This window comes from Mucilaginibacter ginsenosidivorax, assembly GCF_007971525.1.
In the GTDB taxonomy this organism is placed as follows: domain Bacteria; phylum Bacteroidota; class Bacteroidia; order Sphingobacteriales; family Sphingobacteriaceae; genus Mucilaginibacter; species Mucilaginibacter ginsenosidivorax.
Genome location: NZ_CP042437.1, coordinates 3,798,173 through 3,855,843, shown reverse-complemented (window position 1 = coordinate 3,855,843; position 57,671 = coordinate 3,798,173). Strand labels below are relative to the sequence as shown.

The 57,671-nt window shown below is 44.6% G+C and carries 48 protein-coding genes, 2 tRNA genes, 3 rRNA genes and 2 pseudogenes (1 of these 55 cut by a window edge); 22 read left to right on the top strand and 33 right to left on the bottom strand.

Annotation, left to right across the window (positions count from 1 at the left end; genetic code table 11):
* From FSB76_RS16230 to FSB76_RS16200, 7 genes are all read right to left on the bottom strand, one after another.
* On the bottom strand, nucleotides 1–692 hold the 5' portion of the coding sequence (locus tag FSB76_RS16230) for a TIGR01777 family oxidoreductase (protein ID WP_147055081.1). The gene continues 238 nt to the left of window position 1, outside the view; the window shows 692 of its 930 coding nt (coding positions 1–692); it begins with the start codon at nucleotides 690–692; its stop codon lies off the left edge, out of view.
* A 4-nt stretch (nucleotides 693–696) separates the two neighbouring features.
* Nucleotides 697–1,515 carry a thiol-disulfide oxidoreductase DCC family protein gene (locus tag FSB76_RS16225; RefSeq protein WP_147055079.1) on the bottom strand — a complete coding sequence of 273 codons (819 nt, stop codon included), beginning with the start codon at nucleotides 1,513–1,515 and terminating at the stop codon, nucleotides 697–699.
* Nucleotides 1,516–1,972: 457 nt separating this feature from the next.
* Nucleotides 1,973–2,084 (bottom strand): 5S ribosomal RNA (rrf, locus tag FSB76_RS16220).
* Between the two features lie 196 nt (nucleotides 2,085–2,280).
* Nucleotides 2,281–5,160 (bottom strand): 23S ribosomal RNA (locus tag FSB76_RS16215).
* A 277-nt stretch (nucleotides 5,161–5,437) separates the two neighbouring features.
* A tRNA-Ala gene (locus FSB76_RS16210) sits at nucleotides 5,438–5,511 on the bottom strand.
* An 88-nt stretch (nucleotides 5,512–5,599) separates the two neighbouring features.
* Nucleotides 5,600–5,674 (bottom strand) — tRNA-Ile (locus tag FSB76_RS16205).
* Between the two features lie 344 nt (nucleotides 5,675–6,018).
* A 16S ribosomal RNA gene (locus FSB76_RS16200) occupies nucleotides 6,019–7,540 on the bottom strand.
* Together the 16S, 23S and 5S rRNA genes with 2 tRNA genes alongside form the textbook arrangement of a ribosomal RNA operon.
* A 678-nt stretch (nucleotides 7,541–8,218) precedes the next feature.
* Between FSB76_RS16200 and FSB76_RS16195 the strand changes: the two genes are divergently transcribed.
* Complete coding sequence (locus tag FSB76_RS16195) at nucleotides 8,219–9,604, top strand: methyltransferase RsmF C-terminal domain-like protein (protein WP_147055077.1); 1,386 nt, start codon at nucleotides 8,219–8,221, stop codon at nucleotides 9,602–9,604.
* A 29-nt stretch (nucleotides 9,605–9,633) separates the two neighbouring features.
* Here FSB76_RS16195 and FSB76_RS16190 read toward each other — a convergent pair whose 3' ends face one another.
* The 4 genes from FSB76_RS16190 to FSB76_RS16175 form a co-directional block, all read right to left on the bottom strand.
* On the bottom strand, nucleotides 9,634–10,209 hold the full coding sequence (locus FSB76_RS16190; protein WP_147055075.1) for a hypothetical protein: 576 nt from the start codon (nucleotides 10,207–10,209) through the stop codon (nucleotides 9,634–9,636).
* 73 nt (nucleotides 10,210–10,282) lie between these two features.
* On the bottom strand, nucleotides 10,283–10,648 hold the full coding sequence (locus FSB76_RS16185; protein WP_147055073.1) for a CoA-binding protein: 366 nt from the start codon (nucleotides 10,646–10,648) through the stop codon (nucleotides 10,283–10,285).
* A complete protein-coding gene (locus tag FSB76_RS16180) occupies nucleotides 10,641–11,126 on the bottom strand; it encodes a DinB family protein (RefSeq protein WP_147055071.1) in 486 nt (161 codons plus the stop codon). Before FSB76_RS16180 ends, FSB76_RS16185 begins: the two co-directional genes overlap by 8 nt.
* Complete coding sequence (locus FSB76_RS16175) at nucleotides 11,123–12,673, bottom strand: NAD(P)/FAD-dependent oxidoreductase (RefSeq protein WP_147055069.1); 1,551 nt, start codon at nucleotides 12,671–12,673, stop codon at nucleotides 11,123–11,125. The genes FSB76_RS16180 and FSB76_RS16175 overlap by 4 nt, the downstream gene beginning before the upstream one ends.
* Before the next feature lie 529 nt (nucleotides 12,674–13,202).
* Here FSB76_RS16175 and FSB76_RS16170 point away from each other — a divergent pair.
* Complete coding sequence (locus FSB76_RS16170) at nucleotides 13,203–13,697, top strand: hypothetical protein (RefSeq protein ID WP_147055067.1); 495 nt, start codon at nucleotides 13,203–13,205, stop codon at nucleotides 13,695–13,697.
* Between the two features lie 209 nt (nucleotides 13,698–13,906).
* Nucleotides 13,907–14,473, top strand: coding sequence for an RNA polymerase sigma factor (locus FSB76_RS16165; protein ID WP_147055065.1), 567 nt, complete (start codon nucleotides 13,907–13,909; stop codon nucleotides 14,471–14,473).
* 76 nt (nucleotides 14,474–14,549) lie between these two features.
* Here FSB76_RS16165 and FSB76_RS16160 read toward each other — a convergent pair whose 3' ends face one another.
* Both FSB76_RS16160 and FSB76_RS16155 read right to left on the bottom strand, forming a co-directional pair.
* Nucleotides 14,550–14,951 (bottom strand): hypothetical protein, encoded by a 402-nt coding sequence (locus FSB76_RS16160; protein WP_147055062.1) that lies wholly within the window; start codon nucleotides 14,949–14,951, stop codon nucleotides 14,550–14,552.
* 99 nt (nucleotides 14,952–15,050) lie between these two features.
* A complete protein-coding gene (locus FSB76_RS16155; protein WP_147055059.1) occupies nucleotides 15,051–17,342 on the bottom strand; it encodes a GH92 family glycosyl hydrolase in 2,292 nt (763 codons plus the stop codon).
* 187 nt (nucleotides 17,343–17,529) lie between these two features.
* Between FSB76_RS16155 and FSB76_RS16150 the strand changes: the two genes are divergently transcribed.
* The 5 genes from FSB76_RS16150 to FSB76_RS16130 all read left to right on the top strand — a co-directional run bounded on the left by FSB76_RS16150 (nucleotide 17,530) and on the right by FSB76_RS16130 (nucleotide 20,520).
* Entirely contained in the window at nucleotides 17,530–18,111 is a 582-nt protein-coding gene (locus FSB76_RS16150; RefSeq protein WP_147055057.1) for a LemA family protein, read from the top strand.
* 141 nt (nucleotides 18,112–18,252) lie between these two features.
* Nucleotides 18,253–18,684 carry a TPM domain-containing protein gene (locus FSB76_RS16145; RefSeq protein ID WP_147055055.1) on the top strand — a complete coding sequence of 144 codons (432 nt, stop codon included), beginning with the start codon at nucleotides 18,253–18,255 and terminating at the stop codon, nucleotides 18,682–18,684.
* Nucleotides 18,685–18,696: 12 nt separating this feature from the next.
* Nucleotides 18,697–19,494, top strand: coding sequence for a TPM domain-containing protein (locus tag FSB76_RS16140; RefSeq protein WP_147055053.1), 798 nt, complete (start codon nucleotides 18,697–18,699; stop codon nucleotides 19,492–19,494).
* A gap of 74 nt (nucleotides 19,495–19,568) precedes the next feature.
* On the top strand, nucleotides 19,569–19,976 hold the full coding sequence (locus FSB76_RS16135; protein WP_147055051.1) for a hypothetical protein: 408 nt from the start codon (nucleotides 19,569–19,571) through the stop codon (nucleotides 19,974–19,976).
* Nucleotides 19,969–20,520, top strand: a complete 552-nt coding sequence (locus tag FSB76_RS16130; RefSeq protein WP_147055049.1) for an NUDIX hydrolase — start codon at nucleotides 19,969–19,971, stop codon at nucleotides 20,518–20,520. The genes FSB76_RS16135 and FSB76_RS16130 overlap by 8 nt, the downstream gene beginning before the upstream one ends.
* 19 nt (nucleotides 20,521–20,539) lie before the next feature.
* On the opposite strand, the gene FSB76_RS16125 is transcribed toward FSB76_RS16130, so the two are convergent.
* Nucleotides 20,540–21,283, bottom strand: a complete 744-nt coding sequence (locus tag FSB76_RS16125; RefSeq protein ID WP_147055048.1) for a hypothetical protein — start codon at nucleotides 21,281–21,283, stop codon at nucleotides 20,540–20,542.
* A 17-nt stretch (nucleotides 21,284–21,300) separates the two neighbouring features.
* Nucleotides 21,301–21,759 carry a nuclear transport factor 2 family protein gene (locus tag FSB76_RS16120; protein ID WP_147055046.1) on the bottom strand — a complete coding sequence of 153 codons (459 nt, stop codon included), beginning with the start codon at nucleotides 21,757–21,759 and terminating at the stop codon, nucleotides 21,301–21,303.
* A 37-nt stretch (nucleotides 21,760–21,796) separates the two neighbouring features.
* On the opposite strand from FSB76_RS16120, the gene FSB76_RS16115 reads away from it, so the two are divergent.
* Both FSB76_RS16115 and FSB76_RS16110 read left to right on the top strand, forming a co-directional pair.
* Nucleotides 21,797–22,024 carry a DUF433 domain-containing protein gene (locus FSB76_RS16115; RefSeq protein ID WP_147055044.1) on the top strand — a complete coding sequence of 76 codons (228 nt, stop codon included), beginning with the start codon at nucleotides 21,797–21,799 and terminating at the stop codon, nucleotides 22,022–22,024.
* Entirely contained in the window at nucleotides 22,021–22,359 is a 339-nt protein-coding gene (locus tag FSB76_RS16110) for a DUF5615 family PIN-like protein (RefSeq protein ID WP_225976525.1), read from the top strand. The genes FSB76_RS16115 and FSB76_RS16110 overlap by 4 nt, the downstream gene beginning before the upstream one ends.
* Nucleotides 22,360–22,435: 76 nt before the next feature.
* On the opposite strand, the gene FSB76_RS16105 is transcribed toward FSB76_RS16110, so the two are convergent.
* The gene (locus FSB76_RS16105) at nucleotides 22,436–23,077 is read right to left on the bottom strand and encodes a response regulator (protein ID WP_147055042.1); all 642 of its coding nucleotides are present in this window, start codon (nucleotides 23,075–23,077) and stop codon (nucleotides 22,436–22,438) included.
* A gap of 301 nt (nucleotides 23,078–23,378) precedes the next feature.
* Between FSB76_RS16105 and FSB76_RS16100 the strand changes: the two genes are divergently transcribed.
* Both FSB76_RS16100 and FSB76_RS16095 read left to right on the top strand, forming a co-directional pair.
* Entirely contained in the window at nucleotides 23,379–24,077 is a 699-nt protein-coding gene (locus FSB76_RS16100; protein ID WP_147055040.1) for a hypothetical protein, read from the top strand.
* A 9-nt stretch (nucleotides 24,078–24,086) separates the two neighbouring features.
* Entirely contained in the window at nucleotides 24,087–25,874 is a 1,788-nt protein-coding gene (locus FSB76_RS16095; protein WP_147055038.1) for a hypothetical protein, read from the top strand.
* Between the two features lie 163 nt (nucleotides 25,875–26,037).
* On the opposite strand, the pseudogene FSB76_RS16090 reads toward FSB76_RS16095, so the two are convergent.
* A pseudogene (locus FSB76_RS16090) lies at nucleotides 26,038–26,523 on the bottom strand (magnesium chelatase subunit ChlI family protein); the annotation flags it as partial.
* Here FSB76_RS16090 and FSB76_RS32980 point away from each other — a divergent pair.
* Both FSB76_RS32980 and FSB76_RS16080 read left to right on the top strand, forming a co-directional pair.
* Nucleotides 26,442–26,987, top strand: a complete 546-nt coding sequence (locus FSB76_RS32980; RefSeq protein ID WP_147060996.1) for a helix-turn-helix domain-containing protein — start codon at nucleotides 26,442–26,444, stop codon at nucleotides 26,985–26,987. The pseudogene FSB76_RS16090 and the gene FSB76_RS32980 overlap by 82 nt on opposite strands.
* Nucleotides 26,988–27,053: 66 nt before the next feature.
* Complete coding sequence (locus FSB76_RS16080) at nucleotides 27,054–29,597, top strand: AAA family ATPase (protein WP_147055036.1); 2,544 nt, start codon at nucleotides 27,054–27,056, stop codon at nucleotides 29,595–29,597.
* A gap of 575 nt (nucleotides 29,598–30,172) precedes the next feature.
* Here the strand turns inward: FSB76_RS16080 and FSB76_RS32150 are convergent.
* Nucleotides 30,173–30,433 (bottom strand): helix-turn-helix domain-containing protein, encoded by a 261-nt coding sequence (locus FSB76_RS32150; protein ID WP_158642911.1) that lies wholly within the window; start codon nucleotides 30,431–30,433, stop codon nucleotides 30,173–30,175.
* A 44-nt stretch (nucleotides 30,434–30,477) separates the two neighbouring features.
* Nucleotides 30,478–30,780, bottom strand: coding sequence for a hypothetical protein (locus FSB76_RS32145; protein ID WP_158642910.1), 303 nt, complete (start codon nucleotides 30,778–30,780; stop codon nucleotides 30,478–30,480).
* Between the two features lie 101 nt (nucleotides 30,781–30,881).
* On the opposite strand from FSB76_RS32145, the gene FSB76_RS16070 reads away from it, so the two are divergent.
* Entirely contained in the window at nucleotides 30,882–31,130 is a 249-nt protein-coding gene (locus FSB76_RS16070; protein ID WP_147055031.1) for a helix-turn-helix domain-containing protein, read from the top strand.
* 25 nt (nucleotides 31,131–31,155) lie between these two features.
* On the opposite strand, the gene FSB76_RS16065 is transcribed toward FSB76_RS16070, so the two are convergent.
* Together FSB76_RS16065 and FSB76_RS16060 are read right to left on the bottom strand one after the other, a co-directional pair.
* Nucleotides 31,156–34,101: a type IV secretory system conjugative DNA transfer family protein gene (locus FSB76_RS16065; protein WP_147055029.1), complete on the bottom strand. Its 2,946-nt coding sequence runs from the start codon at nucleotides 34,099–34,101 to the stop codon at nucleotides 31,156–31,158.
* Nucleotides 34,098–34,556, bottom strand: coding sequence for a hypothetical protein (locus FSB76_RS16060; RefSeq protein ID WP_147055027.1), 459 nt, complete (start codon nucleotides 34,554–34,556; stop codon nucleotides 34,098–34,100). The genes FSB76_RS16065 and FSB76_RS16060 overlap by 4 nt, the downstream gene beginning before the upstream one ends.
* A gap of 134 nt (nucleotides 34,557–34,690) precedes the next feature.
* On the opposite strand from FSB76_RS16060, the gene FSB76_RS16055 reads away from it, so the two are divergent.
* Both FSB76_RS16055 and FSB76_RS16050 read left to right on the top strand, forming a co-directional pair.
* A complete protein-coding gene (locus tag FSB76_RS16055; protein ID WP_147055025.1) occupies nucleotides 34,691–35,392 on the top strand; it encodes a hypothetical protein in 702 nt (233 codons plus the stop codon).
* Nucleotides 35,393–35,704: 312 nt separating this feature from the next.
* Nucleotides 35,705–36,406: a hypothetical protein gene (locus FSB76_RS16050; RefSeq protein ID WP_147055023.1), complete on the top strand. Its 702-nt coding sequence runs from the start codon at nucleotides 35,705–35,707 to the stop codon at nucleotides 36,404–36,406.
* Nucleotides 36,407–36,413: 7 nt separating this feature from the next.
* On the opposite strand, the gene FSB76_RS16045 is transcribed toward FSB76_RS16050, so the two are convergent.
* Entirely contained in the window at nucleotides 36,414–37,577 is a 1,164-nt protein-coding gene (locus FSB76_RS16045) for a type IV secretory system conjugative DNA transfer family protein (protein WP_147055021.1), read from the bottom strand.
* Nucleotides 37,578–37,685: 108 nt separating this feature from the next.
* On the opposite strand from FSB76_RS16045, the gene FSB76_RS32140 reads away from it, so the two are divergent.
* Together FSB76_RS32140 and FSB76_RS16040 are read left to right on the top strand one after the other, a co-directional pair.
* Nucleotides 37,686–37,862: a hypothetical protein gene (locus FSB76_RS32140; protein ID WP_158642909.1), complete on the top strand. Its 177-nt coding sequence runs from the start codon at nucleotides 37,686–37,688 to the stop codon at nucleotides 37,860–37,862.
* A gap of 122 nt (nucleotides 37,863–37,984) precedes the next feature.
* A complete protein-coding gene (locus FSB76_RS16040; RefSeq protein ID WP_147055019.1) occupies nucleotides 37,985–39,631 on the top strand; it encodes a recombinase family protein in 1,647 nt (548 codons plus the stop codon).
* A 327-nt stretch (nucleotides 39,632–39,958) separates the two neighbouring features.
* Here FSB76_RS16040 and FSB76_RS16035 read toward each other — a convergent pair whose 3' ends face one another.
* Nucleotides 39,959–40,564 (bottom strand): hypothetical protein, encoded by a 606-nt coding sequence (locus FSB76_RS16035; protein WP_147055017.1) that lies wholly within the window; start codon nucleotides 40,562–40,564, stop codon nucleotides 39,959–39,961.
* Nucleotides 40,565–41,194: 630 nt separating this feature from the next.
* Complete coding sequence (locus tag FSB76_RS16030; RefSeq protein WP_147055015.1) at nucleotides 41,195–41,584, bottom strand: hypothetical protein; 390 nt, start codon at nucleotides 41,582–41,584, stop codon at nucleotides 41,195–41,197.
* 1,062 nt (nucleotides 41,585–42,646) lie between these two features.
* Between FSB76_RS16030 and FSB76_RS16025 the strand changes: the two genes are divergently transcribed.
* Entirely contained in the window at nucleotides 42,647–44,143 is a 1,497-nt protein-coding gene (locus tag FSB76_RS16025) for a recombinase family protein (protein WP_147055013.1), read from the top strand.
* Here the strand turns inward: FSB76_RS16025 and FSB76_RS16020 are convergent.
* The 9 genes and pseudogenes from FSB76_RS16020 to FSB76_RS15980 all read right to left on the bottom strand — a co-directional run.
* A pseudogene (locus tag FSB76_RS16020) lies at nucleotides 44,097–45,170 on the bottom strand (YifB family Mg chelatase-like AAA ATPase); the annotation flags it as partial. The gene FSB76_RS16025 and the pseudogene FSB76_RS16020 overlap by 47 nt on opposite strands.
* A gap of 115 nt (nucleotides 45,171–45,285) precedes the next feature.
* Nucleotides 45,286–45,939 carry a hypothetical protein gene (locus tag FSB76_RS16015; RefSeq protein ID WP_147055011.1) on the bottom strand — a complete coding sequence of 218 codons (654 nt, stop codon included), beginning with the start codon at nucleotides 45,937–45,939 and terminating at the stop codon, nucleotides 45,286–45,288.
* 275 nt (nucleotides 45,940–46,214) lie between these two features.
* On the bottom strand, nucleotides 46,215–46,604 hold the full coding sequence (locus tag FSB76_RS16010; RefSeq protein WP_147055009.1) for a hypothetical protein: 390 nt from the start codon (nucleotides 46,602–46,604) through the stop codon (nucleotides 46,215–46,217).
* A 232-nt stretch (nucleotides 46,605–46,836) separates the two neighbouring features.
* Nucleotides 46,837–48,465 carry a carboxylesterase/lipase family protein gene (locus tag FSB76_RS16005; protein ID WP_147055007.1) on the bottom strand — a complete coding sequence of 543 codons (1,629 nt, stop codon included), beginning with the start codon at nucleotides 48,463–48,465 and terminating at the stop codon, nucleotides 46,837–46,839.
* Between the two features lie 181 nt (nucleotides 48,466–48,646).
* A complete protein-coding gene (locus tag FSB76_RS16000) occupies nucleotides 48,647–50,257 on the bottom strand; it encodes a M1 family metallopeptidase (RefSeq protein WP_147055005.1) in 1,611 nt (536 codons plus the stop codon).
* An 89-nt stretch (nucleotides 50,258–50,346) separates the two neighbouring features.
* Nucleotides 50,347–51,288: a hypothetical protein gene (locus FSB76_RS15995; RefSeq protein ID WP_147055003.1), complete on the bottom strand. Its 942-nt coding sequence runs from the start codon at nucleotides 51,286–51,288 to the stop codon at nucleotides 50,347–50,349.
* An 88-nt stretch (nucleotides 51,289–51,376) separates the two neighbouring features.
* Nucleotides 51,377–52,147 (bottom strand): hypothetical protein, encoded by a 771-nt coding sequence (locus FSB76_RS15990; protein WP_147055001.1) that lies wholly within the window; start codon nucleotides 52,145–52,147, stop codon nucleotides 51,377–51,379.
* A 285-nt stretch (nucleotides 52,148–52,432) separates the two neighbouring features.
* Nucleotides 52,433–53,761, bottom strand: a complete 1,329-nt coding sequence (gene ffh, locus FSB76_RS15985; RefSeq protein WP_147054999.1) for a signal recognition particle protein — start codon at nucleotides 53,759–53,761, stop codon at nucleotides 52,433–52,435.
* A 155-nt stretch (nucleotides 53,762–53,916) separates the two neighbouring features.
* Nucleotides 53,917–54,939 (bottom strand): DUF3078 domain-containing protein, encoded by a 1,023-nt coding sequence (locus FSB76_RS15980; protein WP_147054997.1) that lies wholly within the window; start codon nucleotides 54,937–54,939, stop codon nucleotides 53,917–53,919.
* A gap of 232 nt (nucleotides 54,940–55,171) precedes the next feature.
* Here FSB76_RS15980 and FSB76_RS15975 point away from each other — a divergent pair, with 232 nt between their 5' ends.
* Together FSB76_RS15975 and FSB76_RS15970 are read left to right on the top strand one after the other, a co-directional pair.
* Nucleotides 55,172–55,951, top strand: a complete 780-nt coding sequence (locus tag FSB76_RS15975) for a PhzF family phenazine biosynthesis protein (RefSeq protein ID WP_147054995.1) — start codon at nucleotides 55,172–55,174, stop codon at nucleotides 55,949–55,951.
* Between the two features lie 228 nt (nucleotides 55,952–56,179).
* Nucleotides 56,180–57,130, top strand: coding sequence for an NAD-dependent epimerase/dehydratase family protein (locus FSB76_RS15970; RefSeq protein ID WP_147054993.1), 951 nt, complete (start codon nucleotides 56,180–56,182; stop codon nucleotides 57,128–57,130).
* Nucleotides 57,131–57,671 lie beyond the last annotated feature (541 nt).

The window sequence follows — 57,671 nt, the reverse complement described above, 5'->3', positions numbered from 1 at the left end:
GGCGCAGCGCAGTTGTAAACGCCTTCCGTTTCGGGCTGATCAAGCAAAAATTGGGTGCTGCGGGCAACATCATGCTCATGCACCCAGGCCATGTATTGCTGCCCATCGCCTTGCCGGCCGCCTATTCCCATTTTTACCAGGTTGAGCAGGCGCGGAAAAACACTGCCGCTGCGGCCAAGCGCGATACCCAGGCGCAAAGCTACTTTACGGGTATGCGGTGTTTCGCACTTAAAGAAAGTGCTTTCCCAAATGTTGCATACGTCGATGCTGAAACCGTAGCCAATTTCGCCGGTAGTTTCGTCCTGCGGATGGTCTTCAGCATGACGGTAAATAGTGGCAGAGGTAATGTTGATCCACAGCTTTGGCGGATCAACCATTTTATGGATCACATCGCCCAACAGTTTGGTAGGCGTAACACGTGAGGCGATAATTGCGGCCTTGTTCTTTTTGGTATAGCGGCAGTTTACGTTTTTTCCGCAAAGGTTAATAAGCATATCGGCGTGAATGAGCTGCACTGTCCAGCCGCTTTCTGTTTTGCCATCCCAAACCACCGTACGGATGTTGCCGGTAGCAGGGGCTTGTTTTCGGGCCAGGATAATGACCTCATCGGCCAAATCTTTATAATATTTGGCCAGCACAGTACCCAGGTAGCCATTGCCACCGGCGAGCACTATTTTTTTGTACGCTTTCATGATATCAGTTTAGGATAAGGATCAATAAAACAATACGGTAAGTTACCCAACTGATGGTCATTACCCAGCCCAATTGCAGCAGCTTTGTACGTCGGATATGCTCTAAAAACATCAGCCCGGCCACGCACACAAAAAACAGGGTATACATTAATGGCCCGGGATGAAACCAATGGTTAACAGCAAGGGGGATAAGCAACAGCAAACTGCCTGCAAAAGATATGGTCATGAGGTTGCCCAGGTAAGTCCAAAGCTTGCCTTTGGCAAAGGTGCTAATCACTGCAGCCTGCACAAATACCTGGCCGCCGCAAATCAGGTATTCGCGGTAAGCATTGCCGGGCGGTACCATGCCCACCAGTAAATGTGCGTAGCGGGTTAATATAAACGCGGTACAAAACCAGGTAAATAGCAGATAGGCAATCCGGTAATGTAGTTTAAAAGAAGGTTTGTAAGCAAAATCCGCGTCCTCATGAACAGGCGGAATAATAACCCGCCGGTTGTAGGAGATAAAAGCATAAACCTTGCTCATGAGCCAAACAAAAGGTTTAAAAGCAAACAAAGGGGTAAATATGGGCCAGGCGTTGCCCAGTATTTTAAACAGGCTTTTGATACCATAGGTAACCTCGCCGCTTTTAAGGTTGATGAGGGCAATTTCGTTAACGGCGCGCTGCCTGTCATAAACCGGGCAGGCGTTTTGGGGCATGGTTTGGTAAGCAGCCCGGCCTCCATCATCAAGCATGCCGGTTTTTACAAAGGCTTTGGTATAAACACTGCACATGGGGCATTCGGCATCGAAAAGGATCATGTGATTATTAAGCGTTTTCATTGTTGAGGGTTTTATTTTTCCTGTTGACGACACAAAGATATAGTTTATTTTATATTTTCAATAATTATTGAAAATATAAAATAATTCATGCGGTTAGCAAAAGAGGCTTGGAGTTATCGTTAGTTTTTCCGATGGATTTTTCACCTAAGGCCTGCCAAAAAAGCAGGAACACAAACTTAGGTACCAGGAAGGTAAACGACCGGCATCTTTAACGACACGCAAGGGTAAGCCAACGGTGGTTGATAAGGCGTCGGCAGGTATAGTAAATTGAGCTATGTTATTTTGAAAATCGATGGACTATAGCATGGTTATACTCGCGTATGGAGGATTCAAATTTTCCACTCCACTTTCAGGAAGCTAAACAACCGAACACCAATGAACTAATGAACGAGTGAACCAATGAACCAACAGGACGCAAAAAAGCCCTTGACTGTTTCCAGCAAGGGCTTGATTTAAGATTTGGCACCGACCTACTCTCCCACGTTTTACCGCAGTACCATCGGCTCTGGCGGGCTTGACTTCTCTGTTCGGAATGGGAAGAGGTAGACACCGCCGATATAGGCACCTGAATTTCTTTTAGATTTGAGTATTGAGATTTGAGTATTGAGATTGACTTGCGTCTTTATCTCATATCTCACATCTAATATCTCATATCTATGACATATTATTGAAAGAAGTAAGTAAATCAGAGAAAACAACAATATTGTATTGTTCGGTTATACGTACCACGTCAAACGTTTTACGTATAACCTATTATTACCTGCTATGAGAAAGCTTCGGGCAATTAGTATCACTCGGCTATGATGTCACCACCTTTATACCTATGACCTATCAACGTAGTAGTCTGCTACGACCCTCAATGGAAGTCTCATCTTGTGGCTAGTTTCGCACTTAGATGCTTTCAGCGCTTATCTATTCCCAACGTAGCTACTCTGCAATACAGCTGGCGCCATAACAGATTCACCAGAGGTTAGTCCAACCCGGTCCTCTCGTACTAAGGTCAGCCCCACTCAAACTTCCTGCGCCCACAACAGATAGGGACCGAACTGTCTCGCGACGTTCTGAACCCAGCTCGCGTGCCACTTTAATGAGCGAACAGCTCAACCCTTGGGACCTTCTCCAGCCCCAGGATGTGACGAGCCGACATCGAGGTGCCAAACCTCCCCGTCGATATGAGCTCTTGGGGGAGATCAGCCTGTTATCCCCAGCGTACCTTTTATCCTTTGAGCGATGGCCCTTCCATGCAGAACCACCGGATCACTATATCCGTCTTTCGACCCTGCTCGGCTTGTCTGCCTCACAGTCAAGCAAGCTTATGCTATTGCACTCCACGTACGGTTACCAAGCGTACTGAGCTTACCTTTGAAAGCCTCCGTTACCTTTTTGGAGGCGACCACCCCAGTCAAACTACCCGCCAAACAATGTCCTCCACAGTGCAGAGTTAGACACCAAATACAGAAAGGGTGGTATTTCAACGTTGACTAAATGACTCCTAGCGAAGCCACATCACAGTCTCCCACCTATCCTACACATCCTGTATCCGATATCAATGTTAAGTTGTAGTGAAGGTGCATGGGGTCTTTCCGTCCCGTTGCGGGTAACCGGCGTCTTCACCGATACCACAATTTCACCGAGCTCATGGCTGAGACAGCGCCCAGATCGTTACACCATTCGTGCAGGTCGGAACTTACCCGACAAGGAATTTCGCTACCTTAGGACCGTTATAGTTACGGCCGCCGTTTACCGGGGCTTCGATTCAATGCTTCGCCTTGCGACTAACATCCCCTCTTAACCTTCCGGCACCGGGCAGGTGTCAGGCCATATACGTCATCTTTCGATTTTGCATAGCCATGTGTTTTTGTTAAACAGTCGCCTGGGCCTTTTCACTGCGGCTTCCATTGCTGAAAGCGCCCCTTCTCCCGAAGTTACAGGGCCATTTTGCCGAGTTCCTTAGCCATGATTCACTCGAGCACCTTAGGATTCTCTCCTCGACTACCTGTGTCGGTTTACGGTACGGGTTTTTATAACCTGAAGCTTAGCGGGTTTTCTTGGAAGTCTGATTACCTGAACTATCACCTTGTCCGAAGATTCGGTGTACTATCAGCTTTCAGCAAGTCTTGCGTACTTAACTACAAAACCTATACCTACAGCCTTTAACGAACTATTCCGTCAGTTCGCGTCAGTGTCACTACTCCGTCACCGCATCGCAGTTATAAAAAGTACTGGAATATTAACCAGTTGTCCATCGGCTACGCCCTTCGGCTTCACCTTAGGCCCCGACTAACCCTGATCCGATTAGCGTTGATCAGGAAACCTTAGTCTTTCGGTGGGCGGGTTTCTCTCCCGCCTTATCGTTACTTATGCCTACATTTGCTTTTCTATTCCCTCCACAGTCGGTTGTCCCTCCTGCTTCGCCGGATAATAGAATGCTCCCCTACCAGATGCATTACTGCAAATCCATAGCTTCGGTATACTGCTTGATGCCCGTTTATTATCCATGCCCGATCGCTCGACTAGTGAGCTGTTACGCACTCTTTAAATGAATGGCTGCTTCCAAGCCAACATCCTAGCTGTCTGTGCAATCGGACCTCGTTAGTTCAACTTAGCAGTAATTTGGGGACCTTAGCTGATGGTCTGGGTTCTTTCCCTCTCGGCCCTGGACCTTAGCACCCAGAGCCTCACTCCAGCGTATATTATAAAGCATTCGGAGTTTATCTGGATTTGGTAGGATTTGACTCCCCCGCACCCAATTAGTAGCTCTACCTCTTTATAACTCAACCGCCAGGCTGTTCCTAAAAACATTTCGGGGAGTACGAGCTATTTCCCAGTTTGATTAGCCTTTCACCCCTACCCACAAATCATCCGGAAACTTTTCAACGTTTATCGGTTCGGTCCTCCAGTACCTGTTACGGCACCTTCAACCTGTCCATGGGTAGATCACAAGGTTTCGCGTCTACCTCCCCTGACTATACGCCCTATTCAGACTCGCTTTCGCTTCGGATCCGTGTCTTAAACACTTAACCTTGCCAGGAAAGAGTAACTCGTAGGCTCATTATGCAAAAGGCACGCCGTCACAGAACAAGTCTGCTCCGACCGCTTGTAAGTACACGGTTTCAGGTTCTATTTCACTCCCCTGTTCGGGGTTCTTTTCACCTTTCCCTCACGGTACTGGTTCACTATCGGTCTCTCAGGAGTATTTAGCCTTACCGGATGGTGCCGGCAGATTCCCACAAGGCGTCTCCGACCTCGCGGTACTCAGGATACCACTATCCTACTATTCATTACCCGTACGCAGCTGTCATGCTCTATGGCTGGGTTTCCCACCCCATTCCGGTTTTGTTTAGTTTTCATGTTGTGGTCCTACAACCCCAATTATGCCGTAACATAATTGGTTTGGGCTTCTTCCCTTTCGCTCGCCACTACTCAGGAAATCATTATTATTTTCTCTTCCTCTGCTTACTTAGATGTTTCAGTTCAGCAGGTTTGCGCATTTATGCAATTAGTCTTCAACTAATTAGGTTTCCCCATTCAGAAATCTGCGGATCAATTCATATTTGCTGATCCCCGCAGCTTATCGCAGCTTATCACGTCTTTCATCGCCTCTGAGAGCCAAGGCATCCCCCGTGTACCCTTTCTTACTTTCTTCTACTATACCGCCTTTTGCCCGGTATGTATGCTTTTTGATATGGTTGCCGTTCATCGGTTCACTCGTTCATTAGTTCATTGGTATTGCTACCTCTTTACCTTTGTCCTCGTAATCCTTTAAAGCCAACAACCGTCTCTATACTGTTGTCTTCTCTTTTTTATTACTTCTTCCAATATGTCAAAGAACGTTTTGCGTAATAGAGTCAAGATATTAGAATCAAGAATCAAGACCTATGTCTTTTCTCTTGTTTCTTTTCTCTTGCTTCTTTTCGCATCGTGGAGAATAACGGATTCGAACCGTTGACCCCCTGCGTGCAAGGCAGGTGCTCTAGCCAGCTGAGCTAATCCCCCTTAGATGAATGATTGAATTATTGAATGTCTGAATTATTGAATACTTCTATTCATTAATTCCATAATTATACAATTCAATAATTGCTTGTAGTCCCGAGCAGATTTGAACTGCTGACCCCTACATTATCAGTGTAGTGCTCTAACCAAACTGAGCTACAGGACTATTTTTAGTTTGCAGTTTTTAGTTTGCAGTTTGCAGTTCCTACTGCTTTGTAGTTAGCTCTTGTTGCCAACTGCTAACTGCTCTTTACTGCCCACTGTGAACTGCCAACTCTGTCCTCGCTCACCTTTCGGCTTCGCTCCACATAGATGGCTTCATCTTTTGGGTTTCCTTTTTGTGTTTAATTATTGAATGACTGAATTAGTGATTTACTGATTTGTTGTTTGTATTATATATAGCATATAACCTATTCAACTTAATCAACTAATCAAACTCAATCAACCAATTTTAAGAAATAATCATGTAGGTAACTTGTTACAATAACTAATGTATTGATACTGCTCCAGAAAGGAGGTATTCCAGCCACACCTTCCGGTACGGCTACCTTGTTACGACTTAGCCCCAGTTACCGACTTTACCCTAGGACGCTCCTTGCGGTTACGCACTTCAGGCACTTCCAGCTTCCATGGCTTGACGGGCGGTGTGTACAAGGCCCGGGAACGTATTCACCGCGTCATTGCTGATACGCGATTACTAGCGAATCCAACTTCACGGGGTCGAGTTGCAGACCCCGATCCGAACTGTGAATGGCTTTTGGAGATTGGCATCCTGTTGCCAGGTAGCTGCCCTCTGTACCATCCATTGTAGCACGTGTGTAGCCCCGGACGTAAGGGCCATGATGACTTGACGTCGTCCCCTCCTTCCTCTCTATTTGCATAGGCAGTCTGTTTAGAGTCCCCACCTTAACGTGCTGGCAACTAAACATAGGGGTTGCGCTCGTTGCGGGACTTAACCCAACACCTCACGGCACGAGCTGACGACAGCCATGCAGCACCTAGTTTCGTGTCCCGAAGGACTTGAGCGTCTCTGCTCAATTCACTAACTTTCAAGCCCGGGTAAGGTTCCTCGCGTATCATCGAATTAAACCACATGCTCCTCCGCTTGTGCGGGCCCCCGTCAATTCCTTTGAGTTTCACCCTTGCGGGCGTACTCCCCAGGTGGAATACTTAACGCTTTCGCTTAGACGCTGACCGTATATCGCCAACATCGAGTATTCATCGTTTAGGGCGTGGACTACCAGGGTATCTAATCCTGTTTGATCCCCACGCTTTCGTGCCTCAGTGTCAATCAAACCATAGTAAGCTGCCTTCGCAATTGGTGTTCTGTGACATATCTATGCATTTCACCGCTACTTGTCACATTCCGCCTACCTCTAGTTCATTCAAGCTCATCAGTATCAAAGGCACTGCGATAGTTAAGCTACCGTCTTTCACCCCTGACTTAATAAGCCACCTACGCACCCTTTAAACCCAATAAATCCGGATAACGCTTGGATCCTCCGTATTACCGCGGCTGCTGGCACGGAGTTAGCCGATCCTTATTCTTACCGTACATTCAGCCTGATTCACGAATCAGGGTTTATTCCGGTACAAAAGCAGTTTACAACCCGTAGGGCCGTCTTCCTGCACGCGGCATGGCTGGTTCAGGCTTCCGCCCATTGACCAATATTCCTTACTGCTGCCTCCCGTAGGAGTCTGGTCCGTGTCTCAGTACCAGTGTGGGGGGTCATCCTCTCAGATCCCCTAAACATCGTAGCCTTGGTAAGCCGTTACCTTACCAACTAGCTAATGTTCCGCATGCCCATCTTGTTCCTATAAATATTTGATTATAATACGATGCCATATCATAATGTTATGCGGTCTTAATCTCTCTTTCGAGAGGCTATCCCCCTGAACAAGGTAGGTTACATACGTGTTACGCACCCGTGCGCCACTCTCAAGGAAAGCAAGCTCTCCTATCCCGTCCGACTTGCATGTATTAGGCCTGCCGCTAGCGTTCATCCTGAGCCAGGATCAAACTCTCCATTGTAAAATGTCTCGTTTGTTCTCTGACCCTATTATTAATAATAGAATCTGTATATTTATTATATCTTTATACAGTATCTAACTTGTTTGTTATCATAACTCCCGTCTGCTTATCTTTCGACTCCCTTTCGGTTGTTACACTACATGATTTTCTATTTCTTAAAAGAACTTTCCCGCTTCATCATCCGAATCCGCTATATAATCTTCAGGATGTTAATCCTTCTAATTTGTCATTTTCATTACCGGAATCGCTCCGGCTTTTTAACTTTTTTTGCTTCGTAAAGCAACCCTCCGTTTGGGTCTGCAAAGGTAGAAACCTTTTTTACTTTTCCAAAACTTATTTTTTTATTTTTTTCTTTCGAAATTTCTAAGTTCTGAACCCGTTTCCTCCTGACTTTCGTCCTCCGTAGCGGGCTGCAAAGGTGCGAATTTTAATTTGATCCACCAAGTGAAAAATTCACTTTTTTAAATCTTTTTTTATTCGCTAACTTTTCAAAAAACAACACCCTTTTTACTGAGCGGCCACAAATGTACACAGAAAACCCCTTACCAACCAAGAGAAATTTTCAAATAATTAAAACAATTCCACAAGTAACTGTAAACTAACGTTAAATACACCCCGGCAGCGCCCCAATATCTTATAAACAATAGCATATATCGAATTTGTATATTTACAAAGTATATGAATGAGCAACAGTTCCCCGATAATTTCCTGCAAACCTTAAGCGCAGAAAATGGATTTGACCAGGAAAATTTTATCAAAGCACATCAAATTACTGATGCGCCTACCTCTATAAGGCTTAATCCTTTTAAACGTCCATCATTAAAAACAGATGAACGGGTGGCCTGGTGTAGCGATGGATTTTATTTAAACACCCGTCCATCCTTCACTTTCGACCCGCTTTTTCATGCCGGGTGCTATTATGTACAGGAGGCATCGTCTATGTTTACCGACCATATATTAAAACACATCCGCCCTAATATAGATGACACCATAAAAGTACTTGACCTTTGCGCTGCTCCGGGTGGCAAAAGCACACTCCTTAACTCGGCCATTAATGCCGAGGATTTGTTAGTTGCTAACGAAATTATTAAAACACGCGTACCTGTATTAACAGATAACCTTAGCCGTTGGGGCCAGGCAAACGTAATAGTGAGCAATAATGATCCGAAAGACATTGGCCGGCTAAAAAGCTTTTTCGATATTATCCTGGTTGATGCACCATGTTCGGGCTCGGGCATGTTTCGTAAAGATCCGCAGGCTATGAACGAGTGGTCGGAAGCCAATGTGGAATTGTGCCACCAGCGGCAGGAACGGATTCTGGCCGATATACTCCCGGCCTTAAAAGAAGATGGATACCTTATATATAGTACCTGCTCCTACTCGCACCAGGAAAACGAAGATATACTGGATTGGCTTTGCCTTGAATTTGATTTGGAAAGCATCCGTATACCTATATATAAGGAGTGGGGTATTGTAGAAACGCAATCACCCGATAAAAAGGCCTGGGGATATCGCTTTTATCCGGGCAAGGTTAAGGGTGAGGGGCTATTTGCATCGTGCCTTAAAAAGAAAACCAACACCGGCGAACTGGGCACCTTTAAAAACAACATCCATCAAAAAATAAGCAGTAAAGAAATTGACCAGGTGAAAGCATACGTTAACAAACCGGACGACTACTATTATTTTAAAGTGAACGAAGATTGGCTGGCGATTAACCGCGCGCATAAAGAAAGTTTGAATATTTTACAGCGTCACCTTTACCTCAAAAAATCGGGGGTGAGAGTTGGTAAGTTAATGGGGAAAGATTTAATACCCGACCATGAGCTGGCTTTAAGTACTATTATTAATAAAGACGCGGTTTTACAAACAGAACTTACCTACGACCAGGCTATTCAGTATCTGCGCCGGGATAACATCGACCTAAACCCTACCGAAAAGGGATGGAGCCTGATGAACTACGAGGGACAAGCCTTAGGATGGGCTAAGCTATTGCCCAATAGGATCAATAATTATTATCCTAAAGAGATCAGGATATTTTCGAGCCCAAGCCCCCCGGCCCCCTGAAGGGGGAGTTTTTTGATTGGGCTACAATTTTAGAAAATAATATTGTGAGCTCTCATGCAACTTTCAGCATTCGGATAAATGGTGGCATCTTGGATAGCAAAATCTATCGAACACTCGCTTTTATTAAGATGCTTACCCTTTTTATCAACCAAATTATCCGTTTTTTCCAAGAGGTTAAAGTCGCTATCAAAATACTTTTTTACGGTTTCATAAGCTACTTCATCATTAGCCAAGCAATCATTAAAAGCACTTGCATGCCTTTCAAATAAAAAAGTGTTTCCTTCCGGATCAAAATAATGATTGTGTTCTACATTCCAATCCCCACTCTCACTAACTGGCGATGAGTAAATCAGAATAACGTTATTTGAACTATCCTTTAAAACATTGTAAGCATATTCTGTTTCATCAGGCCATTTATCGTTAACTACTTTTATCAATTGAGTTTTCCCCGGAACCTTAGCAAAAACAACCATCGCGTTTTTATGCTTGAGCGAGTACTCCTCAATCCAATCACGACGATGTCTTAATTCTGATAAAGTATAATGACGTTTTGGATGACCGCAAGATAATATGAATAAACAGAATAAAAGGTAAAGGTATTTCATGCCTATATAGCCAAGATAATGTAGGAGAACCAAACTTCAAAACTCCAAATCCCCATTTAGGAGTTAGGGGCCTTTAATATTGCCCTATGGATAATAACACCAGTGTACATGCATACTCTGTTTCAATTCCTTTTTCGTTGGCCATGCGCCTGAGTTCAGAATTTTCGGTACCGGGATTAAATATAATACGTTTGGGGTGTGTATTCAAAATATAATCGTACAGTGGTGGCTGGTTTTGAGGGCCAACATACAAAGTAACGGTATCTATATCATTATGAATGGTTTCGGGCTTCTCGATAGGCACACCGGCAACCTCGCCTGTTTTTATGCCTACATTAACTATGCTATGCCCATGACCAACCAACCTGTTGGCTGCAAGATTTGCGTACCGGCCGGTATCGGGCGTTGCTCCTAATATGAGTGTCTTTTTATCAGCCATTGATTATCCTGTTTAATAAAGCAATCTGGCCGGAGTGGTAAATATGATGCTGGATAAGTCCGTTAATCAATTCTTCATAGCTCACACCTGTTCCCATCTCGCGGTTCCGTTCGTCTTTTATTGGCTCACCCCATTGTTCCTGCGGGAAGTTCTGGATAACACCAATCAAATTTACGTTCACCAGCTTTAAATCATCAACATAGTTTTGCCATTTTTGTTCGTCGGGCGCGCCGGTTTCGGGCCAGTCGCCACTGGTGGGGATGCCGGCGGTAAGGCCATTCATCCTGTCCATCACCTCCTCTGTCCAGGCTATCATGTGTAAAACAATTTCGGCTATATTATGGACAGAGCCGGGCGGCTTTTCGTATGCAGCCTCAAAGCTGATACTTTCTACTATATCATAAACAGGCGAACCATACCAGGCATCGCCCGATAGTATCTTCTGCAATTCGGTACTCAATTTTTCGGAAATTGTCATGCTAATATTTTTAAAGCGGCCAGCGCGCAGTTAACACCATCAATAGCAGCAGAAATAATGCCACCGGCATAACCAGCCCCTTCGCCACACGGAAATAATCCTTTAACTTGTGGGTGCTGCAAAGTTTCTTTATCCCTGGGAATTTTTACCGGCGATGATGTGCGCGATTCTACCCCCACCAAAATCGCCTCGTTGGTATAATAGCCCTTCATCTTCCGGCCGAAAGCGGGCAAGGCCTTCTGCAAACGTTTATGAATCCAACCGGGCAACACCTCCTTAAGTTCGGTACTCTTTGTGCCCGGCAGGTAGGAGTTTACGGGCAGATCATTTGACAAACGCCCTTCCACAAAATCGACCATACGCTGGCCCGGCGCAACCAGGCTGCCGCCGCCAGCTTTAAAAGCGGCGCGCTCCACCTCATGCTGAAAGTTGAGCATCTTGAATGGATCGCCGTCATCGCCGGCCACATCTTCCATATTAATTTGTACTACCGTGCCTGAATTTGCAAATGGGTTATTCCGTTTTGACGGGCTCCAGCCGTTTACCACAATTTCGTTTTCGGCGGTTGCACAGGGAGCAATAATACCGCCTGGGCACATGCAGAAGGAGAATACGCCTCTATCGTCCACCTGCTCAACCAAATTATAATAGGATGGCGGCAAATCCGGACCACGGTTTTCGCAATGGTATTGGGCGCGGTCAATTATTTCCTGCGGATGCTCTATGCGTACACCCAAAGCAAATGGCTTGGCTTCTATCAGTATATTTTGATGATGCAGCATTTCAAACACATCCCTTGCCGAGTGGCCCGTTGCCAGGATCACGGCATCGGCGGTCATTTTTTCGCCGCTGGCCAGTTTTACGCCTTTTATTTTGCCAAACTCAACCAGTAAGGCTGTCACTTTAGTATCAAACAAAAACTCGCCGCCTGCATTCAATATCGTTTCGCGCATAGCGGTAATAATCTGGGGCAGCTTGTTGGTACCAATATGCGGGCGGGCATCTATTAATATATCTTCATCTGCCCCATGGGCAACAAACATTTTAAGCACCTGGTTTACATCGCCGCGCTTGGTAGATCGGGTGTACAACTTACCATCAGAGTAGGTACCTGCCCCACCCTCGCCAAAGCAATAATTTGATTCGGGGTTAACCAGGCCTTGTTTATTAATATTGGCCAAATCGCGCCTGCGTTGTTTAACATCTTTGCCCCGCTCCAGGATCACGGGTTTTAATCCCAGCTCAATGCATTGCAATGCAGCAAATATGCCCGCCGGGCCAGCACCTACTATGATAACAGGGCGGCCAAACTGCACGTCGGGATAGTTTATGGTAAAAATTTCGGGATTATACGGTTCATCAATAAACACCTGCACCATCATGCGGTAAACCACTTTACGGCCACGAGCATCGATAGATCGTTTTAACACTTTTACGGCCGATAACTTTTGAGGCTGCATATTTAGGGCTGCCGCGGCAAGGCGTTTAATCACTATCTCATCTTCATGTTGCCCGGGAGGGCATACTATTTCAATTTCTTTTGTCATACGGTCGCCGGGTTTTTATCCCGGATTAGGGCAAAGGTAAGAAAAACGCGGCCAAGCCCCCTCTAAATCTCCCCCTAAAGGGGGAGACTTTTTGATATCCTTTTTAGAGCCTAATTCATTTGATTACCCCTACCAAAGAAGAGGCGTTAATTATACAGGTTTGGATACGGGCTAAATTGTCCCCACAAGATGCCAGGGCAAACGCATCTAATTGGGTTAACATAACTTAACACATTTCAAATATATTTTTTATAAATATTTGATCATCAATGTTTTATATTTTATCATGGTTAACATTAAACTGATTGCACAATTTAGACGCATCCAAATATTTGTTGGTGTTGTTGGCCAACACAAGTCCCTTTGACACCTGGATCATTTAACCGGGATCAGCCAATAAAAACAAGGTACCGTTTGATGCTTATATCTTCCCGGCGCTATAAGCTTATTCAATTAGCTATAATTAAATAACAGCTTATCACCGTTAACTATTTAGATGCGTACAGACTTATTTTATATTTGAAACAAAATGCATGAATTTGCCATGGATATTGACTTTTCCTTGATTCTACACCCACATGGTTGGTCAACGTTTTTGCTTAATATTGACCGAAAGGCCTATGAGATAGAAATTTCCGGGGCGTTAAGCGATCCTTTTTATGATTTTACCAGTTTGCTATTGTCATTATTAAATAATGAAGAAGAAGTTACCATTAAATGGCTACGCGAACCTGGAGGCACTAAGGTCCACATTGTTAGAAATAAAATCAAGCGTCGTTTACTCGATGTGAAAATTATTGATTTTGATTATGACCTTGCAACCGGAGTTATATCCAATAAATCAGAACTGGTAAGCTTTGAAATCAAACAAAAACAGTTTCTGACTATTGGGTTTTATCAATTGAAAAAGACCTATTATTTACTCCAGGAAAAAAACTTTGCAAAGTACAGGAAAAGCGAATTCCCTTATGATCTCTACGACGAATTAACGAAGAGAATAGCAGTTGATCTCCCCGGGTTATGATACCCCAGTTTATTGCCCTTTATTCTTAATGTATCACCAACCATCGTTCCCCCTTCAGGGGGTTAGGGAGCTTTGTGTTCGCCTGTGCGTATCAACCGTCCGCTAACGAACAGTTTTAAAATAGCTCAAATTTATAAATATTTAATAATCAATTAATTACAAAATGGCACTTGGATTGGCATAGGCTTCACAAATAAACAAACAATACAATGACTACTGCCGACGAACGTTTACAGACAATTTGGGAAGGATGCTTACGCAACGAACGTAAAAGCCAGGAACAATTTTACAAACTATTTGCATCGCGGATGCTGGCTGTTTGCATGCGCTATGCTACCGATAAAGACGAAGCACAGGATATACTGCAAGAGGGTTTCATAAAAATATTCAGGAACATGCAAAACTACCGTGGCGATGGCAGCCTGGAAGGTTGGGTGCGCCGTATTATGGTGCACGCGGCTATTTCGCGCTACCGCAAGTTACGCCCCGTTGTGTTGGTTGAGGATTTTGCTGCCGATAGTGATATGCCTATCAGCAAAGCTTATAATGATAATGAACTTGAGGCAAAGGATTTGATGAAACTGATTCAAAAACTGCCTAAAACTTATCGCTCGGTATTTAATATGTACGCCATTGAGGGCTATTCGCACCAGGAAATTGGCACATCGCTGGGGATGAGTGAATTGCTGTCGCGTACAACTTTACACCGTGCACGCACTGCCTTAAAAGAAATGATTAGTAAACTGACTACCCGCGAGGAGCATTGCTACGCGTAAAAAGCTCCAGCCTCACCCTGCCCTCTCCAAAGGAGAGGGTTCTGATTAGCGGGGTGGCCAATCAGGCAAAATAAAATTAGTTCCCGGTTCCCCATTCTGAACTGCCATAACCTTCGCGGGCTTTCCAGTTATATTTAATATCTAAAGCTTTCCAGGTTTCAGCTTTCCGGGTGGCTATCATCACAATCTTCTCGGCTGCCAACGCATCGTCATTGGTAATGGTGTCTATAGCGGTTATTTCATAGTCGCCCGAATCCAGTTTTCTTGAAGTGATGTTCAATCGCGGCCTCGCATCGGTTTCACTGTAATACTGCCGGTACTGGTAATAAGCTTTAATCAGTTCGTCGGATGTTTTAATATCCTTTCGTTTCGCGATCGTATCATTAAACTTATCCGGCGGAATCTGCTTAAAAGATTCGGCGCATGAACCAAAGACCATCAGCATGCATAATACACCTAAAGTTACTCTCCAATTCATACGCCGAAGCCGTTAAAAAGTATCATTTTCAAATCTTCAAATACTCAAATTTTCAAATTCGCTTCATCTGCACATCTGAAAATCTACACATCTGCACATCTACTTATGCTTGCTGCTCATATAGTAAGTAATCTCGCCGCCATTCATGATATCGGCATGGCTAATAAATAAACCATCCAGGGGTTTACCATTCAGCGTTATTTTTTGTACATACACGTTTTTGGCACCCTGATTTTTTACGTTAATGGTGAATTTTTTGCCATTATCCAAATTGATAACGCCACCATTCACGGCCGGGCTACCTATTGAATACTGATCAGATCCAGGTGCTACCGGGTAAAACCCCAGCGTGCTGAAAATGTACCAGGCGCTCATCTGGCCGGTATCATCGTTACCGCCCAAACCATCCGGGGTTGGTTTGTACATACGTGGCAATATCATCCTTATGCGTTCCTGTGTTTTCCAGGGCTTATCTGTCCAGTTATATAAATAAGCTACGTGGTGCGATGGTTCGTTACCATGTACATAGTTGCCAATGATGCCATCGCGGGTGATATCTTCCGTTTCGGCAAAGTATTTATCGGGCAGGTTCATGGTAAACAGCGAATCCAGGTAACCTACAAAACGTTTGTTGCCGCCCATCAGCGCTATCAGGCCTTTAGGATCCTGTGGCGCAAACAGGGTATAGTTCCAACTGTTGCCTTCAATAAATCCTTCATTGATGGTGCTCAGTGGGTCAAACTTTTGGCGGAAACTGCCATCGGCCAGCCGGGGGCGCATAAAGCCCGCGGCCTTATCATATACATTTTTATAATTTTCTGATCGTTTGATAAATTCGTTATAAACATCCATACGGTTTAGCTTTTTAGCCATTTGGGCAATGGCCCAGTCGTCAAAAGCATACTCCAGGGTTGATGATACCGATACGCCGCTTTTTTCATCGGGGATGTAACCTTTATCCATGTAGTCGCCTATACCTTCATAATCGCGGTGCTTTGCAGTGGCTACGCAGGCATCCAGCGCCTTGTTGGCATCAAAGTTTACATTTCCCTTTACAACGGCGTCGGCCAGTACGGCTACACTGTGGTACCCGCTCATACACCAATTCTCGTTACCTGAGTTTGACCAGATGGGCAGCATATGCTCCGGACTTTGGTCAAAATGGGCTAGCATGCTTTGCACCATATCCGCATTCCTTTTGGGTTCAATAATATTGAACAGCGGGTGCAGCGCCCGGTAGGTATCCCAAAGCGAAAAAGTGGTATAATTGGTAAATCCTTCCGCCTTGTGTACATTTTGATCAAGGCCCTTATATTGCCCGTCGGCATCCATATATACCGTAGGGTTAATCATAGCATGGTACATAGCGGTATAAAAGTTCTCTTTTATTTCCTTATTACCGGCTATCTCTATCTTATGCAGTTCGGCTTCCCATAATTGCTGGCCGTCGGCTTTTACTTTTTCAAAATCCCAGCCAGGTATCTCGGTTTGCATATTGTTCAGCGCACCAGCCATACTCACCGGCGATAAAGCAAACTTGATCTTTATTTTTTCGCCCTCCTCGGTTTTAAAATCAAAGTAAGCCCTTATTTGCTTGCCCGCAATTTCGGGGAAGTTTTTCACCCGGTTAAATTTGCCCCAAAAGCCACCATATACTTCGCGCTGATCGTACTTTTTGTAGCCATGCTGAAAGAATGCCTTTGAAAAACTCATGGCAAAATATAACGACCGGGTGCGAGCCCAGCCATTGGTTTGGCGGAAACCTACAACGGTGCTATCATTAACGACCCTTAAATAAGTCCACACATTTTTATCCGGGTAGTTGTAAATCCCCGCCATCAAATCTAATATGATATGCGATTGATCGGATTTAGGGAACGTGTACTGGTGAAAACCAACACGCGCACTGGTGGTCATCTCGGCCAAAATATTGCTTTCGTCCAGTTTTACTTTGTAATAGTTGGCCTGGCTCACTTCGTTCTTGTGCGAAAATGCCGAGCGGTAACCGCTGCCTGGTTTATCAGCCGTGCCGGGATTAAGCTTTAATGCGCCAACGGTTGGCATTATTAAAAAGTCGCCCAGGTCTGAGTGGCCGGTACCGCTAAAATGGGTATGGCTAAAGCCAACTATGGTTTTATCATCGTATTGGTAACCGGCGCAGTATTTATATACATCGGGGTTGTATTTGCCGTTCAACTCGTAGCTGGGAGTATCAGTCTCCGGGCTCAATTGTACCATTCCAAAGGGAACTGTTGCGCCCGGGTATACGTGCCCCATACGCTGGGTACCTATAATAGGGTTTACGTATGGTACTAATTTTTCGGCAACGTTGGTTTGTGCGGCTGCACCAAGCGAAATACATGTAAAAAAAAGGCAGAGTGTTTTCTTCATTTTGTGGGTCAGTGTCAACAGGTAAAAAGTATATTAAGCTTCAAATATAGGCTATAACAGTTAAATGTTTCGCTTACAGTAATAAAAACTGTACCTTGACATAATGTCACTAAACCATACCAATTGTAACAACGGTATGCGTTTTGTAATCTAAATCAAAAACACACCTGTAAAACAACTTCAACCTATGAAAAAGTTACTTTCAGTAATATTAATTGCAGTAGCAGCCATGAGCTTAAGTTCATGCAGCTATAACAGCATGGTTAAGCTCGATGAAACCGTTAAAGCTAAATGGGGTACCGTACAAAGCGATTACCAGCGCCGCAGCGATCTGATACCCAATCTGGTTAATACGGTTAAAGGCGCCGCTAACTTTGAAAAAAGCACATTAACCGCAGTAATAGAAGCCCGCGCTAAAGCAACATCGGTGCAGGTTGATCCTACAAAACTTACGCCCGAATCTATCAAAGCGTTCCAGTCATCGCAGGGCGAGTTAAGTTCGGCCATTGGCAGGCTGTTGGTTGTAACAGAAAAATATCCGGATTTAAAGGCGAACGAAAACTTTCGTGACCTATCCGTTCAGCTGGAAGGCACCGAAAACAGGATCAACGTATCCCGTAAGGATTTTAACGATGCTGTAATGGAATATAATTCTAAAATCCGTTCGTTCCCGGCCAACATTACCGCCAAAATGTTTGGCTTCTCCGAAAAAGGATATTTCACCGCCGAACCCGGAAGCGAGAAAGCACCGAAGGTGGAATTTAACTAATTATTGAATGACTGAATTATTGAATTATTGATTTGAGCTGCAATCCTCGATTTCATGCATCGATACACAACTGAAAATCATCAATTAAACTATAATTCATCAACTCAATAATTTTTCCCATTCAATAATTCAATAATTAAAATGGTATTTAACGAAGAAGAACAGCAACGCATCCGTAAAGCTATTGAACAGGCCGAAAACCGCAGCAGTGGCGAGATACGAGTTTGTATCGAAAAAAAATGCAGCGAGGATGTGCTTGACCGGGCAGCTAAATATTTTTTTCAGCTAAATATGCATAAAACAGCCCTCAGGCATGGGGTGTTGATATATGTGGCCACTGTTGACCGGAAGTTTGCCATTATTGGCGATGCCGGCATTAACCAGGTTGTGCCTGCCGATTTTTGGGATACAACCAAAGAGGATATGCTGCAGCATTTTAAATACGGCGATATTGTTGAAGGTATTGTAACCGGCCTGCAAATTGCCGGCGAACAACTGCAAAAATACTTCCCGCACCATGCAGGTGATGTTAACGAACTGCCCGATGATATTGCCTTTATGGATGGCGAATAAACTATAAACCCCATGTTTAAAAAACTCACTGTATTTTTTAGCCTGCTGTTTTGCTCCGCGATGGCGTTCGCACAGGATTTTCCGGAACGGTCGGCCACGCTGGTTACCGATTATACCAATACTTTATCGGCCGATGATAAGCAAAAGCTGGAAAGCAAACTGGTTGCTTTTAACGATTCTACATCAACCCAGGTAGCTGTGGTAATTATGAAATCAACCGGCAGTTACGACATTAACGACTATGGGCAGCAACTGCTGCGCAAGTGGGGTATTGGCCAAAAAGAAAAGAACAACGGCATCCTGGTAATTGTTGCTATAAACGACCGTAAAATGGCCATCCAAACGGGTTATGGCGCCGAAGGACCATTGCCCGATGTGCTCACCCAGCGCATTATACAGGATGATATGAAGCCCCATTTTAAAGCGGGCGACTATTATGGCGGACTGGATGCTGCAACCACTGATATTATAAAAGCCACCAAAGGCGAATTCAAGGCCGAACCACAGGAAAACGACCAAAGCACCGGCGGAGATGGTGCAGGTATCATCATCCTGATTGTGATAGTAGTTGTTATATTAATCATCATATTTCGTAACCGCGGCGGTGGTGGCGGCCGGCAAATTATCGACCGCAGGGGTGGCGCAAGCCCTTTCTGGTGGTTTTTAGCCGGAAGCATGCTTGGCGGCAGTGGCCGTAGCAGCGGAAGCGACTGGGGCGGTTTCTCCGGAGGAAGCGGAGGCGGTGGTGGTGGCTTTGGCGGTTTCGGCGGCGGCAGTGGCGGCGGCGGTGGATCAAGCGGCAGCTGGTAGGTTTTAATTATTGATTTAGTGAATGACTGAATTATTGATTTGAGCTGCAATTTATTTATTGAATTATTAAACTCATGTATAGGAAAGACTATATACTAACCGAATTAGAAAAAATGGCTTTGGTTATTGCCCGGCTGTTGGGTTTTAAGGAGGCTGGTAAAACCGATGAGTTTATAAAACTTGCTGATAGCACACTTTTAAATGAGTACAATATTAAGCTTCATGAAATACTTGAGCTTGACATTGATGCTTTTAAGTTATTGCTTGAAAATGAAAATTACAGTGCCGACAAACTGGATGCCTTAGCGCAATTACTATACATTTATAGCCTGCCCTTTACAGCAAATGCCGAACTTTTGCTTTCATTTAAAAAGATTTTGTTAGTTTACGATGTGCTGGAGCAACAATATCACCGGCAATCATTTGAAAACATTAACAAGCGTAATACCATCTATCAATTTCTACAAACAAACTATGAGTAAGGATTTAACCTGGAAACTACTATCATCTACTTACATACATAAAGGCCCATGGGCTACGTTACGGGTTGACCGCTGCGAAATGCCTGATAAACGAATTGTTGAAGACTACTATGTTTTAGAATACCCAAGCTGGGTTAATGCGGTAGCGGTAACCGAAGACAATAAAATATTAATGGTAACGCAATACCGCCATGCTGCCGATATTATTTCGCTCGAAATTCCGGGAGGCGTGGTTGACCCCGGGGAAGAACCCGTCCATGCCATCCGCCGCGAACTGCTGGAAGAAACCGGCTACCAGTTTGATGAATTTGAACTGATTTGTACCGTATACGGCAACCCATCAACCGCCAATAACCAAACCTTTACCTATTTTACCAAAGGAGGTAAAAAAGTACAGGGACAGGAATTGGATGATCATGAAGAGCTTATTGTAGAAGAGTATACTATCGAAGAGATAAAACAATTGCTGCTTGATAATAAAATAAAACAAGCCATGCATTGCTCAGGCTTGTTTTATGGGATGTTAAAACTCGGAGCGCTTTAATTAAGGCATTACTTATAGTTTAAAGGTCAAAGTAACTCTCCAAAGTAAGGAATTGAATTTCTTCCTTTATACCGTCAACATCTCTGTTAACAGGCAGGTAGTGCATAGTTATTTGCCTGTTAATGTTGACTCGGAAGTTAATCTCTTTACTACCGTTAGACATCTCAAATGTTTCGCCGTCAATCCATTTACACGTCTTTAGTAACAGGCTATAGAATAGCCAGCCCGGTATTGTTTTAAACAATGGAATTTCATTGATAACAATATCCTTTTTATTTAGGAAAATGATATTTACTGAAGTATAATCAATAAGAAAATCTGCTTTTACCGTGGCTTTAATACTTCGGTTTCTGTTTTGTTTTGGCCCACCGAATAAAATGTGGGTCAAAACAAAATCATCATCCAGTATTTTTTTGTATCCAATATTTAACTGTTCTACATCTAAGTTGAGGTGTTGGTAAACAAGCATTAAGCATTTATAAGTTCTATCAGCTAATAATGCAATCTTTCCATGCAAATCAGCCGTATCGAATAAGTCAAATGGAAATGTTTCCACGATCGTTAAAATGCTATCGAGTCCCCCTATCAGCAATGCATCATCATGGTTGGCGAAGTCAATATTTACTTTTCTTATTCCCTTTACGATAATCGGTGGCAATTTGAAAGTAAACAGGTTACCTACCAGGTTGGAACATCGTACAAAATCTATCGGCTCCTCCACCGATCTGCGGTTAATTTGCACCCATAATCTCTTCTCTCTCATCTATTCTTTTATGAAGATCATTCCGGGCAATTACCTTTCCTACGGGTATCAACAACATAAATAATTTTCCAGCCCGCCGCGGTACGCATGAGTTGGAAAACATCAACCCCGCAATGGCTAAAGGTTTTGCCCAGGTAAAATTTGTAAGGTGTCCAAACGCTGGCCAGGTCGCCATCTATTTTTATGTCGTTAAAGGTTATCTGCTCATCCCATATTTCTTTGTGCGGCGTGCCTACGGCTTTTATAAAATCATTGGGGTTTTCCACCTCGAGCTCAACAGTGCCATCCTTTTTATTGGCTACACCTTCAAAAACAATATTTTTATGAAAAGTCGAACGCAACATGGTGCTATCGCCTTTGCGCATAGCATCAAACATGGTGTTAATGGTTTGTTTTACGGCCTCATTATCAGTTTGCTGTGCAAAGGTTTTAAAGGATCCAAAAAGGATGATGCTTAAAAAGAATATCTTTTTCATGTGATGGGATTTGATGACAATTTAGGTAAATTTGTATATGCAGCCAATTGATTATAAAGAATATCTTGAATTTAACCCCGAAATAAGGTTTGGCAAACCAGTTATTAAGGGTACGCGAATTTCTGTATATGATGTTTTGCAATGGCTGGCATCTGGCTTGAGTTATGAGGAAATTCTAAGCGATTTCCCACAACTAACATCCGAAGCCATATTTGCATGCCTTGCTTATGCAGCTAACAAAGAGCGAATAATTAAAGTGGCATGATACGGCTCATCGCTGACGAAAATATTTCATGGCGTTTAAAGAAACTCTTATCAGATTGGGAGATTCTCCCTACAAATGAAATCCGGGCAAACCACCGTTTAAGCGATTTTATGATCTGGCAATTCGCTAAAACAAACAACTACACAATTTTAACTTTTGACGAGGATTTTTGCGAATTACAAAATCTTTACTCCCATCCTCCTAAAGTAATTTGGTTGCGCACCGGCAACGTTGGAACTCAAAAGATCGCTGAATTATTAATTCTTCTAAAACAAGACATTAATCAATTTTTATCGAACGATGACTTGGGCATCTATGAAGTATATCTATACTAAATGTTATAGCGTTAGAATTCCCTTTTTTACGGCCTCTTCTTACTTCAGAATTTTCAAAATTTTATCAGCCCCCACATTACAAATTATACTGCAATATAAACTTGGTAAGCTCCACGGGATTTTTCAGGTTTAGCTTTTGCATAATGTTTTTTCGGTGGGTTTCAACCGTATAAATGCTCAGGTGCAGGTGGTTGGCCATTTGCTGGTTGGTATAATCCTGCTTAATAAACTGCAGTAGTTCGGTTTCCCGTTTTGTAAGCTGGAATTGCTTTAAAAATGGATCGGTGTCATCAAATGTTGAGTTAACAACCGGCGGCTTGTACGGAAAGCATTGCTGCCCCTGGGCTACCAGGCGCATTACCCGCAACAGCTCATCTTTTTCGGTATTTTTAAACAGGTAACCATCGGCGCCGGTGGCCTTTGCCTTTTCAATCAGGTGCTCTTCGTTATAGGTAGATAGCATCACCACCTTAATTTTTGGATAGTAAGCTTTTATCCGTTTAAGTACTTCGAAGCCATTAATGCCCGGCATATTAATATCAAGCAGCACAAGTGTGGGCGTATGGGTATGTAACAACCCCAACACCTCTTTGCCGTTGGCCGCTATATTCATAATCTCGATATCCGGCTCATTTTGCAACAGCATGCTAAGCCCGTTTATAAATAATGTATGATCATCTGCTATGATCACTGATAGTTTTTCAGTTGTCATTTCCATCGTACTAATTACTTGTAAACCTATGTTTTATTACGGCTTTAAAAAATACCAACAGCTTTGTATTGTGTGCCTTGCAGCCGTCCCATAAAATTGTATCGTTAAAAACAACCAAAAAAAGCCGCAAAAAGCAACGCTGCAGAAACCGGCAAAGGGCCGTATTAAACGGTACAATATACATAAACAGCTAACACATTTTAAACCCCATAACCATGGAATATATCCTTGTAACAATAGCCATAATGCTCATATGCATCACAGCGCTTACACGGCAAAATAAAAACACCTATTAAACGCAATACCTATGAAAAACTTTATCTCCACACTTTTAACAATGCTTTTTTACATTGCCGCCTATGCCCAGCAAATCAATACCGAAAGCCCGGTAACCGGCAATGCCGCACAGTTTGTTTCGCCCATATCCGTACAGGTACTTGTTGGCAGCCAGGGCATAGGCGCCGACGTAAAATATGGGTTTTTACCCAGACTATCGGGTCGGCTTGGTTTTGGCATCATCCCGGTAAGCAAAAATAAAGACTTCCATTTCTTTGGCTTCGCGGTACAGGGCCAGTTTTCAACCAGTTTCTCCAATGTTCATTTACTGGCCGATTATTCACCTTTTAATACCAACAGCATCCGCCTGGTTGGCGGCGCCTCATACATTACACAAGGCAAGGCAACTGCTCTTATTTCGCCCATGGGCGGATATAACATCGGGAGCCAATCGCTCACCAAAGACCAGATTGGTGTGCTGCAGGCCGATGTAACCTGGAAAGGCGTGGCGCCTTACCTTGGCATTGCCCTTTTTAAAGGATTCCCCGGGCAGCTTTTAAATGTAAACGTTGATGTTGGCAGCTATTACTTATCCAGCCCCGGCACGTCATTTACGGGTACAAAGCTGCTATCAGATAACGACGCTAATAACATACAGTTCAATAAAAACATGCAGGGCTACCGATGGATGCCTGTTGTTCAGCTCAATTTTAATTTACGAATCAGATAAAATATCACCATGAAAAACACCTTTAAACTACACTCACAAATTGGCCCGGCAAAACAGGGCGGCGCATTTATTAATATTTTTTTAATGATAGCGTGCCTGGTATTGGTACTAACCTTAAATAGTTGCCGAAAACCTAATGAGGGCATAGCGCTCACCATTAACGAAACCACGCTTACCAAAGCGCCTGTATTATTGCGTTTTGCCAATGCCAACGCAACTTCAAGCAATCAGCCCGGCGATTTTGATGTTAAAATAACCGGCAAGGATGCCGCGCTGGTGCAAATGGACGGAGGCTCGACCAGCGATTTTAAGGCATCGCATGGTTTTTTACCCCTGTCGCTTACCGCCAATGCAGCACCCTCGGCTTCGTCGCCGGTAACATTCAATGTATCTGCCGATATTCCGGGCTATGCGCCCATCACCCAAACCGTTACCATTACCACAGATAGCGCGAAAATTGTTGATGTTGGCGTGGTTGAATACGCCAACCCTCCCGCGGGCACATCTGTTTTGGCATCCACAACACCTTTAGCAAACGGTGTATCGGCAGGTGCAACCCTTAACCTGCCACAACGGTCGGGTATGGTTGAAACCGCGCAGGTTAAAATATTACCCGGCACACAAATGCTTGATGCAGATGGCTCGGCTATAAACGCATCACAGCTAACATCAAATATTGTTGATTTCAGCGCCGTTTCTACCACTTCGTACGGAGCGTTCCCCGGGGGCTTTAGCCCTACCAACGTTATCGATAAGGCAGGCAACCAGGTTAATGGTGGTAATGCCATCAACTTTGTATCGGCCGGTTTGTTATCCATTAAAATGTCGGCTGCAGGTACACAGGTAAGGCATTTTTCGCAGCCCATACAGGTGAGCATGAAGTTGAATCCTAACACCACAAACTTTATTACCGGCAATAATATTAAAGCCGGAGACACCGTGCCGCTATGGAGCCTTACCGAAGAAACCGGGCAATGGAAAAGCGAGGGCGATGTTACCATAGCCAATGATGGCAACGGCAACCTTACAGCCAATTTTGAAACATCGCATCTGTGCTGCTTTAACCTTGATTGGAGTTGGGCGGTAGCCGGGCACCCATACGGCACTTGTTTTACACCGCTTACCGTACGCATTCATTGCGGCGCAGGCAACAGCGGTGTTTATGATGTAACCATAGTTACACCAAACAACCAATACCTGGCCGGCGCCCATGGCGAATTTGTACACGATGGCGATGTGGTAGTATTTCCGTATGTGCCCAGCATTGCGCAATGTAAGGTTGTTATCAGCAGTTTTAACTTATACCTTAACCCGCGGCTACCTATACTTGCCGAAACCGGCTTGTTTAATCCATGCAGCCAGGGTTCTGTCGATTTAAATTTTGGCAGCCCGGCTACGCCGTCGCTCATCAATGTTACCCTTAATATGCAGGGCTTTTGCAGCAATAAAAACATCAACCTGCTGCCTTCGGGATGGTTTTTCCTTTACGATATTGGCGCGGCGCAGCTTAATCAAAACGCATGGACTTACGCCTACGTAAGCCGTGGCGTTATCCAGTATGCTTTTGGCACCGGCATTACCGGCAGCAGGGGCAAATACAGCATCAAATTATTTAATGGCGACCAATATTATATGTACGCCTACAACAGCTACTTGTGGTACCAATCATCGGTGTTTACCATGGCACCCCGAAACTTCACTTTACCATCAGCAAGCGGCATCAATGGCACCGCTATTTATGATGTAGGCAGCAATACGTTAAACATCACCGCTAAATTTAGCGTGCGCTGTCATTAAAAGAAATTGGCCGTTAGGTTAATAATTAGGGGAGAAGCCCCGTCAATAGCAATATTGCGGGGCTTTATTGTTTTTTATTAAATTTAAGAATGTCAAATAAAATGATGCTGTTTGAAGTCTCTGAATCTGATTACCATGTTTTAAGGTCTCGTCTTAACTATAGCTACCCCGCCCATCCTTCTCTGTCCAAACTCCTGAAATGGATAGCTTCGGCCAGGTGTTCCAGTTTAATTTCTTCACTGGTGGCAAGGTCGGCAATGGTGCGGGCTACTTTCAGGATGCGGTCATAGGCGCGGGCGCTCAGGCCAAGTTTTTCCATGGCTTTTTTCAGCAGGGTTTGGCCGGCGGTATCTATTTTACACAGGTCGCGCACCATCTGGGGGCTCATTTGGGCGTTGGCATGTAAATCGGGGCGGTTACCAAAACGTTCAATCTGAATTTCGCGGGCTTTGATTACGCGTTCGCGGATGTTTTCACTTTTTTCGGCCAGCCTGTCTGACGATAGCTCGTTGAAATTTACCGGGGTAACTTCCACGTGCAAGTCTATCCTGTCCAGCAACGGGCCCGATATCTTGCTTAAGTATTTTTGCACCATTCCCGGCGGGCAAATACATTCTTTTTCGGGATGGTTATAGTAGCCACAAGGGCATTCATCCGTACACGTTTCTCCCATGCACGAATGTATTCAAAAATCGTGGAACGAAACACTATGAAGACGATCCGCAAACGATTGGCGAGCATATCAGAAAGAAACGGATAGAAAGCAAGCTATTGCAAAAGGATATTGCGAAACAACTGTGTGTCTCGGAAGACACACTCACCTATTGGGAAAATGAACGTACCCTACCGCAAATCCACCATTACCCGGCAATCATTTCCTTTCTCGGCTATTATCCCTTTGACCACGAAACCGAAAGTCTTGCCGGGAAATTGAAGCAGATACGATACTGCTATGGGCTTAACTTCAAGCAGTGCGCAAACCGCTTAGCAGTATCCGTTGATGCGGTGAAGCGATGGGAGTACGGGAAGCCAGTGGTGTACCTAAGCACAAGACAACTTATTGAAACGATTTGGCAAAATCTACCTAATCGCTTCCCTCAACACCCCTTATAGGGGTGTTTTTATGTTTCAATTAATATAATATTATTACATTTACTCAACCTTTTATAAACTTAAACCATGACATCAACAACAAACTCGAAAAAAGAAGTAATTGATTTCCTTTGGGAATGGGCAGAAAACCAGGGAATATGGGCAAAGCTTCTTTTAAGAAATATCCTATCTTCTTCTGGATGCCTCTCTCAGCAAGAAAGAGTTACAATTTTTCAGTACTTTTTACAATCTATAAAATTGTTTTCGGGTCTTCCACCGCTTGCGATATCTAAGCCCCCTTATTCAATATCATCTAAGTCGGTAAAAATATCACGATTATCAGAAGTGACCGGAGTGAACAGATTGGCAAAGGATCAAACCATTGGTTTTTCGCCAAACTTAACTGTCATCTACGGAGAAAACGGCACAGGAAAAACAGGTTACAGCAGAATCTTAAAAGCATTGGGATTTAGCTATGAAACCAGCGGCACTATTCATCCCAATATATACAACCCAACAAAACCACCTAAATCAGCTAAGATAGATTTTGAAACTAATGGAACCCACCAATCATTTACTTGGACTGGAAGCAACCGTTGCAATGACCTCGATACTATATCGGTTTTCAATAATCATTGCGTTGCAATTTCATTATCTGATCGCCAACTCGTCGTTACACCAATAGGGTTCGAGTTGTTTGGTTTGGTAACAGATGAATTAAATGCGCTAGCCCAGTTAATTAATACCGAAAAGCAAAAACTGCCAGTCACTGATTGGCTTGCACTATTTCTGCCCGGAACGCCACAACACTCTGCTATCAGCAAACTTTCATCAAAAACAGTAGTAAGTGAACTAACAATATTGGCGGGCTTTGATGATGGACATAACCAACGTTTAATAGCAAAAACTAAGGAACTAACAGGCTTGAACAAGGCTTTAATAGAAGCCACAATAAGAGAGTTAAAATTAAAAATTTCAGATATTGAAAATAGTCTAACAAAGATACGAAAAGCGGAATCCATTATTAATAACAAGACTTGGCAAGAACAGCATAAGACCATTACAGATATTGCAGTGTTGCAAAAACAATCACAGCGAGGACTTAGTGAAATCGTCTCATCGTTTTCAATAGAGCAATATTCAAGTGCTCAATTTTTATCTTTTATTACCGCCGCAGATGCTTATTTGAAACTATTAGCCAAAAGTAATTATCCGGCAGAAAGCGACGTTTGTATTTACTGTCAGCAAAATTTAGATACACCAGCGAAAGAATTACTTGCAAATTATCGTGTCCTACTCAACGATACGACCCAGCAACAAATAAATCAGTTGTCAGCGAGCAGAAATCATTTCAAAGCGCAAATGACATATGTTGACGGAGCTATAAAATTAGCCCAGGCATCTTGGGGATATGATGACGAAGGCACTATCAAACAACCGCAAGAACTAATAGAATACAATAATACCTTGTCCTCATTAAAAAAAGCTGTTACTGATGATAATATCCCAAATGGAGATTTACCCCTTAAGTATTCAACTCTCCTAACTGCATTCGAGGAAAAGAAGCAAGCTCTGGCTAAAGAACTTAACAGCAGAGAAAGTGATTTAGCTAATATTGCAACAAAAGAGCGCCAAATTACTATAGAAATTAATGAACTGAAAGATAGAAAGATCCTGACTGATCATTTAACTAATATTACAACTACGATAGAAAATCTAAAAAAAATAGACATCCTAAACAAAAATCAAAATGCTTTCAACACGCGATCTATTAGCATCAAAACGACAGAAGCAAGAGAAGAGTTGGTAAGGCAGAATTTTAATGCCATTTTCAAAACTGAATTAGCGGCGTTCAGAAAATCACATCTTAACATTGATTTGAATTTTGCGACAGATAGAGGCAACTCTAAAGTGCAACAGCGTGTTAAGTCTCATTTGTTAACTGAAATTTTAAGCGAAGGCGAACAAAAAGCAATTGCCCTGTCAGAATTTCTTACTGAATTACAGCTTGATAACTCAAAATCCACGGTGATTTTTGATGATCCTGTTAATAGTCTCGACCATCATTTGATTGATGATTATTCAAGGCGGGCAATAGCGCTATCCAAAGATCGTCAGGTAATCATATTTACCCACAGTATACTCTTATTTAATAGCCTGTTTTATTTCCGTGATAAGCCACAATACAAAGGAATAGATTTAACGTTTTACAACTCACGAAATGAACATGAGGAGACTGGAATTATATCCAATGCTGAAGAGGTAAATTCAGTCAAATCATATATCGGAAAAATAAATATCTTGTTGAGTAGCGCAAAAAGTCGTCCTGAAGCCGAAATGGCGGAAGATGGATATGGCTACTTACGATCAGCTATTGAACTTTGCGTCGAAAATGAAATATTGAACAACACTGTTAGGCGTTATCAAAAAAATGTAGCGTTAACGCAATTTATTAAGATTAACGGTCAACTCCTCGATAGCAATAAAGAGCAATTAAACGAGCTATTTGAACGTTGCTGCGGATATATAAAAGGCCATAGCAATCCGATGGAAATACACAACGAGCCTACATTACAGGAACTTAAGACGGATTTTGAGACATTTAAAAAACTAAGAACGATTTTTAGTTAGTTTTGGCAATTTATGCTTTAAATAAAGTCTAAAGCCCTTGATATTGTTATCGAGGGCTTTACCATAAAGTGCTTTCTGCAAAAGCTACTATTAAATAACAAGGGCCGAAGTCTCGCACCCGGCCCTTGTAAACCTAAACCTTATCACAATGCAGGCGAGGTGCCTGCTTGAATGTCAAAGATACGAAAGTTAATGTCACTTTCAGGCAATAGTTAACTATTAGTAAACTCCTCATTTAACGGGTAAACGTTTCCGCACCCCGCTCTGGCCAAAGAATGAACTCGGTGACACAGCCTATTGGATGGTAGGACAGCTCCTATCTCGCATGAGGACGCTTTTTACTGCGCTCCCGCGCTTATCAACAGTGTTTTAAAGACTCCGGTATTTCCGTTTGGTAAAATTAGGACGTTGCGTATTTAAGGGTCGACCGTGAAATGCCGGTACTATTTTTCCACATGCCATAGTTGCTATCGTATTGTAGTGAGTTACAGGACAAGACCATTTCCGAATAGGTTATGAGTAACCCGCCACAAAGCGGGCGAGACGCCCGACCGTGGGACTTGCGACATGCTTTTTTATTGGGCCTCGTCGGCTGGCGCGCCAAAACCCGACAGGAACTCGTTCGGCAGAATGCCGAGCGCCTCGGACAGCCTTTCGACAGTCCTCATCGTGGAATCCGAGCTCCCCGCCTCCATTTTTCGTATCTGCCCGACGCTCACGCCCGACGATGCGGACAGCGCCGCCTGCGTCATGTTTCGCTCCGCGCGCAGTGCTTTCAGCCGCGCCGAAAGCAGCCGCTTCGTCCTGTCTTTGGTTTCCTTACTTGTGCCACTCATGGTGCGAATATAGGGGTTAGCTGGCGTAGTTTGCGGCCCGCGTGCTACCTCCCGCACTCCTTTTTCAGCGTGTAGTGCACGAAGTACTGCCCTTCCAGCTTGTTCGTGTTCACCGACTGGTTCGTCTCGTCCTTGATCTCGACGGCCGTCTTGTCGCACACCTCGTACCTCGTCGTGTCCCACTGCTCCGTGGGCTTGTGGAACGGGACGGAGGGGTCTTTCGGGGTGTAGCCACGGTACTGGAAGGCCGCGCACTTCCAGCAGTACTTCTTTTGGCAGGACAGTGACGACAGGCACAGGAGCGCCGCGAGGGCGAGGGCCCGCTTGGGGGTAGGGTTTCTCTTCATGGTTGCGAGGGGCTAAGCTTTCCAGCCAAGGTACGGAACCGAAATGAAAATACCAAGTATTTCTTGGTGAAATTGTTGCGCCGCTTCGCTTACTTGCCCCCATGCGCGGACAGCCCAAGAGCGAGATAGACCTATACGTGATCGGCGAGATCAAGCGCCTGCGCACGGCGCGCGGGATCAGCCAGGCGCGGCTCGGCGCGATGCTCGACCTGTCCGACGCGTTCATCGGCCAGATAGAGAGCCCGAGGCACGTGAGCAAGTACAGCCTTGACCAGCTTAACAGCCTTGCGGTCATCTTCGGATGCAGCCCGCGAGACTTCCTGCCGGAAAGGCCGATTGCTTCAAAATGAACTTATCCGGCCTTGCCCATTAACGCTATTTTCCGCCCCTAATGATTCTCTCAATCACATTTTGTGCGTCACCGTTGGCATTGACTTGATCATACTTCACCTTCACCCGATACCCCTTCATGGTTGACACTGCCGGCACCGGCGGCGTTGCTGCTTGCGCGGCGTTGAAAAACTGCGGCAGCTCGTCGGGGCTTAGGAGATGAATTTTTGCCTGCTCAGCAGGTGGAAAGGCCTGCTGCACCTTCTGCCTGACCTGCATGAGCTTTCTTGCGCTCCCCGAGCACAATACCACCATGGTACAGCCGTCAGCCAGGCACTTACCGATATTGTGTATCTCCCATTCGGCATCGGTATTGATTGATACCTCAAAGGCAACAGTTTCATGATCTTTTGAGAGTAGCACGTCAATCTGTCCCTTGCCGTCCCTTGTCGGCACCTCGATATTTGCCCTGTAGCCGTGCTGCTCGCCCATCGTTTTGATAAAGTTCTGCAAATACCGGTGCTCGGTATCCGGCTTTTGCCCGTGTACCGCCTTCCTTTGCCTTGGGGCAACGGTTGGTGATGGTGCCGTTGGAGGCGGTGGTGGTATCGGGCTTGGTTCAATTGGTGGTGTTGGCGGCGGGATAGCTGTATTCGGGGCTATAGGAACACTGTACTGATTTCGCGAGGCAGCAATAATGTCGGTGCCGTAATCTTCATGGTGCGGGGCTGTGGGGATCACAGAGAGATTAAAATCGGCATCGGCGGTATTGACCCGTGCAATAGCTGCACCAATATTCAAATTTTGGAAATCTTCTGCATTAAAGCCGCTAAACCCCTCCTGCATCCGCTTGGCATCGGTGTCGCCCAGCCTGAAGCAGATGCGGGTACCGGCATTGGACATGAGCGAACTGGCAATATCGCTATCGACACGCTGCAATTGCTGCATGTCCTGGTGTACGCAAATCAGTCCCAAGCCATACTTTCGGGCACCGCTCAAAATAGTATTGAGCGAGGGCGTTATAAAATGGTGAAACTCGTCGATGTAGCAGAAAAACGGTGTGCGGGCGGCAGCAGTCAGCTGCTGCCGGGCCAGGGCGGCCTGCTGTAGTTTGGATACAATCAAAGCACCTAACAGATAGCTATTATCGCCTCCAATTAATCCTTGGGCGAGCTTGACCAGTACGATCTTGCTGCCGTTCATTAATTCATGAAAGTCCAACCCCTGATGCTGGCAGACCATGGCGCGGATGCTTTTCGGGCGCAAAAAGCTATCAAGTCTCGTTAATATTGAGCCGATGGAGGAGGTTTTCAATAGCGGGTATTCTTTGTGCCAGTAGTAGACGAGTTCCTCGTCGGTGCAGGTGTGCAGGGTTGTTGCGCGAAATGCGGGTTCAATCAGGAATTTGCGCAAGTCCCCAATATGCCCCGGCTTGGTGTTGTATAAAAATGCCATGATAGCATTAGCAAGCACACTATGAAGCTGGTCGCCCCATGACGTACTAAAGCGCTTAAACAGTGCCACCAGGTCCGAGGCCAGCAGTTCCCGCTCAATGTCGCTATGGGCTTGCAGGATGTTCAATCCAACCGGATAGCCGCTGTCCGACGGGTCGATCAGTACCACGTCATGAATGCGCTCCGGTGGAATGGATTTCAGTACGGTATCGATCAGGTCGCCGTGCGGGTCCAACACGCAGCAGCCGGTGCCTTGCGCGATGTCCTGGCTGATGAGGCTGTGCAGAAGCGTTGACTTTCCCATGCCGGTACCGCCGATAATGTGCAGGTGCTTCAGGCGCTGGCTGGTATCGATCCCGACTTCAACGCTTTGGCGCTGATGCTCATTCATGCCTAATATATAAGACTGGTTGAAAAGGTAGCTTGGGGCGCGCTTGGTGGTGGTGTGGCTGGGCAGCAGCTTTTTTGATAATTGGACAGGTGGAAAGTGCACAAACGTTGCCAGTTCCTTTGTATTGAGCAGCATGCCGACCCGGTGCGTTTGCCTCATGACGAGATCGCCCAGCCGCTGCTCGATGGTGTACGCGGGGGTATGCAGTGCCGCCAGCGCGTTATGGGGGCTGGCTGAGGCCACAACGAGCGCCAGCGTGCTGTGCTGCAACAGGACGCCCGCATCGTCGATATCGTCCGCGAATGCGGCTATGCGAATCGCTGCCCCGAGCAGTGGCCGGGATACTTTCTCTCTTGCAAGATGAGGCATTTCCGGCGCATCGATAAAAAATGACCCACCCCGCTCGTCGCTGACTGACGCAACGATGCTTTCGGCCCAGGCGTTCTGCACGCCGCAAAACAGTACCTGCACCACAGCGGCCTCGTTGCCACGCAGCTGATTGAAGGTACTAAAGAGTGCTGTATATGGATCAAGAACACTTTTGCCAAATGTATTAATGGGACGCATATATTCATCCTCTATCCCGAGATCAACGGCATAGACTGCAGCTGCATTTTGTACGCACTCTGCTAATACATCGATATCGGAGGAAAGGATTGCCACTTCGGGAAAGTATGCTGTTAATTGGGTATAGACAAAGGCGGCATTGGCCTCGCGGCAGGTGACCTGTATCGCTATCGCTGCTGCCTGCGCGATCAGCTCGAACGAAACGGGCAGGGTGACCGAGGCCAGCATCGTCAGGCAGTGCTCTATCGCCTCCGGCCTTGGCACGAAGTGCCTGGCGAGGGTTACGGCATAGGTCACCAATACTGGTTCCTCGTCAGTATCGGGGTATGCAGCAATAGTATCTTTAACAACAGGTGGTATTGATACCGTTTGCTCTGATTTAAACCAGCTGGCAAAGGTGCTTAGCGCCGTATGGCGCCTGCCGTCATCAATATAGGGCAGAGCAATCTCGTGTCCCCTAAAGGGAGAAAATGGCGGTTCAAGGTCAACGATATGGTCGGCCGCGTGCCAGCCGCGGCCGTGCCGTTCCCCCTCATAGAAGTTGGCAGTGAGCTGTTGCGCAATAGAGGTCGCCATCATTCGGCCAGCTCAATGTCGGGCTGCCTATAGCCGTGCTCGACCATTAACTTGTGTACCGCTGCTTTAACGATATTTTCAATGCTGTTCTTGAACATCAGCTCGCTGTCAATCTGATAGTATGTCTTCTCGCTCGGTACCAGCCAGCGCAGGATGGGTATCTTGCGCAGTGCAAGGGTGAAGCCGTCCTCGCTCTGTTCCAGGTACCAGCTGATGAAGAAGCTCCTGCCGAACGGGGCGGCGCAGACGAGATAGCTCAGATAGTGATGCTCGATTTGCAAGTACTGGCGCTTGGAGGACAGGATGGAATCCTCGTGCCTTTCCACGACCCTGCATTCGACGTCCGGAAACTGATACGAGGCAATGCGGGCCTCGAGGGCCGCGTAGAAATCCTTCGCGGAGAGCTGCAAATCCTCGAAATGCTGATAGGAATGGCTGTGGGTGACTGGTTTTGACATGGTGCTTTGATTTAGGTTTTGTATTGATATAAAGCTATTTAGAAAATATTTAATATGCAAACATGTTGTTTTTTTAAAATGCACCGATTATCTTTAGTTACAAACTAACTTCGCTTAGAACCGAGAACTATCACATGGCAAAAATTAAAAATATATTTAAGCTATTGAACTTGCCGTTCGCAATCGTCCTGCTCGTTGTATCTGTAATTACTGGCTGGTTGATTTCATTTACCAAGGCTGATACCAAAGATTTAATAAGTCAAAAAGAATCTTTGGAGTATAAAAGGGGGCATCTTGAATTTTTGCATGATTTTTACAAGCTACAAAAGACCAATGACCTCTATTTTGATAAATATCACTTAAGTGTTGCAAGAAAAGATATAAACCGAATTGGCCTTGTTGATGTAGCAAACGACACAAGACATAAATGCGAGGAAGGAACTGAAAACGGCTGTTGGAAAAAAGAAACAGACATTTATAATGGTGATACATTGGCTGTCGAAATCCATTATCATAATCGGAGCCCAGTTACCGTTAAAAACGTTACGCTTAATTTGTCAGTAAAAAAACTCTCCCATTCTGCATTATTTGAAGCGAAGGCGAAATCTAACGGCATAGTCATTCAACGCGGTATAGCGAAGGCTTACTTACACAACTGCAATTTTCTTGAACTGCTCATTGGGCAAGGTAGTTGGAAAATAGTAGATAGCCTGGGGTATAAACATATAGATGACTACCAGATAGTAGCTAATAACTCCGATATTTCCATTGGTGATTTAAAAGGCAATGGGCAAGGGGCAATTATTTTAAGACTCAAGGCCGGTATTGAGAAATAATTATTGACAAATAATCATAAATATGCTATTATTTACCAAATGGATTTAATGGTTACCTGAGGCGTTACCGACGCCTCAGGTAACCATTAAATCCAAAACGATGATTAATAAACAGTCATTTTTAAACTTATTAAGTTTTAGCCAGTTAGTTCTTTGTTTTTACGTTTTTTATAATATTAGAGTACACACCAATAACGACACATTAATGACCATTTTTTTGGCAATTAGTATTTATCTAAAAGCAAATATAATGAGTCCAACTAAAATGAACTTAACCATCAAATCCCTCAAGTAGGGATTTTATTTATAAAAATGGAAAACATCGAAAACGGATTTTGGAGCATTTTTGGTAAGCTAAGTCAGATGCTGGCGGTAGTTACAGTGGGGGTTGCCTTCGGGAATTATTTTGGCCCTTATTCCTACGAAAGAAATAAGGGGCAAATGAAAGATCAAATTGACTCGATAGAGAATCAGATTGATTCACTAAATTCAACTATAGATTCTGATACCATAAATTACAAAAACTGGCTTGCCAATAACACGCATCCAATAAAGTTTGATCCCCAGACCAACCAGTTGCCCTTACTAACTATTATCAATAGTACGACTGGTGGGTGTAAAATACTAAAAGACGGGGAATGCTTTGGAAAAGAAGTAAACGCTGTAAAGAATGACGTGCTAACAATTTTAATGCAATACAAAAACACCGGAATCTTTGAAGCAAAGGATGTTTTAGCAAATATGGATTACGGCACCGATTCTCAGGGTCATATCACTACTATTTACGGAAGAATAATTGTTGGCAATAATATTTACCTTTCTGATTCTGTAAAGATATATTCTGATAACATTTTAGAAATCAGATTACAGGAAACAGCACAGAGAAAAGATTGTTTATCACACGTAAAACCATTTAGCGTATCAAGTCTATTGTCGGACAGTGGATACGATATCGGTAATTTAAAGCCTGGGGATTCGGAAGCAATTGCTATTGCCGCAGTCAGTGTAAATTAATTTTATCCTAAATCATTGTCACCGCGCTAAACCCCTTGCTCTCCGCCCCGTCAATCAGCAGCTTCAGGTAGATATGATACTTGGGCAGGCTGACAAAGTCGTCGTACGTGAACACAGGGTAAAAAAGCCTTTCCATCGCCTTCGCGTCTTCAAGCCCGACCCGAAAGACGATCAGCGTGCCGAAGTTGGCAAGGATGGCGCTTCGGGTGTCCGCTTCCAGCTGGTCAAGGTGCTGGTTGGCCAAAAACAGGCCCAGGCCGAACTTTCGCACCTGCGGGAGCATCGCGGCAAAGGAGGTCGAGACGAAGTGCTGCGCTTCGTCTATGAAGACATAGAAGCGCCTGCGCTCTGTTATCGGGATGGATGCTCGGCGCATGGCCGCGTTCTGTATGCTCGTAATGATAAAGCTGCCAAGTACGGTTGCCACATCTTCCCCAATCTCTCCTTTGGAAAGATTCACTAATACAATCTTTTGCTCATTCATACACTGCTCAAATGAAATACCTTGTGGTTGCCCGAAGATGCCGCGCAAGGTGTCGTTGGCAAGCAGTACTCCCACCTTATTCAATATGGGCTGAATAGTACTGGCCTGCATACTGGCAGAATACAGATTGTATTCATTGAGCCAAAAGAATTTGGTATAGGGGTTCTGCGCTTGAAGCAAAACCTTTGAGCGAAATGCAGGATCTGTTAGCAGTTTTGCTATGTCTAACAACGTGGCACCGGGGTATTCCAGCAGCGTGGTGATGGCAAAGCGCAGCACGTATTCCAGCTTGTCGCCCCACGAGGTCGAAAAGAGCCGCTTGAACGTGGTAATCATTTCGGAGGCTACTAACTGCCGCTGGTGGTCGGGAACGTCAGCCAGCGGGTTAAAGGCTGGCAGGCTGGCGCGGTTGGTCGCGTCGAAATAGATAACGTCCTTTTTGCGGTGTTCGGGTACCTTCTTAAATACCGCTTCTACCGTATCGCTGTGCGGGTCAAGCACGCATATCCCGTATCCCTTGTGCATGTCATCGACCGCCATGTTGATGAGCAAATGAGATTTGCCCATGCCGGTCTTGCCCAGGCAAAAGATGTGGTGCAGGCGATCAGCGGGCTTGATGCCGAAGACGCGGTTGTGGTCGCGGAAGTTGGTCTTTCCTATCGGGGTGAATGGCTTGGGGTCGTGCATGCTTTAACAATAGCTAACGCCCAATTTATTTTGTAGTAGATCGTATATACGCAAAATCGTAAAAATGATGTACTACCTCATTTTTTTGATCGATGAGATTATGTAGCTATGGAAATAAGCGACCGCGATTTACAAACATTCATCGATCTTTTTGCCAAGGAGTACAACGTTGTGCTGTCAAAAGGAGAGGCAGCGGAAAAGCTTTCCCGGTTACGAAGATTGTATCGAGTGCTGTATTTGGCACCCATTCCTCCTGAATACAAAAATATGATAGAATGGCCGTAGCTACGCAAAAGACAATTGATATCGACCGATTTTAAGCCCAAAAATGGGGCAATCACCGTCTTTTGTGTAGCTACTTAAGATTGGTCGTGATTGCCCCTTTTTTGGGCTTTGCCCCCCTTTAAATGATGAAAAATGAAACCAATACAACTATTCGGTATGCGGAATATTTGCGCAAATCTACCGATGATAAGGAAAAACAAGTACTCTCGTTAAGCAGTCAGCGGGATGTACTTGATCGTTTACGGAATAGTCACAATCTCAATGTTGTCGAAACTATAGAAGAAAAGAAGTCCGCAAAGCGACCGGGTAGACCTGGCTTCAATTCACTTATAAGGCAGATCAAGGCTGGGAAAGTTAACGGCATCGTAACATGGGCGCCGCACCGGCTTTCGAGAAACTCCGTTGACATCGGCGACATTATAAACCTCTTCGATACCGGCCGACTCAGGGAAATAGTGACGGAGAGCCACGTTTATCGAAACAATCCGATGGATATTTTCATGCTCGGCTTTCACTGCCTACAGGCGAAATTTGAAAACGACAACAAGGCGTTGGACGTAAAGGCCGGAATGACCAAGTGCGCACAGCTTGGCATTTTTCCGGGGCGTCCGCCATTGGGGTATCTTCCTGATAAGGGCGGCATAAAGGGTGCGAGAAAGCGAGAAATTGACCCAATTGCGTTTCCTGTCGTACGCAAGATGTGGGAGGCGTTGTTGGCAAGAACGCATACGCCAACCCAAATCATCAACATCGCAATCAACAAATGGGGCCTGCGCAACGCCGCCGGCCAAAAGCCAGCCCTATCCACCGCATACAGCATCTTTCACAACACCTTCTATTACGGTGAGTATGAGTGGCCAAAAAGGAGTGGCAGCATATACAAGGGAATCCACAAGCCGATGATTACAAAAGCGGAATTTGACCGGGTACAGCGGATGTTTCGCAGGCCCGACAACCCCCGCCCTGCCCACCATTACTTCAGCTATGGCGGCTGCTCGTTGCGGTGCGGCAGGTGCGGCTGCGCAATGACCGGGGAACTGAAGGTAAAGCGGCAGAAGAACGGCAACGTGCATCAATACATATATTATAAATGCACGAAGCGGAAAGGTGCCTGTTCGCAGCGGCCGATCACCGAGGCTGCCATCAGTCAAGACATTGAAAACATCCTGTCTGCAATACAAATGCCCGAATCGATGCACGAACATCTGATGGATTGGGTTCGGCACGAGAACGAAGTTAGGCAGAAAAACAACGCGGATGGCTTAGGCGATGCGAATAGGGTGGCGCTTGAACAGGTTCAGAAAAAAATAAATGGATTGATCGACATGCGTTCCGCCGAACTAATAACCGACGACGAGTTTCGGGAAAAAAGAATTGAATTAAACGAGGAAAAACATCGTTTATCAGAGTTGATAACGGAAAGCAGTGCCGATTCACCGGCCTGGATAGAGGCTGCTGATAAACTAATTGATCTTGCCATATACGCACCTTGGCGGTTTAAAAACAGCTGGCCCGAAAGCAAAAGAGAGATTCTGCTGGAGTTAGGTTCGGACTTGATAGTAAATGAAAGAAAGCTTGATTTAACCAATTCAAAATGGATATTCCCGCTTAGCGAGATCGCGAAAGAGGTAAATACGCTATTGTTAGAGTTCGGACCTGCCTTGTCGTTGAAAAATAAAGCTAAAATCAAAAGTTTTCTCTATTCTCCGTTTATGTGCTCCCAATTAAAGGAAGTTCGGAACCTTTTTTTGAAATCAGAAAGACAGTAGTTTTTAGAAGGGATAAAATTTGCATTTGCTGGCCCTTAAGCCTCAATTTAAAGTAAGAAAGGGTAAGGCTCATTTTGTATTATGAAGCCGATAAATAAAGGTTTCTATAATTAAAACAATAAGATCAATGGAAAGAATTAAGAGAAGAATGGTTTCTGTAGTTATAACGTAGATCTTTCCATAAGCTATCAACGAGAAAATTATATATATACATATAATTAATCTAATGATCGCTCTGCAAATAATAAAAATATTACTATGCAAAAAGTTCATAGTATAAATAGACCTCTACTTATTTGTAACTCTAACGTGGTCAGCTATTTCGTCTTAATTTTCAATATTTACTAAACGTACTGGAGTACCGTTTAAGTAATTATTTCGGCTTGATATCGCTTTACCACTCCGGTATATTTTGTGGGCTGGCAGAACGAAAATAAAGCGTTCGGTCATTGATTTATGTCTTGTAAAAAATAGAAACTTATAAGTTAAGTCATACTTAAACGTTATTTTGTAACTAATTCCATCTTTCGCAACCATAGAATTTCGAACATCTGGGGTAAACTTAAAATGTCCCGCAATATTTTGATTGCCTACTTTGATAGAACGGAATTCGTGATAAATACCATCATTGAAGCTTTCGGAAGAAAGAAATCGACACGTATCAAGATTCTCGGTGTTCACAACCAAAGCACTCATTTGGATGTACGAATCACCTCCTCCTAAAATTTCTAAATCAAGGTTTCGCCAGAATACAAATTTTCCGTGTTCGTACTTAGCCACAATTAATTGATCCGACATTGATTTGAAGTCAGGAACAACCAGATATATCAGTAAAAAAGTCAGTATAGCTACAATTGCCGAAAAATTAGCTATCCATTTTGTTAATCGCCCCCAGTTCCTTGAACGAAGCGAGTTCGAAGCAGCCCTGCTCATTATTTTTGTCTTTTAAGGCTTTGGGTCTTATTTCGACACCTTGTTCGAAATAGACGTTAAGATAAGTTTTCATAATTATTCTCCTTTATGTAGGGTGAAGTAATAGGGCACTTGTTAAGCTATCATCAAGTGACCTCTGCCCTTTAGGAGATCACTTGACAGTGCAATCGGGATTTATTTACAGTCAAATATCATCATGCTTAACTACAACGATATAAGTTAGATACATAATCGATCTTTCAATTTTCCTGTGATTTAAGAAATTTGAAAAATTGATAAGTGGTGTAAGTTGAAGACCTCCTTTCTGTTTTAGTGTAAGTTCGCACACCGCTGTAACGGTGGCTCCGCGTTTTTTTGTGGGTAAACTTCCGATGACACACATAAATTTACTAACAAAGAATTGTTTTTCCTTAATAAATAAGGCTTGATTTTCAAGATTACATTTCTACTACAAATGACACACATTGACAATTGCCTACAAAGTCAATTGGCATTTTAATTATATAAAAAGGAGTAGTGATTATCAGCGATTAGTAATAAAGAAAGAGAATACCTTTTGGCGAATTTATTTTGTCTGTTGATTTAAAAAGCGGAGCTAACGCCCCGCTTTATTTTTACTATACTATTTAATTATTCCTGAACTTCTTTTATTCGTGCCCATTCCTCATAGATACGAGCGGATAATACCGCCTCATATAACCGCTGGTAATATAGATAGGATTTAGGGCCTCGCTCAAAAACCTCGTTAAGTTCGGGGTACAGTAGCACTGTACGTTCAATTAATGACTGAGTATTATCGGTATTAGTGGCCTCTTTTAACTCGTCTTTGGTGATGAAGTCAAATTCACAACCATGTTTTTTTGCGAGCAATCCGATTTCGGCCATGATAATTTTAATTTCAGGAGAGTGGTGTACTACCGGTGGCACCTTAACTACTATCGCTTGCGGACTATATTTTACAACATACTCCCGATAACTGTTAATAATTTTAATCAACTTTTCATCAGACCACGGAGACATGTTAGTGCGGATTTGCGCTCGAAATAGCACTCTATCCTTCATAATACAAATTCCGGACCGTGTTGTACCGATACTAATCCCAAATACGATCATTGGCGTAGTACGGGGATTTAGTGATAATGCTGGTGAACAGTCGCGCACGAGTAGTGCGCACGGTGTGTGCTGGTCTGCTCACCACATAGGTGAGCGTATCCATCAAAAACTCCGTGGGGTACTTTTGTGCACATGAGAGATAGAACGCGAGCGACTTTTCATCGTTCAACGCCTCCGCTAACTCATGTGCGATTTTCAGTTCTTTCGGACTGAACATATCACTTTTTAATTTTTTTATATAAAGAACTCATGATTTATTATTCTTATAAATTGAATTGGCACAGCTACGTACGTACGTTAATTTTTTTTAAAAACGTACGTACGTTGGCGGCGCCAATATATGGACGCAACAAAAAAACATACTTTATAAAGCTATTCGCTAACTATTTAATGTATAGTTTCCGTCGAAACTGTTACAGTACTTTCATTTGCTCCGCTACCCGTTGGTAATACTCCGGGTATAGTTCCCGAGTGGACTTTTTATAGAGAATGCAAAGCTTGATAAGATGAATGCTATGTGGCATCTTCTTCTCATTTTCCCATTCAGAAAGCAAAGCTATTCTCGTTAATCCGAGTATTTTTATTACGTGCCTTTGTGAATACCCCAGGCTGTTGCGAACAACCCTCAAACGATTTGGATATTTTCGATGTTGGTAATCCACCCTCATAAGATATATCGAAAGCTATTTTACTATAAGTAGATTAAATTTACGCTAAAGCGCAACTTCGATCCACTACCATCCCCCTCACCACTTCCATACAATAAAAGGAAACCATAAAACATATGTCAGTTCCTTTTAAAAAAGCAGATCACCTGCTGAAGTTCATCTTCGGCGCAACGCTCATACTCTCAATAGCGTATGTCGTACTCAATGGATTGTTTACCGCGATTGTCGCACTCATTGCATTGCTGCGCTCTATTTTCTAACTTTAAGCAACCCGGTCTTTCACAATTAACCCCCATTAAAAATGGAAACAAAACGCGTAGGCATCTTTATTCGCGTAAGCACGGACATGCAGGTGCAGGACGAAAGCCCCGAACACCACGAGCAGCGCGCCCGCTGGTACATCAGCTCCAAGGACGGCTGGCAGGTCGTCGAGGTGTACCGCCTTGATGCGGTGAGCGGCAAGTCCGTCATGCAGCAGCCCGAGACAAAACGGATGCTGGCAGACATCAGGAGCGGCCACATCACCGGCCTGGTATTCTCCAAGCTTGCGCGCCTCGCCCGGAACACCAAGGAGCTATTGGAGTTCGCCGAGATCTTCCGGGCTTGCAATGCAGACCTAATATCACTGTCTGAAAGCATCGACACCAGCACCCCCGCCGGCCGCCTCTTCTACACCATGATCGCCGCGATGGCGCAGTGGGAGCGCGAGGAGATCGCCAGCCGCGTCGCGGCCTCCGTGCCGATCCGCGCGAGGATGGGAAAGCCGCTGGGCGGCCAGGCGTCCTTCGGCTACCGGTGGCAGGGCAATGAGTTGGTGATTGATGAGGCAGAAGCGCCAATCCGCAAGCTGATGTACGAGCTGTTCGTGAGGCACCAGCGAAAGCTCACCACCGCCAAGGCGCTCAACGACGCGGGGTACAGAACCCGCAACGGTTCAATATTCACCCGCCAAACAGTCATGCGGTTATTGCGCGACAGCGCCGCCAAGGGCGAGCGCCGCGCCAACTACACCAAAAGCCGGGGGGACGGCAAAGCCTGGTCAATCAAACCGCAATCGGAATGGATTATTCTGCCCTGTCCGGCAATCGTTTCAAGGGAGCTGTGGGACGAGTGCAACGCCATTCTCGACATGCAGGAGGGATTGCAAAAGCCGAAAGGCCCCAAAGCCGTGTATCTCTTATCAGGCTATGTCCACTGTGTTTGCGGCAATACCATGTACGTGTACCACAACTCCAAGACGTACGTCTGCAAGAAGTGCAAGAACCGCATAACGGTCGCCGACCTTGACGAGATATACCAGAGCTATCTGCGGGACTACCTGAGCGGCATTAACCATGCGACGTACGTGGAGGCCACCGACCAGGAATTGCAGGAAAAGAAAACCCTGCTCGAAGCGCTGAAAAAGGACCGCGCAAGGCTTTCCAGGCAGGCCGACGACATGCTTGCCATGCGCCTGAATGGCGAAATGACCAAGGAATTGTTTGCCGAAAAGTTCAAGCCGGTCGAGGAGCGTATCTTGCAAATGGATGCGCGGCGGCCGGAACTGGAAGCGGAAATCGACGTTCGCACCATTCAGATGATGTCGAGCGAGATCGTGGTGTCGGAAATCAGGACGCTGTATGACCAGTGGGCGCAACTGCCGTTTGAGCAGAAGCGCGGCATCGTGGAAACCATCACCAAGGCGATTGAAATTGATAGGGAAGACATCACCATCACCCTGGCCTATGCCCCCTCTATCCCGCTAAACGCGGAGAATAGTGTACGGTCGAACAAGGATTCATACTCGCCACCAACATAAAGCTTGATGGATAATCAACCGTAAACTTCGCCCTTGAAATGGTTACGCGGCGTTCTTCAAGCGGCTGGCGCATTACTTCCAGGGCGCTGCGTTTAAACTCTGGCAATTCATCCAGGAATAAAACACCATTGTGGGCCAGCGAAATTTCGCCGGGGGCGGGGTTACTTCCGCCGCCCACAAGGGCTACGTCGCTGATGGTATGGTGCGGACTCCTGAAGGGCCTAATAGTAACCAGCGCATCGGCAGCGGCAAGCTTACCGGCAACGGAGTGGATTTTGGTGGTCTCTAAGGCCTCATATAAACTGAGTGGGGGTAAAATGGATGGCAACCTGCGGGCCAGCATGGTTTTGCCGGCTCCCGGCGGACCTATCAGGATGACATTATGGCCGCCCGCGGCTGCAATTTCCAGCGCGCGTTTGATATTTTCCTGTCCGCGCACTTCGCTAAAGTCGCTGTCGTAGTTGCACAGGCTGTCGTAAAATTCCTCACGGGTGTTTACAATTACAGGTTCAAGCTTTACATCGCCATTAAAAAAACCTACCACTTCTTTGATACTTTCAACACCATAAACCTCCAGGTCATTTACAATAGCGGCCTCGCGGGCGTTTTGTTTGGGGAGGATAAAGCCCTTGAAACCATCTTTACGGGCCTGTATGGCGATGGGCAACGCGCCTTTGATGGGTTGCAAGCTGCCATCAAGTGATAGTTCGCCCATAATAATATACTTATCCAGTTCTTCGGCATCCAACTGACCCGATGCGGCTAACACGGCGGTAGCAATGGTTAGGTCATATGACGAGCCTTCTTTTTTTATATCAGCCGGAGCCATATTTACCACTACCTGCTGGCGCGGCATCCTGAAATTGCAATTTTTTAGTGCCGAATCAATACGAAAATAGCTTTCTTTAATAGCCACATCCGGCAGGCCCACAATAAAATATTTAGTACCCGCTGCTATATTTACCTCAACCGTAATGGTGATAGCCTGTATCCCATAAACCGCACTGCCAAAAGTTTTAACTAACACGATGATAAAGTTTGTTCAAAGCGTAAGATAAAAATTTTTATGTGTCACAAGATAAAAGGAACATAAAAATGTGCCTAAAACAAAAACGGCGCCTATTGGGCGCCGCTGCTAATACTTATGACCGTTGTTTATACGTGTCAAAATCGCTGGCAAAATCTTTCAGGATGTTGTACCACGAATGTGCCCAATAGTTGCGGAAGCCAAAACCACGGCTGTTGCCGGTTTTATAAACGGTAAACAAAACTGTTTTATCGGTCATGTTTACAAAGGTTACCCAGGCACCAGCCTCATGGGTAGCCTTATTCATTCCTTCAATAAACATCATCATCCCGAGGCCTTTCTGCCCCTGGAAATCGTAATTCTTTACCAAATCAACAATGTCTTTCTCTTTAAGTGTGCTAAAGTCACTTGGTTTCTCGGTAAAAAAGTTTTTGGTGATGGCGTTGTTCACAGCTTCGGTAACTTTAAAATCAAAGTGTACACTATCGCGGTGCGACGCACGGGGCACGTTATATGTTTTTGGCTCGGTTATAAACAGGTTTGCCCAGGCCGGGATAAATTTACCAACAAACTCGGAGTTCAATAGTTCGCCCGATGCCTTGTATGCCGCTTCAGAGCCAATAAATCTTGCCTGCGAAAAGTCCATTCCCAGCCAGGTAACCGGTACTTTTGGATTAAACACGTCGGCTTTGGTTTGTGCCACGGCAACATTTACCGAGTTGCAGATAACTAAGGCAATAAGACAGCTAAATTTTGTGATCACTTTCATGGTTATGGTATGCTTTATATTACCTGCTATTGTTAAGTCAACAGTACTTAGTCGTAAGTCTAAAGTTGATTTTTTTCTTTTTTTGCTTAGAACTTAAAACTTTGGGCTAAAGACTATCCGTCAATTTATCGCCGACACGACACCAGTACTACCAGCAGGTAATGCAAAATAACGCACAATTCATGTAATTAGCATAATTGTAAAATAACCTGGCTGTTAAATTTTTGTTGCCATATGCGCAACAAGGTCAAAACCAGCATGATATTTTTAAATGATCAGATGGTGTTTACAAACAGGAAAAAGATGCAGGATACCACCGCATAGGCCATCAGCATAATTGACCATATTTTTTGGTGGTTTTTGCTCAGTTTTTCAAATGCAATATTCCATTTTTTAAACCGGCCGTTGTTTAGCAGTATAAAATAATTAAGCAACAGCGCGCCCGAGGCTGCCAAAAGCATTACGGTTGCGGTTACCTGGTTAATATTAAACCATTTTTGGTGTAAGCAAAGCTGGGTAAACATCAGCAGATTGGTTAGCAAAAGGATTAACAGGAAACTAACGCCAAAAAGCGAGTTAAATTTGGGTAGGCCACCTTGTCCGAAATTTCTGGCGTTCCATCTGTAAGCGGTTACATACATGGATTTAATTGCTGCTGTGTTCATGATGCTAATGGTTTAAAGGTTAATAGTTGGTAGTTAAACGATCCATTGGAATGGATTGTTTGGCTGGTAACGCAAATTACAAAATTATATTATGTAAAAATTCCAGATTTTTCAAATTCGCCGTTTAAAAATTTGCGTTCAATCAATAACAATAAACTTTATTGCGTAATCTTCCTGGTAACCAAAAACGGCCACCAAAAGGCAGCCGTTATATTATTAAACTTTCAGATTTTTATTTTGCCGAAGCCATTTGAAGCAAGGCAGCATCATGATGGTATTTTACTTCAGCCTTGTTATCAAACAACATAGCCGCGCCGTTTTGGGCGGTGTAAGCAGGCCAGTTGGGCAAGCCTTTGGCATTTGGGTTGCCGGTATGGGCAAAATTTATCCAGGCCTGGCTCATTTTATTGGCTAAGGCATAGGCATCCTTACCACCACCGGTCATTTCTTCGCAGCGTTTAATGTTGTCAAACTCAAAACAGATATCGATACAATGGATAGATTTAAACATGCCATCGGCCACTGGCGACTGCCAGGTAAACATATACATATAAACCGGGGCCGCGCCCGCTACTGCCGATTTTGCATTGGCCTGGCGGATAACACCGGGCCTGAAGGTTGCCAAATCAATATCCAGATAATCGGATGGTTTTACCGTGCCCGGATAGGCTTTTAAAACCTCGGCCATGTAGGCATCTGTTTTATCGGCATATTTTTTTTGCAGGTAGCTTTTAACATCATCCATGCTAAAGTTACGGATAGCCGGGTTTATCAGCGAGGCCATAAACTCGGTTTTGGTTGAGCCTACCAGTAAGGGAATATTTTTTGATAATTCGGCAGCGGCAGGGTCATTCAACTGGTAAGGCAAAAACACACCATCGTTAACAGGTTCCCAGCCAAGGCCAAAACCGGCAACGGGCTTGCCTTCGGCTTTTAATTGCTGGGCAACTTTAGGTAAAGCTTTTTTTGCGGCCGCGCTCAGGCGCTCATATGATATGGTTTGTAACGAATCTGCCTGGTTTGGCTGCAGGTTCAATACTTCCAGCATAGCCGCGCCAATTCTTTTTGATACATCGTTATCCATAAATTTTGACTGGTAACTGCCGCTTTGCACAATAGCTTTATGGAACAAGCCTTTTGCTGATGGTGCCGCCATTAACGTAGTAACCTTGCCGCCGCCGCCCGACTGGCCAAAAATGGTTACGTTATCCGGATCGCCACCAAAGCTGGCAATGTTTTGTTTTACCCATTGCAGGGCGGCCACAATATCCATCATGCCCACATTGGCCGACGATTTATATTTATCGCCATAGGCCGATAGGTTTAAAAAGCCCAACAGGTTTAAACGATGGTTAATGGATACCACAACAACATCACCTTTTTTGCTCAGGTTTTCGCCATCATAAGAAGGCAGTTCAATGGCCGAACCGGCTGCAAAACCACCGCCATGCAGCCAAACCATTACAGGGCGTTTCTTTTGGTCGTTAATGCCAGGCGTCCAAACATTCAGCTTCAGGCAATCCTCGTTCATATAACCCCAGTTGTGCTGAAAGCTAAACTCGATAGGGTCGTTAACAGTGGTGGTCGGGTCGATAGGGCAAACAGCGCCATATACCAGCGATGCGCGAACACCCTGCCACGGGGCGGGCTTTTCGGGCGCCATAAAACGTTTGGCAGTTGCATAAGGTATACCTTTGTAATTAAAGGTGCCGTTGTGGATGTACCCGCGTACCTGCCCGGCATCGGTACTGGTTACGGCTACGTTTTCGCCGGCAATAACGGCATCGCTGCTTTGGCTGTAGCCAAATAATGGCAGCAGGCAAATGGCCAGCAAAGCCCAAAATGTTGAGTTTTTATTCATGGTTATCTGGTTTAATATAATTGGTTATGAATTATCCGGGAGCTGAATAACGTATACCATTACCATGATTTTTGGGCGATAAGCCAATAATTATCATTGTGTAGGTATTACACAATGATAATTATAAAATTTTATAAATCAATAGGGCTGTCGATTTATTTAGCAGATAGTCACAAGCTTATTACTTTTGCACAGTAATACCTTCCAGGCTAAAAGATGCCAGTAAATTAACGTTAGGGTCAACCAACACTACCACCTTGGCATCGCTGGTTGCCACCGGCACTTTAAGCCCGGTTTCTTTATTTTTTATATTAAGGGTGAAGGGCTTGCCGTTAACCGTAAACTCCAACGGGAACTCATAAATGGATGCCTGCTTTTGCGTTACCGATATTTCAACAACAGAACTATTTGCGCGCTGCATCCATGTTATTTTCAAATCCGGGTGGCCAGCCGTTCTTAACCATTGTTTAAAAAATGGCTTTAGGTTTTGGCCGCTGGCTTTTTCCATCACAGCACATAGGTCGGCTGTATTGGCGTTGCGGCCGTTATACATGGTGTAATAATTACTTACGCCTTTCCAAAATATAACATCCCCAAGTTTACGCCTTAGCATATGCAATACCCAACCGCCCTTTTGGTAACTGTTGGCGTTTAGCAATTGCATGTATTTATCTTTTACAGCGGTATCAACCACTGGGCTCAGCCTTTTCTTTTCAAAATCAATAACGGTTTGCCTGTCCTCAATTAACCGCTTTTTTAAGGTATCGGCACCATATTTATTTTCGAGGTACAGGTTGGTCATGTAAGTGGCAAATCCTTCGCTTAACCATAAGTGGGCAAAGTTTTTTTCGCTTGCGCCGTCGCCAAACCATTGGTGGGCTATTTCGTGCGCCATTAACTCTTCTATGCCTTTGCTGGTTACCGACTCTTCGAAATAAAATATCGCGCTTGCATTTTCCATCCCGCCAAATATGGTTTTCGATTGTACGTTGGCCAGTTTCTCATAACTGTAAGGGCCAACTTTTTTGATAAAAAAAGGCAATATATCTTTGGCGATAGCATAGTTCTTAAATCCGGCATCCTTGTTTTCGGGAAACACATAGGTATAAACCGGGATACCGCTTACATCGCCGGGGTGGTCAATGGCAAATTCGGCAACGCCTATAACCATAACTTTGGTAGGCAGCACCACATTTTCTTGCCAGTGGGTAAGTTTCAGGTGATTATCTAATGTTTTCTCTTCCAGTTGCAAACCGTTGGCTACCACCTGGTAATGATCGGGCGCGGTTACTTCAAAATCAACGGCTGCTTTATCTGCAGGGTCGTCAACACAGGGAAGCCAGTTATGTGCCCGGTTTGGCCAGTTATCGCCAAAAAAAGTGCGGTGACCAAAGTTATTGGTAGATATGATCAATCCATCGGCAGGTATGCCTTCATAGCTAATCACAAAGCTATGCCTGCTGGGGGCTTTAACCTGCGTGTATATTTTAACAATATCGCTATCCTGTTCAAATTTAAGGCTTTTGCCATTTTCGGTTACTGCTGATACAGTCATCCCTTTGCCAGCGGCATTCTTTTTTACCAGGTTCAGGCTAAAGGAGGCAGCATCCTTTATAAATTTTATGGCTACGGTGGCCTCGCCTTTTATATTATTGTTATCGTCGTTAAGCTGTAATGCAAAATTGTAGTGCTGCACATCGATAGCCGAACCGGGAACCTGGGCATGGGCAGATAACGCAAAAAAGGTAAAAGCTACAGGAAATAGTTTTTTATAGTAGAGGATGGAACGCATACAAAACGGTTTAAATGCGAAGTTTATAAAAAACCACAGCATTTAAAACCATATGTTAATATTTTTACGTGAGAAAAAACGCAATTATATTAAAAAGTTACACTTGCTCCGGCCGAAAACAAAAAGTAAAGGCCGTTTTTTGACGTATTACTCAAATAATCAACCTGGTTAAATGGTTTTATAAGGTATGGTGTAAAAACTATCTGCACTTTGTTTATAACGTAAGTAACCGGCATCGATCCGCTAAAGGCAAGCAGCTGGTATTTCCTCACTTCCTTTTGATTTTCCTGTGTTACGGTTTGAGTAATAATGGTTTGCTTGGGCTGATTAGGGAACAGGATATTGATAGGCGTTTGTTTTTGGGGCGACTCTACCGACCGGGTTACCTGCGATTGGGTATAGTAGGTTTGGTAAAACGATTGTGTACCGGCATACAATGACGCTGTTGGTGTAAATTTAAGGCCATTTAATTTGGTAGCCCCGGTTTTAACCACGAATATTTCCTTAGATAGCTCGGCAGTATTGATGATGTCATTCTTGTTATTTTTATCAAAACGGTAACTGCCGCCAATGCTAAGCTTTACAATATTATCTGGGTTGGCGTACAACGAAGCATCAACGGTGGCATTAAAAGACGATAAGATGATAGGACTGCTGCCGGTGATAAAAAATTTGGTGGCCGATATGGTACCGCCATAATACTTTTTATTATCAAAGCCAAAAACATAGCCTGGCGTAACACTCAGCCCTTCGGCGCCTGATTTTGACCCGTTTAAATCAAAATAACCTATTGCGCTCAGGAAAAACCCATGCTTGCTCACCAATGTCAGTGATGGTAGTAACAATGGCACACTGCTTTCATCGCGGCGCCCGGCGTAGGTTAGGTTAGATATATATTGTATCCCGGCATTTACAAATAACTCCTTCACCTGTGGTTTTTTGGACGCAGTATCGGTAACGGTTTGTTGTGCAAATGAGGCGGTGCAACTGCCCATAATAGTAAGCAGTGCGATAAGTTTAAGTTTTTTCATAAACGATTTGATGTGCCTGGCTTATGTTTTAAATCAACAAAAGGGCCGCTAACGGCCCTTTTGCTAATTACATTGTTATAATTTAATGTTACTGTTTAGCAGCGCTAACTTTAGTTGAACTGCTACCCGATGCGCTAACTGTTGCGCTTTTTTTACCTGCTTTTACTGTGGTTGCAGATGAGCCGTTGTGTGATAAGCTTGCTTTGGTGCTTTTTGTAGTTGTAGCCGAACTACCAGATGCATTTAAACTTCCGGTGCTGCTAACACTCACGCTTTTCCTGGCAGTTATAGCCTTTTTGCCTACTGCAGAAGCTCTATTAACCGAAGCGGCTTTGGCTGCAGTAGCTTTTGCTGCAACATCATTTGCCTTAGCTTTAACATCAGCCGAGGCATTATTTGCGGCATCTTTTGATGCAGTAAATGCGCTACCTGCGGCAGTTGCTGCCTTATCTGCTGATACCGAACCACCTACGTTACCCGAACCTGCAAGGTTTGCGGCAGTGTTGGCGTTATTAACTGCTACATCGGCATTTGTTGTTGCGGCGGTGTTAACGGTTCCACTTACGTTGGCGGCCTGGCTTGCTGCTGTTTGCGATTGTACCGCTGCCGCTGTGGTTGCTGCCTGGGTTTGGGCAGCGGTGCGCGCCGCTGCATTTTGAGCCTGTGCGGCTGCCTGGTTGGTGATATTGGTAGTTGTTGCTGCGGCTTTTTGAGCTACAGTAGCCGCGTTTACAGATGGTAATGCAGTTTGGGTAACAATTTTTGTTGCTGTTGCTGCACCCACGTTAACCTGTGCAATGCCTGATTTTGCGGCGAATAAAGCTGCTGTGAATAATACTGATTTAACTAACGTTTTCATAATATCTATCTATTAAGTTTATGGTTATATGCCGGATTACTAAGCCGGCTCCATGACATTACATAGACAAATGGTATGCCACTGGCCAATTAAAACCGGAATACATTAAACAACCCGGCTTTTTTGTATAGAAAAAACTACATTAAGCAATTATCAAATGACCACATATCAAGAATTGAGCAACATACTGTGCAGCAATGTAACAGGCCTGTAAACTACAAAGCCCCCCGGTAAATTACCAGGGGGCTTTACAATATTTAAAAACGCCCTCAGGGCTATGCGGAATTACATTTTTGGCATCCGGCGCATCATACTGGCCATGGCGGCGGGATTGCTCATTTGTTTCATCACCTTTTTCATATCATCAAACTGCTTCATTAACCGGTTTACTTCGGCTAAATCGGTTCCGGAACCCCTGGCTATACGGTTACGGCGGCTTTGATTAATAGTTTCGGGGTTGGATTTTTCAAACGGGGTCATTGACTGTATGATGGCCTCAATGGCTTTAAAAGCGTTATCATCAACTTCCACATCCTTCATCATTTTGCCAACACCCGGTATCATGCCCATCAGATCCTTCATGTTACCCATTTTTTTGATCTGTTGTATCTGGCTATAAAAATCGTTAAAATCAAATTTATTTTTGCGGATCTTCTTTTGTAGTTCGGCAGCTTCCTTCTCATCAAACTGCTGCTGGGCGCGCTCAACCAACGAAACCACGTCGCCCATGCCCAGGATACGGGATGCCATACGATCGGGGTGGAAAACATCAAGTGCTTCCATTTTTTCGCCGGTACCTATAAACTTAATAGGTTTATTTACAACCGATTTAATAGATAAGGCAGCACCACCACGAGTATCACCATCAAGCTTGGTTAATACTACGCCGGTAAAATCAAGCCTGTCGTTAAACACTTTAGCGGTGTTTACGGCATCCTGACCGGTCATCGAGTCAACTACAAATAATATCTCGTGTGGTTTTACCGCGCTTTTTACCTGCTCAATTTCCACCATCATGGCCTCGTCAATAGCAAGGCGGCCGGCGGTATCAATAATCACTATATTATGGCCATTTTGTTTGGCCAGGGCAATACCTTCACGGGCAATAGCTACAGGGTCTTTTGAATCGCGGTTTGAATATACGGGTACGCCAATTTGCTGGCCTAATACCTCCAGCTGATCAATAGCCGCGGGGCGATAAATATCATCGGCAACCAGTAAAGGCTTTTTATTTTTTTGTGTTTTAAGATAATTGGCCAGCTTGCCGGTAAAAGTTGTTTTACCCGCACCGTTTAAGCCTGCGATCAGAATAATGGTTGGCGAAGCTTTTATTTCCAGTTCGGCAGTGGTACCACCCATAAGCTCGGTAAGCTCATCGTTCATAAGCTTGGTAAGCAACTGGCCTGGCGATATGGCCGTTAATACATTATTACCCAGTGCTTTTTGCCTTACATCATCAGTAAATGCTTTGGCGGTTTTATAGTTTACGTCGGCATCAAGAAGGGCCTTGCGGATTTCCTTCATGGTTTCGGCCACGTTTATCTCAGTAATAGTTCCTTGCCCCTTCAGTACCTTAAAGGCCCTGTCGAGTTTATCCGAAAGATTTTCAAACATTGTAATATCCCAGTTTTGAGGTTACAAAGGTATGATTTTGAAAGTTAATTTTAAGACAGATGTATACGCCGTTTTTGATCTGGCAAAATCGACAAAAAGGCCGTGCTTTTTTATAAGATAACAAACCCACAGTACCCAATTTTCACCAATGACTGCTACGGGAACCTGTACAACATCCCCAGCGCCAAACCCTCTGTAGCCTGCGCATCTTTTGAGGTATGCTGATCATATAATAGCGTACCGTTGATAGTAACATTGATTAAACGGTTTACCCGGGCTGATAATACAGCGTCGACACGGTGGGTAACATATTTAAGCGACTGCCCATACGGGATGAACAATGCATAGCGCGTATTCAGGTGGATGTTTTTCATCAAATCCTTATCAAACAGCGCTACCATTTGAAATGCCAAATCGTTTTTTACAGTTTTGTTGGTATCTACACCGTAATTATCGGTTTGAAAGCGGCGGATACTTTTATCTAAAACAAATGTTTGCCTTGCGGTACCGGTACCTAAACGTAAATCAAAATAAGGGGCTGGCTTATACTCCAAACCCAACGACTCGGTTAAATATCCCGGCGCCATAAAATTCGAGATCTGCTGGGCATCAAAACGCCCGTTACCCTGGTCAACATAGTTAAAGCCCTTGTCGAACTGCGACTCAAACGTTAACGCGCCGAAAAGGTACCAGTGCTTAGATAACTGCGAGGCTACCTTATTATCAAAGTAAATCCTGTCGTTAGTTTTACGTTTTCCCTGGCCTTTGTTTTTGGCAACGCCATAGGTAAGGTTAAGCTCGGATACATAACTGAATGGGGCTTTGTTGTACTCGGTGTGGTATATAAAGTTTGTACCCAGGGCTACCGAGTTTACGCCACCGGCGCTATAGTTACTGGTAAAGGCCGACTGGCTAAAATTCAACCCGAAAGTAACTGCCTTTTTCCAATGGATAACCTTATAATCTAGCATACTAACAGGCAATTGCTCGCGTGTTATCTGGATTGGCCTAACCCTGGTAGGGATGGAATTTGGGCGCGAATTGATGCGTAATTTATTAATCTGCGCGGTATCAATTTTAACGGTGTCCTTTTTCAGCGAATCGGTTTGCTGGGCGCTTACCGATGTGCTGCAGGCTATCGATGCTAATAAAAGCAGGGCAAGTCTGGTTTTTAACATAAAAACAAAATAAAGCAAAAAACTTCTTTTATAACGCGATAAATCAAAATTGTTGCATATTAACGGGCAGTATCAGGTATTGTGTTTTAAGTATCAAGACTTTTTTGGAGGGGATTTTTTTCAGAATAGTTGTAAACCGATGCTTATCCCGTGTTAACAAACAGCCAAAAGATCCTAATTTTACGGATGTAAGGGTCTGTCCTCATACTTGATACCAAGCAGCTAACAAAAAATGAAACTTTACCAGATTGATGCTTTTACTGATACTTTGTTTGGTGGTAACCCGGCCTGCGTGGTGCCACTTACGGTTTGGCCGGCTGATGAGCTGCTGCTAAGAATTACGCAGGAAAACGCCGTTGCCGAAACTGCTTTTTTTATTGACCGCGGCGATCATTTTCTCCTGCGCTGGTTTACGCCCGAGATTGAGATGGACCTGTGTGGGCATGCAACGCTGGCTGCCGCGCACGCCATTATTACTATTTTAAATTACCCAACTGATAAAATAATTTTCCGCACCCTGAGCGGCGAGTTAATAGTGACTGCTAAAAAAGGGATATATACGCTCGATTTTCCGTCGAGAAAGCCTGCCCCCGCAGTATTACCTGAGCTGATTAGCCAGTCATTAGGCATCCAGCCAAAAGAGGTACTTAAGGCAAGGGACTACGTGCTGGTTTATGAAAGCGAAGCCGATGTGCGCAACATAACCCTGAACCGCCAGCTGTTTGACCAGGTAAATCTTGATCCCGGTGGCGTGGTAGTTACGGCAAAAGGCGATCACTGCGATTTTGTATCTCGCTTTTTTACACCGCAGGCCCTCATCCTTGAAGACCCGGTAACCGGATCGGCACACTGTTCGCTCATCCCTTTTTGGGCCGAGAGGTTAAACAAAAAAGAGATGCAGGCACAACAACTATCGGCCCGGCTTGGCAAATTGTTTTGCATTGACCAGGGCGACAGGGTATTGATAAGCGGCACCGCCCGCACCTACTCCATCGGCGAAATTTTGATGTAACAGCATGGGGCCACAGCGAACTGGAATCTCGACTTGTTTTTACTACGTTAAGGGGAGTATCAAGACTTTTTTGATTCGGACCTTCAACTGCTGTCTTAATACTTGATACTTGCGACTTAATACTTGCCCTGGCAACCTGATACTATTTTGATCAATCGTTTGCGTAAACAGCTTAAGTAAGGGTTAATTTTTCAGGCAAATTCCTACATTTGCCAAAACTAAAAGTTGATGACTGAAAAAATTTTAGTGATTGGTGCCAATGGTCAAATTGGTACCGAATTGGTTATGGCATTACGCGGCATTCACGGTGCCGAAAATGTAATCGCCTCCGATATTAACGATCCTACCTACGCCATCCGCAACAGCGGCCCCTTTGAAATTGTAAATGTGCTTGATAAACATAACCTGCACCACATATTTGATAAACACCGCCCCACCCAGGTTTACCTGCTGGCTGCCATCCTATCGGCCGTAGGCGAAAAAAAGCCAAAAATGGCCTGGGATTTAAACATGACGGGGCTTATCCACGTGCTTGATTTTGCTGTAGAGTTTAAAACTGCCAAAGTATTTTGGCCAAGCTCTATTGCTGTTTTTGGCCCGCACTCGCCGCAGTACAATACGCCTCAGTATTGTGTAATGGACCCCAACACGGTATATGGCTTTAGCAAACTGGCCGGCGAACGCTGGTGCGAGTATTATTTTGAAAAATATGGTGTTGATGTGCGCAGCATCCGCTACCCTGGCCTTATCGGCTGGAAGGCCTCGCCCGGTGGTGGCACCACAGATTACGCGGTGCACATATTTCACGAGGCATTAAAGACTGGCAAATACGAAAGCTTCCTTTCGGCAGATACCGCCCTACCAATGATGTATATGGAAGATGCCATCAGGGCTACCATCAGCCTCATGGATGCACCGGCCGGGCAAATTAAAATCCGCTCGTCATACAATCTGGCCGGCATCAGCTTTACGCCAACGCAACTGGCCCAAGAAATTAAAAAGCACATCCCCGCGTTCGAGATAAGCTATACAGATACCGACCCACGCCAAGCCATTGCCGATAGCTGGCCCAAATCAATTGACGACAGCAGCGCACAGCAAGACTGGGGCTGGAAACTGGAATACGACCTGCCCAAAATGACCGCCGATATGCTGGACAATTTGAAGCGGGTGCTTTAGGGGATTCTGTAGGCAAAAGGATAAAGGTAAAAGGCGAAAGGTTTGTGGTAGGTTTCCGTGCCCAGGGTTTCCCTCCAGCTGTTGTTGGAGTTGTCTCTATGAGTGTTCGAAAGATTTTTAGTTCCCTCCCCACGGGAGGCTACCATGTACCCACATCTTTTCATTCTACTATAGAATGGCACTTTTGTCATTTCGAACGAGGAACGAGGAGAAATCTTCTACACCCAGCACTTCGAAAAGGCCGTTGTGATGAAAAGCGTCGAATTTCTCCTCGCCCCGCCTACTCAATTCCACCTCTGGCTCGTTCGAAATGACAACTTTATTTAACTAAAAAGATGTGTACACACAGTCGCCCCACGGAGGGGTATCGCCGCGTGGCCGTAAATGCGCCTGTTTACTCCTGATTTAACCCCTACCTCCTCCTTCCCCAAGGAAGGAATCGCACGTTCCCCCACTTTTTATCTCTTCGGAACACGTATAAGACAACTCACCAAAGTGTGGTCATCTTTTTAACTTTTCTTACCGTCCCGGCGTCTTTGTG

Coding starts and splice junctions, on each gene's coding strand:
- FSB76_RS16035 (WP_147055017.1), bottom strand. CDS start 40,564: ATGAGCAGGGCTGCTTCGAACTCGCTTCGTTCAAGGAACTGGGGGCGA.
- FSB76_RS16100 (WP_147055040.1), top strand. CDS start 23,379: ATGAAAAACTTTATCTCCACACTTTTAACAATGCTTTTTTACATTGCC.
- FSB76_RS16050 (WP_147055023.1), top strand. CDS start 35,705: ATGGAAAACATCGAAAACGGATTTTGGAGCATTTTTGGTAAGCTAAGT.
- FSB76_RS16010 (WP_147055009.1), bottom strand. CDS start 46,604: ATGAACACAGCAGCAATTAAATCCATGTATGTAACCGCTTACAGATGG.
- FSB76_RS16015 (WP_147055011.1), bottom strand. CDS start 45,939: ATGAAAGTGATCACAAAATTTAGCTGTCTTATTGCCTTAGTTATCTGC.
- FSB76_RS16160 (WP_147055062.1), bottom strand. CDS start 14,951: ATGAATTGGAGAGTAACTTTAGGTGTATTATGCATGCTGATGGTCTTT.
- FSB76_RS16105 (WP_147055042.1), bottom strand. CDS start 23,077: ATGGAAATGACAACTGAAAAACTATCAGTGATCATAGCAGATGATCAT.
- FSB76_RS15975 (WP_147054995.1), top strand. CDS start 55,172: ATGAAACTTTACCAGATTGATGCTTTTACTGATACTTTGTTTGGTGGT.
- FSB76_RS16000 (WP_147055005.1), bottom strand. CDS start 50,257: ATGCGTTCCATCCTCTACTATAAAAAACTATTTCCTGTAGCTTTTACC.
- FSB76_RS16190 (WP_147055075.1), bottom strand. CDS start 10,209: ATGAAATACCTTTACCTTTTATTCTGTTTATTCATATTATCTTGCGGT.
- FSB76_RS16130 (WP_147055049.1), top strand. CDS start 19,969: ATGAGTAAGGATTTAACCTGGAAACTACTATCATCTACTTACATACAT.
- FSB76_RS16145 (WP_147055055.1), top strand. CDS start 18,253: ATGGTATTTAACGAAGAAGAACAGCAACGCATCCGTAAAGCTATTGAA.
- FSB76_RS16140 (WP_147055053.1), top strand. CDS start 18,697: ATGTTTAAAAAACTCACTGTATTTTTTAGCCTGCTGTTTTGCTCCGCG.
- FSB76_RS16175 (WP_147055069.1), bottom strand. CDS start 12,673: ATGACAAAAGAAATTGAAATAGTATGCCCTCCCGGGCAACATGAAGAT.
- FSB76_RS16030 (WP_147055015.1), bottom strand. CDS start 41,584: ATGTCTCCGTGGTCTGATGAAAAGTTGATTAAAATTATTAACAGTTAT.
- FSB76_RS16005 (WP_147055007.1), bottom strand. CDS start 48,465: ATGAATAAAAACTCAACATTTTGGGCTTTGCTGGCCATTTGCCTGCTG.
- FSB76_RS15970 (WP_147054993.1), top strand. CDS start 56,180: ATGACTGAAAAAATTTTAGTGATTGGTGCCAATGGTCAAATTGGTACC.
- FSB76_RS16115 (WP_147055044.1), top strand. CDS start 21,797: ATGCAGCCAATTGATTATAAAGAATATCTTGAATTTAACCCCGAAATA.
- FSB76_RS32145 (WP_158642910.1), bottom strand. CDS start 30,780: ATGAAGAGAAACCCTACCCCCAAGCGGGCCCTCGCCCTCGCGGCGCTC.
- FSB76_RS15980 (WP_147054997.1), bottom strand. CDS start 54,939: ATGTTAAAAACCAGACTTGCCCTGCTTTTATTAGCATCGATAGCCTGC.
- FSB76_RS16095 (WP_147055038.1), top strand. CDS start 24,087: ATGAAAAACACCTTTAAACTACACTCACAAATTGGCCCGGCAAAACAG.
- FSB76_RS16070 (WP_147055031.1), top strand. CDS start 30,882: ATGCGCGGACAGCCCAAGAGCGAGATAGACCTATACGTGATCGGCGAG.
- FSB76_RS16080 (WP_147055036.1), top strand. CDS start 27,054: ATGACATCAACAACAAACTCGAAAAAAGAAGTAATTGATTTCCTTTGG.
- FSB76_RS32140 (WP_158642909.1), top strand. CDS start 37,686: ATGGAAATAAGCGACCGCGATTTACAAACATTCATCGATCTTTTTGCC.
- FSB76_RS15990 (WP_147055001.1), bottom strand. CDS start 52,147: ATGAAAACGTTAGTTAAATCAGTATTATTCACAGCAGCTTTATTCGCC.
- FSB76_RS16155 (WP_147055059.1), bottom strand. CDS start 17,342: ATGAAGAAAACACTCTGCCTTTTTTTTACATGTATTTCGCTTGGTGCA.
- FSB76_RS16055 (WP_147055025.1), top strand. CDS start 34,691: ATGGCAAAAATTAAAAATATATTTAAGCTATTGAACTTGCCGTTCGCA.
- FSB76_RS16135 (WP_147055051.1), top strand. CDS start 19,569: ATGTATAGGAAAGACTATATACTAACCGAATTAGAAAAAATGGCTTTG.
- FSB76_RS16110 (WP_225976525.1), top strand. CDS start 22,021: ATGATACGGCTCATCGCTGACGAAAATATTTCATGGCGTTTAAAGAAA.
- FSB76_RS16170 (WP_147055067.1), top strand. CDS start 13,203: ATGCATGAATTTGCCATGGATATTGACTTTTCCTTGATTCTACACCCA.
- FSB76_RS16180 (WP_147055071.1), bottom strand. CDS start 11,126: ATGACAATTTCCGAAAAATTGAGTACCGAATTGCAGAAGATACTATCG.
- FSB76_RS16025 (WP_147055013.1), top strand. CDS start 42,647: ATGGAAACAAAACGCGTAGGCATCTTTATTCGCGTAAGCACGGACATG.
- FSB76_RS16060 (WP_147055027.1), bottom strand. CDS start 34,556: ATGTCAAAACCAGTCACCCACAGCCATTCCTATCAGCATTTCGAGGAT.
- FSB76_RS16120 (WP_147055046.1), bottom strand. CDS start 21,759: ATGAAAAAGATATTCTTTTTAAGCATCATCCTTTTTGGATCCTTTAAA.
- ffh (WP_147054999.1), bottom strand. CDS start 53,761: ATGTTTGAAAATCTTTCGGATAAACTCGACAGGGCCTTTAAGGTACTG.
- FSB76_RS16150 (WP_147055057.1), top strand. CDS start 17,530: ATGAAAAAGTTACTTTCAGTAATATTAATTGCAGTAGCAGCCATGAGC.
- FSB76_RS32150 (WP_158642911.1), bottom strand. CDS start 30,433: ATGAGTGGCACAAGTAAGGAAACCAAAGACAGGACGAAGCGGCTGCTT.
- FSB76_RS16195 (WP_147055077.1), top strand. CDS start 8,219: ATGAATGAGCAACAGTTCCCCGATAATTTCCTGCAAACCTTAAGCGCA.
- FSB76_RS16040 (WP_147055019.1), top strand. CDS start 37,985: ATGATGAAAAATGAAACCAATACAACTATTCGGTATGCGGAATATTTG.
- FSB76_RS16065 (WP_147055029.1), bottom strand. CDS start 34,101: ATGATGGCGACCTCTATTGCGCAACAGCTCACTGCCAACTTCTATGAG.
- FSB76_RS16045 (WP_147055021.1), bottom strand. CDS start 37,577: ATGCACGACCCCAAGCCATTCACCCCGATAGGAAAGACCAACTTCCGC.
- FSB76_RS16125 (WP_147055048.1), bottom strand. CDS start 21,283: ATGAGAGAGAAGAGATTATGGGTGCAAATTAACCGCAGATCGGTGGAG.
- FSB76_RS15995 (WP_147055003.1), bottom strand. CDS start 51,288: ATGAAAAAACTTAAACTTATCGCACTGCTTACTATTATGGGCAGTTGC.
- FSB76_RS16185 (WP_147055073.1), bottom strand. CDS start 10,648: ATGGCTGATAAAAAGACACTCATATTAGGAGCAACGCCCGATACCGGC.
- FSB76_RS16225 (WP_147055079.1), bottom strand. CDS start 1,515: ATGAAAACGCTTAATAATCACATGATCCTTTTCGATGCCGAATGCCCC.
- FSB76_RS16165 (WP_147055065.1), top strand. CDS start 13,907: ATGACTACTGCCGACGAACGTTTACAGACAATTTGGGAAGGATGCTTA.